Origin of the sequence: Aequitasia blattaphilus (assembly GCF_024721305.1) — a bacterium.
Classification (GTDB): Bacteria; Bacillota; Clostridia; order Lachnospirales; family Lachnospiraceae; genus Aequitasia; species Aequitasia blattaphila.
This window is the reverse complement of the sequence record NZ_JAMXOD010000002.1, coordinates 115,344-173,014: the sequence shown is the minus strand read 5'-3', so window position 1 is coordinate 173,014 and position 57,671 is coordinate 115,344. Positions and strand designations below refer to the sequence as shown.

54 protein-coding genes, 3 tRNA genes and 3 other annotated features (2 of these 60 cut by a window edge) are annotated in these 57,671 nt (G+C 39.1%); of the genes, 54 read left to right on the top strand and 3 right to left on the bottom strand.

Annotated elements, in window-relative coordinates; genetic code table 11:
- The 5 genes from NHH15_RS02270 to NHH15_RS02250 form a co-directional block, all read left to right on the top strand.
- Nucleotides 1-108 carry the final stretch of an alginate O-acetyltransferase AlgX-related protein gene (locus NHH15_RS02270; protein ID WP_262065017.1) on the top strand. 1,290 nt of this gene lie to the left of the window's left edge, so 108 of the gene's 1,398 nt are visible here — the last part of the coding sequence; its start codon lies beyond the left edge, outside the window; the stop codon is at nucleotides 106-108.
- Between the two features lie 24 nt (nucleotides 109-132).
- Complete coding sequence (locus NHH15_RS02265) at nucleotides 133-984, top strand: YheV family putative zinc ribbon protein (protein WP_262065016.1); 852 nt, start codon at nucleotides 133-135, stop codon at nucleotides 982-984.
- A gap of 138 nt (nucleotides 985-1,122) precedes the next feature.
- Nucleotides 1,123-2,658, top strand: coding sequence for a CHAP domain-containing protein (locus NHH15_RS02260; protein ID WP_262065015.1), 1,536 nt, complete (start codon nucleotides 1,123-1,125; stop codon nucleotides 2,656-2,658).
- 10 nt (nucleotides 2,659-2,668) lie between these two features.
- Entirely contained in the window at nucleotides 2,669-3,364 is a 696-nt protein-coding gene (locus NHH15_RS02255; protein ID WP_262065014.1) for a hypothetical protein, read from the top strand.
- 116 nt (nucleotides 3,365-3,480) lie between these two features.
- Nucleotides 3,481-6,147 (top strand): S8 family serine peptidase, encoded by a 2,667-nt coding sequence (locus NHH15_RS02250; protein ID WP_262065013.1) that lies wholly within the window; start codon nucleotides 3,481-3,483, stop codon nucleotides 6,145-6,147.
- 4 nt (nucleotides 6,148-6,151) lie between these two features.
- Here NHH15_RS02250 and NHH15_RS02245 read toward each other — a convergent pair whose 3' ends face one another.
- Nucleotides 6,152-7,024 carry a LysR family transcriptional regulator gene (locus NHH15_RS02245; RefSeq protein WP_262065012.1) on the bottom strand — a complete coding sequence of 291 codons (873 nt, stop codon included), beginning with the start codon at nucleotides 7,022-7,024 and terminating at the stop codon, nucleotides 6,152-6,154.
- 103 nt (nucleotides 7,025-7,127) lie between these two features.
- Between NHH15_RS02245 and NHH15_RS02240 the strand changes: the two genes are divergently transcribed.
- The 17 genes from NHH15_RS02240 (at nucleotide 7,128) to NHH15_RS02160 (ending at nucleotide 24,067) form a co-directional block, all read left to right on the top strand.
- The gene (locus NHH15_RS02240) at nucleotides 7,128-7,835 is read left to right on the top strand and encodes a TIGR01906 family membrane protein (protein ID WP_262065011.1); all 708 of its coding nucleotides are present in this window, start codon (nucleotides 7,128-7,130) and stop codon (nucleotides 7,833-7,835) included.
- Nucleotides 7,836-7,901: 66 nt separating this feature from the next.
- A complete protein-coding gene (locus NHH15_RS02235; protein WP_262065010.1) occupies nucleotides 7,902-11,651 on the top strand; it encodes a phosphoribosylformylglycinamidine synthase in 3,750 nt (1,249 codons plus the stop codon).
- 90 nt (nucleotides 11,652-11,741) lie between these two features.
- Nucleotides 11,742-11,814 (top strand) — tRNA-Val (locus tag NHH15_RS02230).
- Nucleotides 11,815-11,848: 34 nt separating this feature from the next.
- Nucleotides 11,849-11,922: transfer RNA gene (locus NHH15_RS02225), tRNA-Met, on the top strand.
- 98 nt (nucleotides 11,923-12,020) lie between these two features.
- Nucleotides 12,021-12,350, top strand: a complete 330-nt coding sequence (locus NHH15_RS02220; protein WP_262065009.1) for a hypothetical protein — start codon at nucleotides 12,021-12,023, stop codon at nucleotides 12,348-12,350.
- Nucleotide 12,351: 1 nt separating this feature from the next.
- The gene (ispF, locus tag NHH15_RS02215; RefSeq protein WP_262065008.1) at nucleotides 12,352-12,894 is read left to right on the top strand and encodes a 2-C-methyl-D-erythritol 2,4-cyclodiphosphate synthase; all 543 of its coding nucleotides are present in this window, start codon (nucleotides 12,352-12,354) and stop codon (nucleotides 12,892-12,894) included.
- Nucleotides 12,881-13,879 (top strand): GNAT family N-acetyltransferase, encoded by a 999-nt coding sequence (locus NHH15_RS02210; RefSeq protein ID WP_262065007.1) that lies wholly within the window; start codon nucleotides 12,881-12,883, stop codon nucleotides 13,877-13,879. The genes ispF and NHH15_RS02210 overlap by 14 nt, the downstream gene beginning before the upstream one ends.
- A gap of 16 nt (nucleotides 13,880-13,895) precedes the next feature.
- Complete coding sequence (aroD, locus tag NHH15_RS02205) at nucleotides 13,896-14,600, top strand: type I 3-dehydroquinate dehydratase (RefSeq protein WP_262065006.1); 705 nt, start codon at nucleotides 13,896-13,898, stop codon at nucleotides 14,598-14,600.
- 37 nt (nucleotides 14,601-14,637) lie between these two features.
- Nucleotides 14,638-14,853: a binding site (T-box leader), on the top strand.
- A 36-nt stretch (nucleotides 14,854-14,889) separates the two neighbouring features.
- Nucleotides 14,890-15,561, top strand: a complete 672-nt coding sequence (gene epsC / locus NHH15_RS02200; RefSeq protein WP_262065005.1) for a serine O-acetyltransferase EpsC — start codon at nucleotides 14,890-14,892, stop codon at nucleotides 15,559-15,561.
- On the top strand, nucleotides 15,548-16,954 hold the full coding sequence (gene cysS / locus NHH15_RS02195) for a cysteine--tRNA ligase (protein ID WP_262065004.1): 1,407 nt from the start codon (nucleotides 15,548-15,550) through the stop codon (nucleotides 16,952-16,954). The genes epsC and cysS overlap by 14 nt, the downstream gene beginning before the upstream one ends.
- Nucleotides 16,939-17,382 carry a Mini-ribonuclease 3 gene (locus tag NHH15_RS02190; protein ID WP_262065003.1) on the top strand — a complete coding sequence of 148 codons (444 nt, stop codon included), beginning with the start codon at nucleotides 16,939-16,941 and terminating at the stop codon, nucleotides 17,380-17,382. Before cysS ends, NHH15_RS02190 begins: the two co-directional genes overlap by 16 nt.
- Nucleotides 17,379-18,128, top strand: a complete 750-nt coding sequence (rlmB, locus tag NHH15_RS02185; protein WP_262065002.1) for a 23S rRNA (guanosine(2251)-2'-O)-methyltransferase RlmB — start codon at nucleotides 17,379-17,381, stop codon at nucleotides 18,126-18,128. The genes NHH15_RS02190 and rlmB overlap by 4 nt, the downstream gene beginning before the upstream one ends.
- Nucleotides 18,122-19,423, top strand: a complete 1,302-nt coding sequence (locus tag NHH15_RS02180) for a hemolysin family protein (RefSeq protein ID WP_262065001.1) — start codon at nucleotides 18,122-18,124, stop codon at nucleotides 19,421-19,423. The genes rlmB and NHH15_RS02180 overlap by 7 nt, the downstream gene beginning before the upstream one ends.
- A gap of 49 nt (nucleotides 19,424-19,472) precedes the next feature.
- Nucleotides 19,473-19,545: transfer RNA gene (locus tag NHH15_RS02175), tRNA-Thr, on the top strand.
- Between the two features lie 95 nt (nucleotides 19,546-19,640).
- Nucleotides 19,641-20,801, top strand: coding sequence for a HipA domain-containing protein (locus NHH15_RS02170; RefSeq protein ID WP_262065000.1), 1,161 nt, complete (start codon nucleotides 19,641-19,643; stop codon nucleotides 20,799-20,801).
- A 67-nt stretch (nucleotides 20,802-20,868) separates the two neighbouring features.
- A complete protein-coding gene (locus NHH15_RS02165) occupies nucleotides 20,869-22,404 on the top strand; it encodes a L,D-transpeptidase family protein (protein ID WP_262064999.1) in 1,536 nt (511 codons plus the stop codon).
- A 25-nt stretch (nucleotides 22,405-22,429) separates the two neighbouring features.
- Nucleotides 22,430-24,067, top strand: coding sequence for a glutamine--tRNA ligase/YqeY domain fusion protein (locus tag NHH15_RS02160; RefSeq protein WP_262064998.1), 1,638 nt, complete (start codon nucleotides 22,430-22,432; stop codon nucleotides 24,065-24,067).
- Between the two features lie 42 nt (nucleotides 24,068-24,109).
- Here the strand turns inward: NHH15_RS02160 and NHH15_RS02155 are convergent, their stop codons facing one another.
- On the bottom strand, nucleotides 24,110-24,337 hold the full coding sequence (locus tag NHH15_RS02155) for a hypothetical protein (protein ID WP_262064997.1): 228 nt from the start codon (nucleotides 24,335-24,337) through the stop codon (nucleotides 24,110-24,112).
- 105 nt (nucleotides 24,338-24,442) lie between these two features.
- Between NHH15_RS02155 and cls the strand changes: the two genes are divergently transcribed.
- From cls to NHH15_RS02140, 3 genes are all read left to right on the top strand, one after another.
- On the top strand, nucleotides 24,443-26,005 hold the full coding sequence (gene cls, locus NHH15_RS02150) for a cardiolipin synthase (protein ID WP_262064996.1): 1,563 nt from the start codon (nucleotides 24,443-24,445) through the stop codon (nucleotides 26,003-26,005).
- A 79-nt stretch (nucleotides 26,006-26,084) separates the two neighbouring features.
- Nucleotides 26,085-27,365 carry an adenylosuccinate synthase gene (locus NHH15_RS02145; RefSeq protein WP_262064995.1) on the top strand — a complete coding sequence of 427 codons (1,281 nt, stop codon included), beginning with the start codon at nucleotides 26,085-26,087 and terminating at the stop codon, nucleotides 27,363-27,365.
- A gap of 103 nt (nucleotides 27,366-27,468) precedes the next feature.
- Nucleotides 27,469-27,606 (top strand): hypothetical protein, encoded by a 138-nt coding sequence (locus NHH15_RS02140; RefSeq protein WP_262064994.1) that lies wholly within the window; start codon nucleotides 27,469-27,471, stop codon nucleotides 27,604-27,606.
- On the opposite strand, the gene NHH15_RS02135 is transcribed toward NHH15_RS02140, so the two are convergent.
- Nucleotides 27,599-27,805 (bottom strand): hypothetical protein, encoded by a 207-nt coding sequence (locus NHH15_RS02135; RefSeq protein WP_262064993.1) that lies wholly within the window; start codon nucleotides 27,803-27,805, stop codon nucleotides 27,599-27,601. The genes NHH15_RS02140 and NHH15_RS02135 overlap by 8 nt on opposite strands.
- 76 nt (nucleotides 27,806-27,881) lie before the next feature.
- On the opposite strand from NHH15_RS02135, the gene NHH15_RS02130 reads away from it, so the two are divergent.
- The 29 genes from NHH15_RS02130 to ilvC all read left to right on the top strand — a co-directional run.
- Complete coding sequence (locus tag NHH15_RS02130) at nucleotides 27,882-28,388, top strand: SEC-C metal-binding domain-containing protein (RefSeq protein WP_262064992.1); 507 nt, start codon at nucleotides 27,882-27,884, stop codon at nucleotides 28,386-28,388.
- A gap of 27 nt (nucleotides 28,389-28,415) precedes the next feature.
- Nucleotides 28,416-31,298 (top strand): EAL domain-containing protein, encoded by a 2,883-nt coding sequence (locus NHH15_RS02125; protein WP_262064991.1) that lies wholly within the window; start codon nucleotides 28,416-28,418, stop codon nucleotides 31,296-31,298.
- A gap of 48 nt (nucleotides 31,299-31,346) precedes the next feature.
- Nucleotides 31,347-31,557: a binding site (T-box leader), on the top strand.
- A gap of 59 nt (nucleotides 31,558-31,616) precedes the next feature.
- A complete protein-coding gene (locus tag NHH15_RS02120; RefSeq protein ID WP_262064990.1) occupies nucleotides 31,617-32,054 on the top strand; it encodes an acyl-CoA thioesterase in 438 nt (145 codons plus the stop codon).
- Nucleotides 32,051-33,472 (top strand): PspC-like choline-binding domain-containing protein, encoded by a 1,422-nt coding sequence (locus NHH15_RS02115; protein ID WP_262064989.1) that lies wholly within the window; start codon nucleotides 32,051-32,053, stop codon nucleotides 33,470-33,472. Before NHH15_RS02120 ends, NHH15_RS02115 begins: the two co-directional genes overlap by 4 nt.
- Before the next feature lie 38 nt (nucleotides 33,473-33,510).
- The gene (gene thrS / locus NHH15_RS02110; protein ID WP_262064988.1) at nucleotides 33,511-35,418 is read left to right on the top strand and encodes a threonine--tRNA ligase; all 1,908 of its coding nucleotides are present in this window, start codon (nucleotides 33,511-33,513) and stop codon (nucleotides 35,416-35,418) included.
- 18 nt (nucleotides 35,419-35,436) lie between these two features.
- The gene (gene metA / locus NHH15_RS02105) at nucleotides 35,437-36,381 is read left to right on the top strand and encodes a homoserine O-acetyltransferase MetA (protein ID WP_262064987.1); all 945 of its coding nucleotides are present in this window, start codon (nucleotides 35,437-35,439) and stop codon (nucleotides 36,379-36,381) included.
- 172 nt (nucleotides 36,382-36,553) lie between these two features.
- Nucleotides 36,554-37,384, top strand: coding sequence for a BglG family transcription antiterminator LicT (licT, locus tag NHH15_RS02100; protein WP_262064986.1), 831 nt, complete (start codon nucleotides 36,554-36,556; stop codon nucleotides 37,382-37,384).
- Nucleotides 37,381-38,199 carry an HAD family hydrolase gene (locus NHH15_RS02095; RefSeq protein WP_262064985.1) on the top strand — a complete coding sequence of 273 codons (819 nt, stop codon included), beginning with the start codon at nucleotides 37,381-37,383 and terminating at the stop codon, nucleotides 38,197-38,199. The genes licT and NHH15_RS02095 overlap by 4 nt, the downstream gene beginning before the upstream one ends.
- Nucleotides 38,200-38,227: 28 nt before the next feature.
- Nucleotides 38,228-38,485 (top strand): HPr family phosphocarrier protein, encoded by a 258-nt coding sequence (locus tag NHH15_RS02090; RefSeq protein WP_262064984.1) that lies wholly within the window; start codon nucleotides 38,228-38,230, stop codon nucleotides 38,483-38,485.
- Nucleotides 38,486-38,614: 129 nt separating this feature from the next.
- Complete coding sequence (locus NHH15_RS02085; protein ID WP_262064983.1) at nucleotides 38,615-40,501, top strand: beta-glucoside-specific PTS transporter subunit IIABC; 1,887 nt, start codon at nucleotides 38,615-38,617, stop codon at nucleotides 40,499-40,501.
- A 20-nt stretch (nucleotides 40,502-40,521) separates the two neighbouring features.
- Nucleotides 40,522-41,946 carry a 6-phospho-beta-glucosidase gene (locus NHH15_RS02080; RefSeq protein ID WP_262064982.1) on the top strand — a complete coding sequence of 475 codons (1,425 nt, stop codon included), beginning with the start codon at nucleotides 40,522-40,524 and terminating at the stop codon, nucleotides 41,944-41,946.
- Nucleotides 41,943-43,559, top strand: coding sequence for a phosphoenolpyruvate--protein phosphotransferase (ptsP, locus tag NHH15_RS02075; protein WP_262064981.1), 1,617 nt, complete (start codon nucleotides 41,943-41,945; stop codon nucleotides 43,557-43,559). The genes NHH15_RS02080 and ptsP overlap by 4 nt, the downstream gene beginning before the upstream one ends.
- Before the next feature lie 62 nt (nucleotides 43,560-43,621).
- Nucleotides 43,622-44,449, top strand: a complete 828-nt coding sequence (locus NHH15_RS02070; RefSeq protein WP_262064980.1) for an aldo/keto reductase — start codon at nucleotides 43,622-43,624, stop codon at nucleotides 44,447-44,449.
- A gap of 14 nt (nucleotides 44,450-44,463) precedes the next feature.
- The gene (locus tag NHH15_RS02065; RefSeq protein WP_262064979.1) at nucleotides 44,464-45,090 is read left to right on the top strand and encodes a cyclodeaminase/cyclohydrolase family protein; all 627 of its coding nucleotides are present in this window, start codon (nucleotides 44,464-44,466) and stop codon (nucleotides 45,088-45,090) included.
- 11 nt (nucleotides 45,091-45,101) lie between these two features.
- Nucleotides 45,102-45,944 carry a bifunctional 5,10-methylenetetrahydrofolate dehydrogenase/5,10-methenyltetrahydrofolate cyclohydrolase gene (locus NHH15_RS02060; protein WP_262064978.1) on the top strand — a complete coding sequence of 281 codons (843 nt, stop codon included), beginning with the start codon at nucleotides 45,102-45,104 and terminating at the stop codon, nucleotides 45,942-45,944.
- Between the two features lie 158 nt (nucleotides 45,945-46,102).
- The gene (locus NHH15_RS02055) at nucleotides 46,103-47,488 is read left to right on the top strand and encodes an alanine/glycine:cation symporter family protein (protein WP_262064977.1); all 1,386 of its coding nucleotides are present in this window, start codon (nucleotides 46,103-46,105) and stop codon (nucleotides 47,486-47,488) included.
- 46 nt (nucleotides 47,489-47,534) lie between these two features.
- Nucleotides 47,535-47,775: a binding site (T-box leader), on the top strand.
- 54 nt (nucleotides 47,776-47,829) lie between these two features.
- Nucleotides 47,830-48,843 carry an ABC transporter substrate-binding protein gene (locus NHH15_RS02050; protein WP_262064976.1) on the top strand — a complete coding sequence of 338 codons (1,014 nt, stop codon included), beginning with the start codon at nucleotides 47,830-47,832 and terminating at the stop codon, nucleotides 48,841-48,843.
- Nucleotides 48,844-49,725 carry an ABC transporter permease gene (locus tag NHH15_RS02045; protein ID WP_262064975.1) on the top strand — a complete coding sequence of 294 codons (882 nt, stop codon included), beginning with the start codon at nucleotides 48,844-48,846 and terminating at the stop codon, nucleotides 49,723-49,725. It abuts the gene before it with no gap.
- Entirely contained in the window at nucleotides 49,718-50,491 is a 774-nt protein-coding gene (locus tag NHH15_RS02040) for an ABC transporter ATP-binding protein (protein WP_262064974.1), read from the top strand. Before NHH15_RS02045 ends, NHH15_RS02040 begins: the two co-directional genes overlap by 8 nt.
- 114 nt (nucleotides 50,492-50,605) lie before the next feature.
- Complete coding sequence (nrdD, locus tag NHH15_RS02035) at nucleotides 50,606-52,738, top strand: anaerobic ribonucleoside-triphosphate reductase (RefSeq protein ID WP_262064973.1); 2,133 nt, start codon at nucleotides 50,606-50,608, stop codon at nucleotides 52,736-52,738.
- A 1-nt stretch (nucleotide 52,739) separates the two neighbouring features.
- Nucleotides 52,740-53,228, top strand: coding sequence for an anaerobic ribonucleoside-triphosphate reductase activating protein (gene nrdG / locus NHH15_RS02030; RefSeq protein WP_262064972.1), 489 nt, complete (start codon nucleotides 52,740-52,742; stop codon nucleotides 53,226-53,228).
- The gene (locus NHH15_RS02025; protein WP_262064971.1) at nucleotides 53,221-53,733 is read left to right on the top strand and encodes a dCTP deaminase/dUTPase family protein; all 513 of its coding nucleotides are present in this window, start codon (nucleotides 53,221-53,223) and stop codon (nucleotides 53,731-53,733) included. The genes nrdG and NHH15_RS02025 overlap by 8 nt, the downstream gene beginning before the upstream one ends.
- A 79-nt stretch (nucleotides 53,734-53,812) precedes the next feature.
- Entirely contained in the window at nucleotides 53,813-54,676 is an 864-nt protein-coding gene (locus tag NHH15_RS02020) for a DegV family protein (protein ID WP_262064970.1), read from the top strand.
- Between the two features lie 223 nt (nucleotides 54,677-54,899).
- The gene (gene infC / locus NHH15_RS02015; protein WP_262064969.1) at nucleotides 54,900-55,394 is read left to right on the top strand and encodes a translation initiation factor IF-3; all 495 of its coding nucleotides are present in this window, start codon (nucleotides 54,900-54,902) and stop codon (nucleotides 55,392-55,394) included.
- A gap of 35 nt (nucleotides 55,395-55,429) precedes the next feature.
- Entirely contained in the window at nucleotides 55,430-55,627 is a 198-nt protein-coding gene (gene rpmI, locus NHH15_RS02010) for a 50S ribosomal protein L35 (RefSeq protein ID WP_172496003.1), read from the top strand.
- Nucleotides 55,628-55,658: 31 nt separating this feature from the next.
- A complete protein-coding gene (gene rplT / locus NHH15_RS02005) occupies nucleotides 55,659-56,015 on the top strand; it encodes a 50S ribosomal protein L20 (RefSeq protein WP_262064968.1) in 357 nt (118 codons plus the stop codon).
- Nucleotides 56,016-56,108: 93 nt separating this feature from the next.
- Nucleotides 56,109-56,828 carry a DUF554 domain-containing protein gene (locus NHH15_RS02000; protein ID WP_262064967.1) on the top strand — a complete coding sequence of 240 codons (720 nt, stop codon included), beginning with the start codon at nucleotides 56,109-56,111 and terminating at the stop codon, nucleotides 56,826-56,828.
- Between the two features lie 75 nt (nucleotides 56,829-56,903).
- The gene (ilvN, locus tag NHH15_RS01995; protein ID WP_262064966.1) at nucleotides 56,904-57,401 is read left to right on the top strand and encodes an acetolactate synthase small subunit; all 498 of its coding nucleotides are present in this window, start codon (nucleotides 56,904-56,906) and stop codon (nucleotides 57,399-57,401) included.
- A gap of 50 nt (nucleotides 57,402-57,451) precedes the next feature.
- A protein-coding gene (gene ilvC, locus NHH15_RS01990; protein ID WP_262064965.1) for a ketol-acid reductoisomerase crosses the window boundary here: on the top strand, nucleotides 57,452-57,671 show its start. 800 nt of this gene lie beyond the right edge of the window; 220 of the gene's 1,020 nt are visible here — the first part of the coding sequence; its start codon is at nucleotides 57,452-57,454; its stop codon lies off the right edge, out of view.

The following is a 57,671-nucleotide window of genomic DNA, read 5'->3' as shown; positions in this document are numbered from 1 at the left end:
TATTTGCCGAAAGCAATGAAAGCTGGAAGCTATGATATGGAGATTGTGATTCATACGAAGGATGGCTATCTGATATCAGGAAGTATACAGCAAGTGAAAATGAATTAGGAAATTCGAAGGGAGATATTTAAGATGAAAAAAGTGTTTGCAATCATGGTAATGATGTTACTCTTTTCAGTAGTTGGTTGTCAGAAACAAGAAGAAACTGCAGAACCAAAAACAGAAGAAAAAGTGGTTAAGGAAGAAAAAGAAACTCCGGAGTTAGTGATTGGAGAAGAGAGTGATGATACCGTAGCATTAACGGTAACAAATAAAACAGGCAAAGATATTGCGGAATTATTTGTGAAGGCATCCAGTGAGAAAAAGTGGGGCGAAAATCTGATGGAGAAGGATGCTGTTTTTAAGAAGGACAGCGAAGCGATTATCCATGTTGCCAATGGAGACAAAGAAATAGACATCTCTCCCGTATTTGCGGATGAAAAATATGAGGTTTACCACAATGTGGCAGTAAAAGATATGGAAGACCTTGAGTTTGTAGTGGAAGGTGATTTAGCATACATCAAGTACGTAGATAAAACCACAGGAAAAACCGCAACAACGAAAGAATATGAGACAGAGCTTGTGGAGAAAAAGAAAGCAGAAAAAGCAGCGAAGGCAGAAGTTGAAAACACTGCAGAAAATACGGCGGTTCAGGCAGCATCAAAGGGTGAAGAAGAAGCTGCACAAGCAGCGGAAGCTCAAGCAGCAGCACAAGCAGCCCAGGCGGCAGAAGCAGAGGCGGCGGCTCAAGCGGCTCAAGCTGCAGCAGAGCAAGCAGCAGCTGAACAGGCGGCAGCACAGGAAGCTGCACCAGCACCAGTGGAAGAGACTCCTCAGCAAAATGCAAATGGTTGTCCCGTTTGCGGAGGTGCTTTAGCATCTGCGTGGGATTGTGAGAATAATGTAGAAGTAGTAGGATGCCCATCTTGTGGATATCAGCAGTAAATGAATGAAGACTCTATAGCGAGTACAGAGATGTATCCGTTATGGAGTCTTTACTAATTTACTACGGTAAAATTTGCAAAATTTATGCAAAAGTGATAAAATCCAATTTAAAGTTAAAAATTATAGGGGAGATAATTTATGATGAAAATGAGAATTGTGTGTATTATGCTGGCGGCAGCTCTTGTCATACAGTCAGGAATTGGAACGATTACAGTAAAAGCTGAGGAAGTGACTTCCGATACAGAAACTTCAAATGAATATACCGAACCAATCGAAGAGGAAACGCAAGAAGAGGTTGTAGAAGAAGTGCAAGAAGAAGTGCCGGAAGAAGAGACGGAAGAAGTTCCGATTGCCTCAAGAGCTTTAGAGCTTCCAATCATGAGCGTTCAGTCTGGTACCATATCAAATATGGAAGGTCTTGCCTGGGTCAAATCAAGAGTTGGTACTAAGGTAGATCCAGACGGCAGCTACGGTGCTCAGTGTGTGGATCTAATTATGGCCTACTATCAGTATCTGGGTGAAAATTGGGTTCTTGGAAACGGCTGCGACTATGCTGAGAATAGTCTGCCAAGTGGATGGGTTCGTATTAAGGATGGAAAGCCACAGCCAGGAGATATTATTATCTATGGAGCATATGCAGGAAATCAATACGGTCACGTAGCAATCTATGAGTCTGATACAATTACTTATCACCAAAATTTTACAGGGCATCAATATATTGAAAAAATCACAGGAAATTATAAAAGTATGGGAATGCCTTACTGGGGACTGATTCGTCCGAAATGGGCAAATGCCTCAACAACGCCCTCCTATCTTTCGATAGATGTAGAGATGACAGATGGATGGAATGCACAGCTTTACGGGCAAGTACACAATCCAGGTAAAGCCACAGTAAGTGAGGTTGGAGTCAAGGTATGGGATGAAAGCAATAACCTTGTAATTGATCATAGTAAGAAGCATGGCGGTTCCAGTGAGTTAGTGGATCATCGAATCAACTTAGTGGCAGAGGCAAAAGCAGATGGCTTAAGATCCAGCCATACATATACGTATCAGATGTGGGCCAATGTAGGTGGCACATCAACCAGCTCGAATATGGGACAGTTCCGTACAAATGGCTGGAGTAATAGCAATGGAAAGTGGTACTATTATGCCAACAATGCAATGGTGAAAAATAACTGGATGTGGTGTGATACCTATAAAGCATGGTTTTACTTTAAAAGTGATGGAACCATGTCTGCAAACTGCTGGGTAAAGGATGGAACAAATAAATGGTTCCATGTGAATGCCAGTGGAATAATGGAACAAAATCAGTGGCTTTTTGATAACGCATGGTATTATCTGGGATTCGGCGGTACAATGTATGAAAATCAATGGCTTCAGGACGGAAAGACATGGTACTATTTGGGAACGGGCGGAACAATGCGTGGAAATGGCTGGTCCTTTATTAATGGGGCATGGTATTACATGGACGGAAGCGGCCGGATGTATTCCAATAAATGGATTTTTGATGGCGGAGTCTGGTATTACGTTGGAAGTGCCGGAAACATGTATCAGAACACCTGGTATTTTGATGGAAAGCATTGGTATTACCTTGGTGCCGGAGGAAAAATGTATGCAAATGCTTATACACCAGACGGATGCTGGGTAAATGGATCAGGACAGTGGGTTAAGTAGGGGGAGAAAAATGAGGGATATTTCTATTTCAGAAAAGGGAGTAACATTTCTGAAAGATGTAAGAGGGATGTTTGTAAAGCTGCCATCTCTTATAAAAAGTCCAGTTAGCCAGACCGCTTCTATGAGTCAGAAGGAAGGACTTCTTTTCAGTGGATTCTTTATAGGATTGAAAGCAGTAATTGCATTGTTGGTAACACTAATAGGAATTTTTTATTTTACCGAAGAGTTTTCTTATGCTCTCTTCAAGATTGCACTATTTTCTTTGATTTTAACAGCAGGTTTGGATTTGTTAAAGGTTGTGTATAATCGGGCATGGGCAGGTGCGTTTGGTTTTAAAGTAAGCTTTGGCCAGATGCTGCCGCTTACTGGAACAAGAGTAATGCTTGGATTTGTAACGGGCTTGTTAATGGTGATAAGTTTGCTGTTATCGTGGCAGTTATCCATATTCTTTTTTATGGTTTCCCGGTTTGCGTTGCCAATCATTGAATTTGGAGCATACAAAGAGGTATTAAAAGATAAGCCAGACAGATGTACGTATGCTTATATTGTATCTTGCATATGTTTGTTTTTATCCAGTGGGATATTACTATATTTTATTGGTGGAGAGCTGATTTGGATGATTCAGGAATATATCATGGAAACGATAGTGTATTATCTGAATCATCTGGGAATTTTAGATATTTTAAATGTATTTAATGTTTTATAGAAAGTAAGTGTATAAAATACATAGTAGTAGAACAGAAACTTATAAGGCTTTATAAAACTTTATTTGGATTTTTAGCGGAATTATTGTAAACTAATAATATCTAGGAGGAATTCAACATGAAGAGAGTCTTAAAAAAGTATATCTGTTTACTACTGTGTATTTTTTTGTTTTCGTCTAATGCACTTGTAGCAATTGCCCAGGAGGAAATAAAGGAAGAGGTAGAAATATCTGAGGGAACAGAGGTAGAGGTAGAAGTAGAAGGACAAGGACAAGTAGAGTCCCAAGAAAAGTTCAAAGAAGAGCCCAAAGAAGAACCTGCTCAGGAAGAGCTGCCAGAAGAAGAGGCAGAGCTATCTCAGTTAACAGAGCCAGAGTTAGAGCCAGAGGTAGAATCACCAGAGGTTCAGGAAAAGAAAGAAGAAATCAAAGCACTTGTTGAAGAGGGAGCTGTGGCATCAGATGAGTTTATCGTTGTTACAGTAGATGAAGCAATTACAGAAGAAGCAGTGGAAGAAGTCACACAGGATGAAGTAAAAGAAGTGATTTCCAACGAGGATTCCAGTTTAGTAGTTGTGGAAACCACAGAAAATATAGAAGATAAGATGCTGGAGTATGAAGAAAGACCGGAGGTTCTCTACGTACAACCTAACTTCTTTTATACGTTGGAGGAAGAAGCCAATGATCCCAATATTGCAACCAACCAGTGGCATCTAAACAATAATGAAGTGGGAATAAAAAAAGCATGGAATAATTTAGATATGAATAGCAGCAATGTAAAGATTGCTATTTTAGATACTGGTGCTTTAACGACCCATGAAGATTTAAGCGGAAATATAGCTGGAACCTATGACGTGGTCAAGAATTCCAGTGCAGTTACAGATTTAGGAGGACATGGAACCCATGTGGCAGGAATTGCTGCGGCAACAGGAAAAAATGGAAAAGGTGGAGCCGGTGTAGCATTTCATACAAAACTCCTTATCTATAATGTTTTTGAAGAGGTAGATGGAGTACAAGGTTGTTACAGTTCAAAAGTTGCAGAAGCATACAATATGGCAGTCAATGCTGGTGCAAGTGTAGTGAACATGAGCTTTGGAGCCTACTATGAAGCGGGAGTTACAGAAGCATCCTTAAATGGTTCCGCTTATCAATATGACAAATTGGTAAAGGATGCAATAGAAGCCGGAGCTAAAAAAGGTGTGGTTACAGTGTGTGCCGGCGGAAACAGTGGGAAGATTCAAAACTTTCATTTCCCCTCGGATTTAGATGCATGTATCTCAGTTACAGCAACGAATAGTGGGGGAAGCATCGTTCCTGGATGGGGATACAATAATTATAAGGATATTGCGGCACCAGGGTATAATATCTGGAGCACAAGTGCCAGTGGAAACAGCAAATATGAAGTGAAAAGCGGTACCTCTATGGCAGCACCTGTTGTCTCAGGTATTGTTGCTTTGATGAAGTCTGTTAAGCCAAGCTTAAGCGTTGCAGAAGTAAAGAGCATACTTTATTCGACTGCCACAGATAAAGGAGCAGCAGGCTACGATCCTTATTATGGAAATGGATTGGTAAATGCAGATTTAGCAATTCAGCAATCGATTATTCCGATTACTGGACTTGCACTAGATAAAACCACCGTATCACTCAACGGTACCAACAGTGCAACCTTAAAAACAACGATTGCTCCATCAAATGCCACACAAAGCAGAGCCATTACCTGGTCTAGTAATAACAATAATATTGCGAAGGTAAGCAGCAGCGGAGTTGTAACTGGAGTGAAGCCGGGAAATGCAGTGATAACAGCAAAAACAGTGAATGGAAAGACAGCAACCTGCCAGGTTACTGTAAAAGGTGTTGGAATTACAGGAGTAAAGCTTGATAAAACAACTCTTTCCGTGTATCGAGGGGCAAGTGCCACATTAAAAGGGAGCATTTTGCCAACGAATACAACAGACAGTAAAACCTTGACCTGGTCCACCAGCAATAAGGGGGTTGCGACTATTACCAGTGGAGGTGTCGTAAAAGGAATCAAGGCAGGAAGTGCAACGATTACGGTAAAGACCAGTAATGGAAAGACTGCCACCTGTAAAGTGACCGTCTCGGAAATACCGATTACCAGCGTGAAGCTTAATCAGACTGGCAGGAGCATCAGCAAAGGTGATGCCTTTACATTAAAGGCAACGATTGGGCCAACGAACACGACCCTTAGTAAGACCATTACCTGGACAAGCAGTAACACAAAGGTTGCCAAAGTGAATGCATCAGGAAGTGTAACTGGTGTAAATGTTGGTACTGCTACGATTACAGCAAAGACCAGCAACGGAAAAACTGCTACCTGTAAGGTGACGGTAACGCCAAAAGGATGGAGTAAAGAAAAGGGAACCTGGTATTACTACCGGGATGGACAAAAAGTTAAGGGATGGATAGTAGACGGTGGGAAATGGTACTCACTGGATACCAGTACCGGAGCTATGAAAATAGGCTGGGACTGGGATAGAAGTTACCATGGATGGTTTTACTTTAACTCCAGTGGAGCAATGCTGTCCAACACATGGCTTTACCAAGGAGGTACATGGTATTACCTGAATGGCAGTGGGTTTATGTTGGAAAATAAGTGGGGCTTTATCAATGGAAGCTGGTACTTCTTTGAATGGGGCGGAAGAATGTGCCAAAACCAATGGATATACGATGGTGCATGGTATTATTTGGGCTCCAGTGGAGCAATGCTGACCAACACCCAAACCCCAGACGGATATTGGGTGGATGCAAACGGAGTATGGCGTTAATTATCTAAAAAAGAGAAATGAAATTTTCTACCAGTTCAGGAACGGGAGAATTTTCATTGATTCCAAGGACAAGCTGTCGTTTTGGCAGCTTGTCCTTTGTATGAACAACGAATAAATTTTTATCCTTTGTATTGATACAATAGTCTGGTAAGAAAGCAATCCCAAGTCCTATTTTTGCAAGGTCAATTAAAAGATCATTACTGTTTACTTCAATCTCAGGGTTTAGTTCCAATTGATTTTTGTTAAACTGACGGTGTAGAAATGCACTGGTGGTGCTGTTTTTATCCAACATCAAAATGGGATAGGACAGTAAATCCTGAAAAGAGATTACCTTATCTTTTAACTCGTCAAATACGTGACTGGACAGAAAGACATCATGAAACTCTTTGAGAATTCTTGGAGCAGGAATATTTTGCAAAGAAGGGTGGGGGGCATTTACCACGATAAAATCCACCTGATTATTTTCAAGAAGCTCCACACAGCCAAGACTGGTTGCGTTGATGACTTTAATATGAATGTCTTTGTAGGTCTTGTGAAAGCTCTTTAAAAAGGGCAGCAAAAAGTAACGGCAGATTGTGTCACTTGCACCGATGCGAAGCTCAGCTGCTTTTTCTTTAGGATTTAATAAAACATTCTCACCCCGTTGTATTAAATTAAATGCTGGCTCAATATGCCGGAGAAGAACTTCCCCTTCCTCGGATAAATATACCTTCTTGGTACTGCGTACAAAAAGGGTTACCCCTAATCGTTTTTCTAAAGTCTTAATACTCTGACTGACAGCGGACTGGGAGATATACAGCTCCCGGGCAGCTCCAGAAAAACTAAGACTTCTTGCAACGTAGTAAAACACCTTGTATAATTCGAAATTTATTTCCATTATTAGCACTCCTTATATATAGTAGGATAATTATAAGGGTTTCAGGGGTGAATTACAAGGTATTCTATGGTAGTATAAAAAGAAAACAAAAAGGATTAGACTTATGAAGAAAAAAATTGAATTTTTATTTTCCACAATTGCTATGGTTTTACTGATTTTTGTGATTTTAATTACCAGCTTTCAAATGGCAATATATGGGGACACAGAATATAACTTCTATAAAAAGCAGTATGAAAAGTATGAAGTAACAAAGGATTTGGATATGAAAATAGAAGATGTTATGACGGTAACCCGCTATATGATGGACTATTTGATTGGAAGAGAAGAGACCCTTTCTATCGAAACCACAGTAGAAGGGAAAAGTCAGGATTTCTTTAACGAACAGGACCGTTTGCATATGAAGGATGTGCAGGATCTGTTTTTAGGCGGACTTTTCCTTAGAAATATTGCCTTGATTCTTTTGATAGGAATGATTGCAGCTCTTATTCTATTCAAAGCAGATTTGAAGTATATGCTGCCAAGAGCATTCCTTTTGGCCTTTGGTGTAATTGGAGGGCTGACGGTAATAATTGGGATTTTATTTGCTACGGATTTTACAAAGTATTTTACCATATTTCATGAGATGTTCTTTACCAACGACCTTTGGGTATTTGACCCGGAAACAGACTATATGATTCGTATGTTACCAGAGGGATTTTTCTATGGAATACTGGGAAGGATTGGAAGGTTCTTCGGTTTTTCTCTGGGGCTTCCACTTATAATCTCTATAGTTATGATAAGAATGAATAATAAAACATATAAGACATATTAATTTTACTAATGTAAGCCGATATGATAATATGAAACAATCAGGTAAATATTTCATGGAGGAGAAAGCATGAGCAGTGTAAGACGTATTTTTGTAGAAAAGAAAAGAGAGTATGCAGTAGCAGCAAAAGATTTAAAGGACGAAATCAAGGATTACCTTGGCATTAAGGGCGTAAATAATGTTCGGGTTTTAATTCGCTATGATGTGGAAAATTTATCAGAAGACAGCTTTCAAAAGGCTTGTAATGGTGTATTTAGTGAGCCCCCTGTAGATAAGCTGTTTTTCGAAAATTTTGATTCTGGAAAAGAGGATTTCATTTTTTCAGTGGAATTTCTCCCGGGACAGTATGATCAAAGAGCAGACTCTGCTGAGCAATGTGTTCAGTTTATTAAGGAAGAAGAGCAGCCAGTTATTAAGACTGCAACGACTTACGTAATCGAAGGTACTTTGTCAGAAGATGAGAAAGCACGAATCAAAAATCACTGCATCAATCCAGTGGATTCCAGAGAAACAGGAATGGAAAAACCGGAAACCTTGGTGACTAAATACAATGAACCTGAAGATGTGATTGTCTTTGACGGTTTTAAAGATATGGAAGAAAGTACATTGAAAGAGTTGTATGACTCTCTTGGACTTGCAATGACATTTAAGGATTTTCAGCATATTCAGAAGTATTTCAAAAGTGAGGAAAGCCGCAATCCATCCATGACAGAAATTCGTGTATTGGATACGTATTGGTCTGATCACTGCAGACATACTACCTTTTTAACGGAGCTTACAGATGTTTCTTTTGGAGAAGGAGATTACAAGAATCCAATAGAAGACACGTATAAGCAGTACTTAAAGGATCATAGCGAAATATTTGCTGGCAGAGAGGATAAGTTCGTTTGCTTGATGGACTTAGCTCTTATGGCAATGCGTAAGCTGAAAAAGGAAGGCAAGCTGGAAGACCAGGAAGAAACAGATGAAATTAATGCTTGCTCAATTGTGGTACCAGTAAGCATTGATGGAGTAGAGGAAGAGTGGCTTGTAAACTTTAAAAATGAAACCCACAACCACCCAACAGAGATTGAGCCTTTCGGTGGAGCGGCAACTTGTCTGGGGGGAGCAATCCGTGACCCATTATCAGGACGTACCTATGTGTACCAGGCTATGCGTGTAACGGGAGCAGCAGATCCTACAGTTCCAGTAAGGGATACCTTAGAGGGAAAGCTTCCACAGAAGAAGATTGTAAGAGAAGCGGCTCATGGATACAGCTCTTATGGAAACCAAATCGGACTGGCAACAGGAAGTGTCAAAGAAATATATCACCCTAATTACGTTGCAAAGCGTATGGAAATTGGGGCTGTTCTAGGAGCTGCACCTAGAAGAGCAGTAAAAAGAGAGAATTCAGATCCAGGAGATATAATTGTATTATTAGGGGGAAGAACTGGCCGTGATGGTATCGGTGGTGCTACTGGTTCCTCAAAGGTTCATACAGAAGAATCTACCAAGGAAAGTGGAGCAGAGGTACAAAAGGGAAATCCTCCAACAGAGAGAAAAATCCAGAGACTGTTCAGAAGAGAAGAAGTCAGCATTCTTATTAAAAAGTGTAATGACTTTGGTGCAGGTGGTGTTTCTGTTGCAATTGGTGAGTTGGCAGATGGTCTGGAAGTAGAACTGGATAAGGTTCCGAAAAAATATGCCGGTCTTGATGGCACAGAAATTGCTATTTCAGAATCCCAGGAAAGAATGGCAGTTGTTTTAGATCCAAAAGACGTCGATCAGTTTTTGGCTTATTCAGCATCTGAAAATCTAGAAGCAACTGTAGTTGCAACGGTAACGAAGGAACCGAGACTTGTTCTTACATGGAGAGGAAAGAAGATTGTTGACTTATCCAGAGCTTTCTTAGATACCAACGGAGCGCATCAAGAGACGAAGGTAGAGGTAAGTATACCGAGTAAATCGGACAGTGTATTAAAAAATGTAGAAGTAGATGATGTAAAGGGGAAATGGTTAGAGACCTTAAAAGATTTGAATGTATGCTCCCAAAAGGGGTTGGTTGAGATGTTTGACGGTTCCATTGGAGCAGCATCTGTATTTATGCCTCATGGAGGACTTTACCAAAGAACAGAGACTCAGAGCATGGTAGCAAAACTTCCTGTTTTAGAAGGGGATTGTGATACCGTTACTATGATGAGTTATGGTTTTGATCCTTACTTATCTACCTGGAGTCCTTACCACGGTGCAGCTTATGCTGTTACAGAATCTGTGGCAAAGATTGTAGCTTGTGGCGGAGAGTACCAAAAGATTCGTTTTACTTTCCAGGAATACTTTAAGCGTATGAAAGATGATCCAAAGCGTTGGGGTCAGCCTTTTGTAGCTCTTTTAGGAGCTTATAATGCACAACTTGGCTTTGGTCTTCCTTCCATTGGTGGAAAAGACAGTATGTCGGGAACCTTTGAAGAGATTGATGTGCCACCAACTCTCGTATCTTTTGCAGTGGATATTGGAAAAGAAGGGGAGATGATTACGCCAGAATTAAAAGAGGCAGGTAATAAGCTGTTCTGGCTTCGGATTGCAAGGGATGAATATGATATGCCACAATATGCTAATATTATGGCCGCTTATGATGCTTTAAATAAAGATATGAAGGCAGGAAAAGTAGCATCTGCTTATGCCTTGGACCGCCATGGTTTAGTGTCTGCAATATCAAAAATGGCTTTCGGAAATGAATTAGGAGTAAAGGTGGAAGATTCCATTAGTGCTTCTGAACTTTTCAGCCCGGCCTTTGGAGATATCTTAGTCGAAGTAAAAGCGGGAGAAGAGTTGGCAGGTACTTATACGTTAGTAGGAGAAGTAACTTCTGAAAAATCTTTCTGTTACAAGGAAGACAAAATTGAGCTGGCAGCTGCATTGAAAAATTGGGAAGGTACATTGGAAAAGGTATTCCCAACGGTGTCAAAGGAGAGCCGGGAGGAAGAGGTGGCAAGTCCTCTGTATGAAGCAAAAGATATTTACGTGTGTAAAAACAAGGTGGCAAAACCAAGAGTCTTTATTCCGGTATTTCCAGGAACAAACTGTGAATATGACAGCCGAAAAGCCTTTGAACGTGCTGGAGCAGAAGTTTCAACCAGAATCTTTAAAAACTTATCTGGTGATGATATAAAGGAATCCATAGAAGGCTTTAAGGATGAAATCAAAAATGCACAGATTATTATGTTCCCAGGCGGATTTAGTGCCGGAGATGAACCAGACGGTTCTGCAAAGTTTTTTGCAACGGCATTCCAAAATGAAGTCATAAAAGAAGAGGTGGAAAAACTTCTTCAAGACCGGGACGGTCTTTGCCTGGGAATCTGTAATGGGTTCCAGGCACTGGTTAAGCTGGGACTTGTTCCAAATGGAAGTATTACGGGACAGACACAGGATGCTCCTACCTTAACATACAATACCATTGGCAGACATATTTCAAAAATGGTTTATACAAAAGTAGTATCCAATAAATCTCCATGGCTGCAAGGTGCTGAGCTGGGAAATGTGTACGTAAATCCTGCATCCCATGGAGAAGGCAGATTTGTTGCAGAGAAAGCATGGCTGGATAAGCTGTTTGAAAATGGTCAGGTTGCGACACAGTACTGTGATCCAAAGGGAAATGTATCCATGAATGAAGAGTGGAATGTAAATGGTTCCTATGGAGCAATAGAAGGTATTACAAGTCCGGATGGAAGAATCTTAGGTAAAATGGCTCATTCAGAAAGACGTGACAGAAGTGTGGCAATGAACATTGTGGGAGAGCAGGATTTGAGAATTTTCGAGTCGGGAATTAAGTACTTTAAATAATTTTAAAAAAGATGATTTTAGGTGTTGACAATCCACTTAATCCAATAGTATAATAGCAAAGCGGGTTCGAGATAAGAGCCCGCAGATAATGGGATCATAGCTCAGCTGGGAGAGCACCTGCCTTACAAGCAGGGGGTCATAGGTTCGAGCCCTATTGGTCCCATTTACAACGAAAAAAAGTTGTATAAATTTCATATGGCGGGATAGCTCAGTTGGCTAGAGCATACGGTTCATACCCGTAGGGTCGCTGGTTCAAATCCAGTTCCCGCTACTAAAAAAGGAAGCTAAGAGATTGGTTTCTTTTTTTTGTGTCCAGATTTTCAATGATATGGTATAATGAACTCACTATGCATTTAGGAGGAAACGATATTGAAGGGAAATAGTATATTAAGAATCGTTGTAGGAGTATATCTGATTTATTTAGGATATCAGTTAGTAAGAGACGTTTTGGCCGGAGAGCCCGGAGCAAAAATTGGTTTTGCCCTTGCTGGAGGTGCTTTCATATTATTAGGGCTGTTTTTAGTGGTTTTGACTCTCAAACAAGGGGCAGATCAAAGCAAGCTTGACAAAGAGGCAGAAGAGCAGGATGAGGCTACAGAGACCGAGAATCCTGTTATTGAAGAAGCTGCAACAGAAGAAGCACCTGCTGTAGAAGAAGCAGCGGATGAAACAGAAGAAGTAGAAGAAAAAGAGGAATAACATGCGTGTTGGATTAGGATACGACGTTCATAAATTAGTGGAAAACAGAGAGTTGATTCTGGGGGGAGTTCATATTCCCTTTGAGAAAGGTCTTTTAGGCCATTCGGATGCAGACGTACTCACTCATGGGATTATGGATGCATTGCTGGGAGCAGCAGCCCTTGGAGATATTGGCAAGCATTTCCCGGATACAGATGAAAAGTATAAAGGTGCAGATAGTATGAAGCTTTTAGAAGAGGTCGTAAAGCTCATTGAAGAAAAGCTGTATGTAATTGGAAATATCGATGCAACGATTATTGCCCAAAAGCCAAAGATGGCACCCTATATTGATGAGATGAGAGAGAAAATTGCAAAGGCTTGTCATATTACGCTAGACCAGATTAATATAAAAGCTACAACGGAAGAAGGTTTAGGTTTTACCGGGAGAGAAGAAGGAATTGCATCTTCGGTAATTGCAAGTCTTGAGACAATACAGAATTACAGCTACGATATTATGCCCAAGTGCGAAGGGTGTCAGGGGTGTGGAAAGCATGAAAATCTATAGATTGGAACAAGAGGATAATATAAAAACAAGAGGGTTGTATGAAGAGGTTTTTTCAGAAGACAGTTCCTCCTTTGTAGATTATTATTATCAGGAAAAAATCAAGGATAATACCATATATGTATTGGAAGAAGACGAGCAAATAGTATCCATGATTCATTTGAATCCCTATCGGATTCAAGTAGCAGGAGAAATTTTGAATCTTCATTATATTGTAGCAGTTGCAACGAAGAAAGAATATCGGAAGCGCCATTATATGAAGTTCCTTTTAGAAAGAATCCTAAAAGATTTGAGAGATGAAGGAGAGAGCTTCACCTATTTGATGCCCGTTGCAGAAGCAATTTATGCGCCCTATGATTTCAGGAGTGTAACCAAGGTGGAATGGGATTTTTACGATGAAAACGAACCTTTGGCGGTGGGAACAGAGGTATCTGTTTTGACTCCGGTGGATACAGAGATTTTAGGCCAAGAGGAAAACAGAAAGAATCAGGATAAGTATAAAGTGTTTACTTATAAGGATGCGGCTTATTTTAATCGTTTAATTCAAGAGTATGAAAGCGATGGCGGCAAATTAATGGTTTATAAAAAGGCGGATAAAATCATAGGATATAAGCCATATGTGAAGGAAAGTACAATGAGTGACCCCAAAATTATGGTACGAATTCTGGATGTCAAAAAGGTTCTTTCTCATTTGTCTTTAAAAGGCTTAACGGCTGTGGTATTCGATGTTACGGATTCCATATTAGAGGAAAACAATAAAAGTTACATTGTTTCCGGGACAGAAAACTCGAAAGCCATGATTATGGAAGGACCAGGAACGAATAGTGAGGGGAGTTTGCCAATTGCGGCATTTACTTCTTTTATCTTTGGTTCTATTAGTGTTGATGAGCTAAAAAACGAAAAAGATGTTGTAATGAGTGAAAGAATGGCAGATGAGTTCAAAAAGATAATTCCTCTTTCACCGATTCTAATTGACGAAGTTGTATAACTGACAAGGAGAAAATATGGATGTCATGATTTGTGTTCCAATTGTAGAAAGCACAAAAGCAGAAATACTGGCAAAGGCAAAAGAGATTGCAAAAAAGAAACCGGATATGGTGGAGCTGAGGATTGACCATTTTGAATATTGGATGGAGGAATGTTTTCTTTTTGAGCTTTTAGAAGAACTCAAAGAGATATTAGGAGAAATTCCAATACTGTTTACCTTCCGAACACCTTTTGAAGGCGGAAATGAGCCCATAACAAAGGAAGCTTACTTTGCACTTCTTTCATTGGTGACGAATCGAGATGAGATTTCATATATTGATATGGAAGCAAATCTTATTAAGGACCGAGTAGGTTTGATAAAGGAAGCGAAAGAAAAAAACAAAAAAGTAATTACAAGTTATCACAATTTTGCCGAAACACCGGAAAAAGAGGAGATTGCAGCGAAACTAAAAGAGATGGAAAGTCTGTCGGGAGATGTCTTAAAGGTTGCGGTAATGCCGAATTCAGAAGTCGATTTAGTAACTTTAAGAGAAGGTGTGGAGGAAGCAAACAAGGAAATACAGAATCCAAAGATTATTATTGCAATGGGAGAGTTGGGGAGTGATACCAGAATTCATCCTTTAAACTATTCTTCCATACTTACTTTTGCAATGGTGGGAAAAGAAAGTGCCCCGGGGCAAATTGAGATTGATGAATTGAGAAAGATATTAAAGCAGGATTGACAATGCAGTAAAAGTCTACTAGAATACTTTTAACAAGATAAAAACGATGAAGAAAAGAGTACCCTATGTGGAGTCTATAGAGAGGAACCGTCATTGGCTGAAAGCGGTTTTAGATGAAGGACAGGAGAAGTGCATTTTGGAGTTGATTCGGTGAAGTAAGTAGCCGGATACGTCTAGCACACGTTACGTGTATGAGTGGAGAGGACTGATTCTCTCTATTAGAGTGGAACCGCGGATAAACTTCGTCTCTTAATGAGATGAGGTTTTTTTTCGTTATGGAGGTGAACAGATGAAAATTTTATCCTATATTAAAGAAGAAATTAAGGTGATTCGGGAGCGGGATCCTGCAATTAAGTCCAATATGGAAGTGCTTCTATACCCAAGCTTTAAGGCGATTTTAAGATACCGTGTTGCTCATAAGCTGTTTTTGAAGAAACGGTATTTTTTGGCTCGCTGGATATCACAAAGAGGAGTAAGAAAAACAGGAATTGAAATTCATCCTGGAGCTACAATAGGGAAGGGATTATTTATTGACCATGGAAGTGGTGTAATCATTGGTGAAACGGCTGTTGTAGGGGATAATGTAACCTTATATCAAGGGGTGACCCTGGGTGGAACCGGAAAAGAAAAAGGAAAACGACACCCAACATTAGAAGATAACGTGATGGTCAGTGCCGGTGCTAAGATATTAGGCTCTTTTACAATAGGGGAAAATAGTAAAATCGGTGCAGGTTCTGTTGTTTTAAAAGCAGTCCCACCTAATTGTACCGTTGTTGGGGTACCAGGGCGGATTGTAAAAAGAGACAACCAGAAAATCCCAAGGTCTGACATGGATCATGTGGATTTGCCGGATCCAATCAGCAATGAAATTGCCCGCTTAGGGAAAGAAGTCCGGGAATTAAGAAAAAGAGTAAAAACAATCGAAAAAAGCGAAGGAGATAAAACCTATGAAGTTATATAATACTTTAACCAGAAAAAAAGAAGAATTCATTCCTTTAAAAGAAGGGGAAGTAAAGATGTATGTATGTGGTCCTACGGTGTACAATTACATCCATATTGGAAATGCAAGGCCAATGATTGTCTTTGATACCGTGAGGAGATATTTTGAGTACAAAGGCTATCATGTAAATTTTGTTTCCAACTTTACAGATGTGGATGACAAGATTATTAATCGGGCAAAAGAAGAGGGAGTAGAGGCTTCCGAAATTTCCACCAAGTATATTGCTGAGTGTAAGGAAGATATGGCAGGAATGAATATTATGCCGGCGACAACCCATCCTCTGGCAACTCAGGAAATTGACGGTATGGTTGATATGATTAAAACCCTTGTTTATAAGGATTATGCTTATGAAAAAAATGGTACGGTATACTATCGTGTAAGAAAGTTTAAAGACTACGGAAAGCTTTCCCATAAAAATTTAGATGATTTAGTATCTGGAAACAGAACCTTAAAGGTTTCAGGAGAAGATGAAAAGGAAGATTCTTTTGATTTTGTACTCTGGAAGCCAAAGAAGGAAGGGGAGCCTTCATGGCCATCACCCTGGAGTGATGGAAGACCAGGATGGCACATTGAATGTTCCGAGATGGCAAAGCGTTATCTGGGAGAGGAAATTGATATTCATGCTGGTGGAGAGGATCTTGTATTTCCCCATCATGAAAATGAGATTGCCCAAAGTGAAGCTGTTAACGGGAAAGAATTTGCCAAGTATTGGATGCACAATGCATTTTTAAATATTGATAACAAAAAAATGAGCAAGTCTCTTGGAAACTTCAGAACAGTACGAGAGGTCAGCAAGGAGTATGATTTACAGGTTCTTCGATTCTTTATGCTGGGAGCTCACTACAGAAGTCCATTGAATTTCTCAAAAGACCTAATGGAAGCATCTAAGAATGGCTTGGAGCGTATTTTAAATGCAGCAGCCAACCTTCGTTTTTTGATGGAGAAGGCGGGAGATGCATCCATTAAAGAGACTGAGAGACTCTATCTGGATGAAGCCCAGAAGTATCAGAGATCCTTTGAAAAAGCCATGGAAGATGATTTTAATACGGCAGATGGAATTTCTGCTATATTTGAGCTGGTGAAATTTATCAATACCAATACGGATGAAGAGAGTGGACAAGAGTATTTGAGTGAGTTGTACGCTCTTTTGAAAAAGCTGAATGATGTACTGGGAATTATCATCGAGAAAAAAGAAGAGATTTTAGATACTGAAATAGAGGCCTTAATCGAGGAGAGACAAACGGCGAGAAAAGAGAAAAATTTCCAACGTGCAGATGAAATAAGAGATATGCTTTTAGAACAGGGAATCGTTTTAGAGGATACCAGAGAAGGTGTAAAATGGAAAAAAGCATAACCCCTTCGTTGAATGAGTGTATTAAGGAAAGTTTTTCTTTGCCGGAATTAGATTTGCGGGGATATTCTCCCCTGACTCTTGCTTATATAGGAGACTGCGTATATGATATGATTATGAAAACCATCATTGTACATAAGGGTAATAAACCGGCGGGAAAGATGCATCAGGAAAATAGTAAGTATGTAAATGCAAAAGCACAGTCGGAAATCATGGGAATCATACAGGATCAGCTCACTCAGGAGGAGCATGATGTGTATAAAAGAGGCCGAAATACAAGAAGTGTATCCACTGCAAAGAACCAGAGTGTGACAGACTATAGAAGAGCCACTGGGTTTGAAGCCTTAGTAGGGTATTTGTATTTAAAAGGAGACTACAAAAGATTAATTGAATTAGTCCAAACAGGACTGGAAGGATTAAATAGTAAATGAGAGAAGAAGAATCCATTATTGAAGGACGAAATGCCGTACTAGAGGCACTTCGTGCCAAAAAGCCTATTGATAAGCTGTTTGTTTTAGACGGATGTATGGATGGGCCAATACGAAGTATTATAAGAGAAGCTAAAAAGACAGATGCAATTTTGAATTTTGTAACCAAGGAGCGCCTTACTCAGATTTCTGCTACAGGGAAGCACCAAGGTGCGATTGCTTACGTTGCAAGTTATGAATACAGCACAGTGGAAGATATGCTGGCGCTGGCAAAAGAAAAAGGAGAAGACCCCTTTTTGATTTTGCTGGATGGAATTGAAGACCCCTATAACCTGGGGGCGATTATCCGTACCGCAAATTTGGCAGGTGCCCATGGAGTGATTATACCAAAGAGAAGAGCAGCCTCTCTTACGGCAACAGTGGCCAGAACTTCCTCAGGAGCCATTAATTATACACCGGTAGCAAAGGTTACGAATTTAGTCAAAACCATGGAAGAGTTGAAAAAGGAAGGTTTGTGGTTTGCCTGTGCCGATATGGATGGGGAAGTGATGTATCGTTCCAATTTGAAAGGCCCTATTGGCTTAGTGATTGGAAATGAAGGAGAAGGCGTTTCAAGGCTGGTAAAAGAAACTTGTGATTATGTAATTTCGATCCCTATGAAGGGGGATATTGATTCTTTAAATGCATCTGTGGCTTGTGGCGTTTTTGCTTACGAGATTGTGAGACAAAGGGGTGATGCTGTGTGTTAGGACCTTTGCTGTTACAGATTGTTCTGATTGGGTTGAATGCAATTTTTGCAAGTGCGGAGCTTGCAGTCATCTCAACCAATGAAACAAAGCTTAAAAACAGAAAAGAGCAGGGGGACAAAAGGGCAGGACGACTGATTGCTTTAACCCAGCAGCCGGCAAAGTTTCTGGCTACGATTCAGGTTGCCATTACTTTGGCCGGATTATTGGGAAGTGCATTTGCGGCAGATAGTTTTGCGAAGCCTCTGGTGGAGGCTCTGATTGGTGCAGGAGTCGGTGTTCCAAGAAGCGCACTTAATACCATTGCTGTCGTAGTGATTACCTTGATATTGTCCTTTTTTACATTGGTATTTGGAGAATTGGTGCCAAAACGTATTGCAATGAAGCGTGCTGAGCCAATGGCTCTTTCTTTATCGGGACTTTTATACTGGGTTTCTAAAATATTTGCTCCTTTGGTTTTCATTTTGACGAAATCAACCAATGGTGTATTACGCCTTTTGCGAATGAATCCAGGGGAAGAGGAAGAGCCTGTGACAGAGGAAGAGATTCGTATGATGCTTCTGGCAGGAAGAGCACAGGGAAACATTCAAAAGGATGAGACGGAATTGATTGAAAATGTCTTTGAATTTAATGATATTGATGTGGCACAAATCTGTACACATCGAGTGGATATGACAATCCTGGATATGGAAGACGACATTGAAAAATGGGATGCAATCATCTATGAAAGTCATCACACCAATTATCCGGTATATGAAAGTGACAAGGAAAATATCATAGGGATTTTGGACACCAAGGAATATTTCAGACTTTCAGAGCGTACCAAAGAGAATGCTCTTAAGGAAGCGGTTCTAAAGCCATACTTCGTTCCGGAAAGCATGAAGGCCAATGTGATGTTTCGGAATATGCAGGAAAATCGAATCTACATTGCGGTAGTAGTAGATGAGTACGGTGGAGTTACAGGAATCGTTACCTTACATGATTTGATTGAAGAGCTTGTAGGAAATTTGTATGATCTGCAGGAAGAAGTACAGCCTCAGGAGATTGAGCAGCGCTCAGAGAAGGAATGGCTGATTCGAGGCGGTGCTGATCTTAATAATGTTGCGAAAACCTTGAAAGTTGATTTGCCGGTAGAAGATGAAGATTATGATACTTTTGGAGGTTTTATTCTAAAAGAAATTGATCGGATTCCAAAGGATGATGAAGAGTTTGACTTAACAGCTTATGGACTGTATATTCAGGTGAAACGAGTGGAAAACCACAGAATTTTAGAGACGGTAACAAAAATTATTGAATAGGATTGACAAGAGCCATGAAGATATTGTATTATAAATATCGTTGCAGTATGCTGCCATGGCTCAGTAGGTAGAGCGTCGCCTTGGTAAGGCGGAGGTCGGCGGTTCAAGTCCGCTTGGCAGCTCTTTAGGGATTAGACTTAGGTCTAGTCCTTTTTGCTTTAAAAGGATATTGTTCTATGTTAAAATGAAGTACCAGTAATGTAAGGGGGAAAGGGAAATGAAAAGAGAATATTTCTTAAAACATAAAAATACTATTGTTTTTCCATGTACATTTGACGACGAAACAAATAGACTTGTAAACAGTGGAAAAATAGATGCAGTAGAACTTCTCCCTATAGGTGTGGGAAGGGTTGGAAATTCTATCAACAAAAAAATGTTTGCCCGTTGGCTGGAAGAACGGCAAATTCCGAACACACGGTATGGATTTAAGGAACTGTTGGAGCGGATAGGTGTTGACAATGCCAGTGAATTAATGCTGAAAAATCTCGGATTAAATATGACGGATCATTATTGGCTTTGTCCGGCTGAAAGAAATTTGAAATGGGAAGAAATCAATTTTTTTGAAAACGATTTTTCGGTTGAAATAGACACCGTTCTATTAAAACGAGATTATGTACAGGTTGGTGATACATTGGATTTGAATCCGGCATATACTACGTCTGGAAATCTGGCAAAGGCATGGATGATTGAGGATGGCAAAGCCATGCTTTACAAGCAGGGGTCACATAACTACATGCAAGAGCCATTCAATGAAGTATTTGCAAGTGAGATGCATAAGCTAAACAATTGTTCCAATTATGTGTCCTATAGGTTGAAAAACATAGATGATATTCCCTACTCTGTATGTGAAAATTTTGTGGATGTAAAAACGGAGTTTGTATCAGCAAGAAATATTCTAGAATCTGTGAAAAAGGATAATCAAATATCTTACTTACAACATTTTAAAAACATTTGTTTGGATCATGGGATAGAGAATGTGGCAGATGAAGTGGATTACATGATTGCTACGGACTATATTATTGGTAATAGTGATCGACATACAAATAATTTTGGGATAATTCGAAATGCAGTCACATTGGAGTGGATAAAACTGGCACCAATATTTGATAGTGGGAATAGCTTGTGGTTCGATTTGTCTACACCAAGAATTGATATCAAACAAGATATAAAGTGTAATTCCTTCTATCAGACACAAGATACTATGATAAAGCATATGGAGAGTATTCCGCCTAATATACGGACAGAAGAAATTCCATTTTTGCTTTATGATATTTTCAAACAATCAGCAGATATGAGCGAGGAAAGAATTCGAAAAATAGAGTCAGGTCTGACATATCGAGGGAGAAAGTATAAGAATATTGTAAATGAAAAGGATTAGACTTAGGTCTAGTCCTTTTATTCTTTTTTTGCTATAATGAATTATCACATTAAGGGAGGAACAGTTTATGAAGAGAATGAGGGTTCTGCTTCTGGCACTTCTGCTTTCGTTTTCATTTCCATTAGTTGCAGGAGCAACGGAGGGAAACGAAGAGGTACAGCAAGAAGAGGTACAAAATGAAGAGATTCAAAAAGAAGACCTGCAAGAGACAGACGTGCAGGAAGAGGAGATAAAGCAGGAAGAAGTACCAGAAGTACCAGAGGTACAAGATGAGATTATCATGGAAACAGCAGATGATGAGGGTGTTTGGAAGGAAGGCGAAAATGGACGCTGGTACTACTACTTAGATGGAAAGATGGTGAAAGGCCAGGAAATCCAATACCAAAACAATCTGTATTTATTAGCAGCAGATGGTTCTATGAAAACCGGATGGGTTGGAAACGGTGTGGACTGGAGCTTTTATCGGTTAGGCGGCGGACAAAAGGTTCGTAATAACTGGGTGGAAGACAGGGGCATTTGGTACTATATGGATGATAATTCCAAGATGGTATACCATAAGACCTTAACGATTGGTAATTCAGTTTATACTTTCAATGGAACTGGGGCTATGGTAAAAGGATGGCTTCAAGATGGAAGCAACTGGTACTTTTATACCAATAGTGGTGCTATGGTTCGGGATAATTGGGTGTTATCAAATGGACGCTGGTATTATATGCTGGAAAACGGCCTTATGTTTAATGGGTCTAAAATGGAGATTGGCGGAACGAACTACTATTTCAATAAAGGTGGAGATGCTGTTACCGGCTGGTATATGATTGATGGGCAGTGGTACTACTTTAATTCTGACAGTCATTTAGAAGGCGGCTGGATTCAAGTTGGCTCTGGTTTCTATTATTTAGATCCCGAAACAAATGTTATGGTAACAGGATGGAAATATTTGAATAACTCCTGGTATTACTTTCATAAAACATCAGGAAGAATGGTTGATGACTGGGCATGGGATGGAAGTAACTGGTATCTCATGGGCGGTGATGGACGTATGCTGGAAGGATGGCAGTCCAAGAATGGATATTGGTATTATCTATTTGGATATAAGGATCCGCGAGGCGGCCCAAGAGGGGCAATGGCACATTCCAGAGAAATTGACGGATATCGTTTAGATGCATCCGGACGATGGGTGACTGGTCCGTCTGAAGGAATGAGACAGGTTATTGAAGGATATTCAAGTCCTACGAACTATCTTTTGGCAGTAGACTGTAATACCCATCACGTAGGGGTGTTTGAGCGCTCAGGTGGTTCATGGACGAATATTGCATACTGGCTTTGTGGAGATGGCGCTCCGGGAACACCAACAATTAAAGGGGTTTACCATGTTGGAATCAAGGGACACCATTTTGTATCCCATGGTCTGTATTGTTATTGGTACACTCAGATTTTAGGTGATTATCTATTCCATTCTGTACCTTATTATCCGGGTGGCAATGCAGTTTATGATGATCGTCTGGGAGTAGGTGTATCAGCAGGATGTGTAAGATTGCCAATTGATCAGGCTAAGTGGATTTACGACACGATACCAAGCGGTACCACAATTGTAATTTATTAATACTGAAAGGAAGTTTGAAAGTGTAATGGAAGTTGTTTCAAGAAATTTTATTGAACATGAAATAGATAAAGATTTAGAAGAAGGTGTATACAGCGAGGTATGTACCAGATTTCCACCGGAACCCAATGGCTATCTCCATATTGGACATGCAAAATCTGTGCTCTTAAATTATGGACTGTCTAAGGATTATAAAGGAACTTTTCATCTTCGGTTTGATGACACCAATCCGGTAAAAGAAGATGTGGAATATGTGGAATCAATTATGGAAGATGTGAAATGGCTGGGAGTGGATTTTAAGGATCACCTTCACTTTGCTTCTGATTATTTTGATACAATGTATGAGTGTGCAATCCGACTGATTAACAAGGGGGTTGCATACGTGGATGATCTTTCAGCAGATGAAATAAGAGACTATAGAGGCACTTTAACAGAGCCAGGAAAGAATAGTCCTTATAGAGAAAGAAGCGTGGAAGAAAATCTCAGTCTTTTCCAGGAAATGAAAGATGGACTGGTAGAAGATGGAAAGAGAGTTCTGCGGGCAAAAATTAATATGGCATCTCCAAATCTGAACATGAGAGATCCGGTGCTGTATCGAGTGGCACATATTTCTCATCACAGAACAGGAAATCAGTGGTGTATTTATCCCATGTATGATTTTGCACATCCTATTGAGGATGCAATTGAGGGAATTACCCATTCAATCTGTACGTTGGAATTTGAAGATCACAGACCTCTTTATGACTGGGTTGTAAAGGAAACGGAATTTGATCCTCGTCCAAGACAGATTGAGTTTGCAAAGCTAAATTTGTCGGATGTGGTCATGGGAAAAAGATACATCAAAAAACTAGTGGATGAAAAGACAGTAGACGGATGGGATGACCCCAGACTGGTTACGCTTTCAGCTCTGAGAAGAAGAGGATATACAAAAGAAGCCATAGAAGAGTTCGTGAAAATGGTGGGAGTCTCAAAAAGTAACGGTATTGTAGATTATGCGATGCTGGAATATTGTATAAGAGAAGATTTGAAATTAAAGCGTTCTCGTATGATGGCAATTTTAGATCCGGTTAAGCTGGTTATTGAAAATTATCCTGAGGGAAAAACAGAGAAGCTTTCCATGCCAAATAACATGGAAAATGAAGGGCTGGGACAAAGGGAGTTAACCTTTAGCCGGGAACTCTATATTGAACGTGAGGACTTTATGGTGGTTCCGCCGAAAAAGTATTTCCGTTTGTATCCAGATAATGAGGTAAGGCTTATGGGTGCTTACTTTGTGAAATGCACAGGATATGATTTGGATGATGAAGGAAATGTTACTTGTGTGTATGGAACCTATGATCCAGAGACAAAAAGCGGTTCTGGATTTACAGGGCGAAAGGTAAAAGGAACGATTCACTGGGTTAATGCACTGGACGGGAAAAAGGTAGAGGTACGCCTCTATGAGAAGCTCATTCAGGATGATCGAACCTATGCAATCAATCCGGATTCGCTTAAAATAGTTCGGAATGCTTACGTGGAAAATAATTTTCAGGATGCTAAGCCTGGAGAAAGCTTCCAATTTGTAAGAAATGGCTTCTACTGTATTGATACAAAAGATTCAACAGAAGAGAACATGGTATTTAATCGGATTGTGTCTTTAAAGAGTACATTTCGTTTGCCGAAATAAGAAGTGAAAGAGGCTGTTGCAAAAAGTGCAACAGCCTCTTAATTATAAGGATTCCGATTCGTTGGATTCGTTGTTGTTTGAAAGTGTAACGTACTCACGGTCGTTTACATCCTTTAAGTCTTCATCTAAACGAAAGTCTAAGTCCTTGTAGTCATCGACGAACTCATCCTCGTCATCAGATGAAAAATAAGTTTTGATTACATATACTACCCCAGCAATAACGGTCATAATAACCAGTAATTTGAGACAAAATGATATGAATTTCTTCATGAACTTCTCCTTTCGAAATATTATTGTTACTATTGTAATATGAATCAAAAAATTATACAATACCTTGTGAGGAAAGTTTATAAAAAAATGATGGGAGAACAGTAAATGCAGCCAAAGGAGACACAAGTTAAGGCAAAAAAAGGATTGTTTAAGATTGTATTTAGCAGAATTGGCATTATTGCCCTGGCTATCATACTACAAATTGCAATTCTTTTTATTAGTGTACAATACTTGAGAGAATATCTGCCATACATATATGGGCTTTTAATATTAGTAGAAAGTATTGTAATCATACATCTCATAAATTCAGTTGGAAATCCAGCCTTTAAGATGACATGGATTTTGCTGATACTCATGTTTCCTGGTGTGGGAATGTTGTTTTATCTTTACGTTAAAATACAGCCAGGGAGTCATATTTTAAAGGGCAAGCTTGCGGCTCAACACATAGAAACAGAGCCCTACCGTCAACAAAATCCTAGCGTGCTTGCGGCTATTAAAACAAGTAAATCGGCAAATTCATTATTGGCTCATTATCTTCATAGACAATTGGGATTTCCTACTTATCAAAATACAGACGTAAAATATTTTGCATTGGGTGAGGAAAAATTTGAGGAGATGCTCATCCAGCTTAAGCAGGCACGAAAATTTATCTTTCTCGAATATTTCATTGTAAAAGAAGGATATATGTGGAATTCTATTCTGGATATTTTGGTAGATAAGGTAAAAAAAGGAGTAGAGGTTCGTTTTATGTATGATGGACTGGGTTCTCTCACGACATTGCCTTGGGATTACCACAAACAGATGGAGCGTCTTGGAATCAAATGTAAAGTCATGGGAAGTCTAAAGCCGTTTTTGTCAACCATACAAAATAATCGAGATCACAGAAAGATATTGGTGATAGATGGCAGGGTGGCCTTTACTGGAGGAATTAATTTATCTGATGAATACATCAATCGAGTAAAGCGCTTTGGACACTGGAAAGATACGGCGATTATGTTAGAAGGTGATGGGGTTCAAAGTTTTACAATGATGTTCTTGGAAATGTGGAACGCGGAAAGTAAAGAAACAGAGAACTATCGTAAATATCTGACGCGACAAAGCAGTGGGTTCCAGAGAGGCTTAGGATACGTAATTCCTTATGCTGACAGTCCTTTTGATAATGAGAATGTAGGGGAAGAAGTTTATTTTCATATGCTGAATCATGCAAAGAAGTATGTTCACATTATGACACCTTATCTGATTTTAGATAATGAAATGATTACAACTCTTACAAGAGCAGCAAAGAGCGGTATAGAAGTCGTTATTATAATGCCCCATATACCGGATAAATGGTACGCCTATGCTGTGGCGAAAACGTATTACAAAGAGCTGATTATGGCCGGAGTACAAATTTACGAATACAATCCTGGATTTATTCATGCAAAAGTATTTGTGTCAGATGATGATACAGCAGCAGTAGGAACGATTAACTTGGATTATCGCAGCTTGTATCTCCATTTTGAGTGTGGTGCATTTATCTATAACAATATGGAAGTGCACAGAATAGAAATGGACTTTCAAAACACTCTGAAACGCTGTCATAAGGTAAGTATGATGGAAGTTGAAAAGCGCAGCTGGTACTATATTTTGATGGGAAAGGCACTTCGGCTATTTGCGCCACTTATGTAATTATCAATTTACAGAGGGAAGAAAGTGTTGTATAATGAGGCTTGCGGTTTAATGTTAGTTTACACTAGGAGGAATAAAAATGGTAAAAGCAGTAGTAGGTGCGAATTGGGGTGACGAAGGTAAGGGTAAGATCACGGACATGCTGGCACCAAAAGCGGATATAGTAGTTAGATTTCAAGGTGGTGCAAATGCAGGCCATACAATTATCAATGATCATGGACGGTTTGCTCTCCATACACTTCCCTCCGGCGTTTGCTGCGATAACGTAACCAATGTAATTGGGAACGGTGTAGCGCTTGATATACCGGAATTATTTAAGGAAGTACAGGAAATTGTTGAAAAGGGTGTGAAGATGCCGAATCTATTGGTATCGGATCGTGCGCAGATTGTAATGAGCTATCATAAGAAGTTGGATGCCTATGAAGAAGAACGATTAGGCAAGAACTCTTTTGGTTCCACGAAATCCGGTATTGCTCCTTTTTATTCCGATAAGTTTGCAAAAATAGGATTTCAGGTAAGTGAACTTTTTGACGAAGAAATCTTAAAAGATAAAGTGAAAAGGGTTGTGGAACAAAAGAATGTTTTATTTGAACATCTTTACCATAAGCCTCTTTTGACTGAGGATGAACTTATGTCAGAACTTGCCGAATATAGAAAAATGGTAGAGCCTTTTGTGTGTGATACCTCATTGTATTTAAATAATGCGATTAAAGAAAACAAAGAAATTTTACTGGAAGGTCAGTTAGGTTCCTTAAAGGATCCTGATCATGGAATTTATCCAATGGTTACCTCTTCCTCTACTTTAGCAGGATATGGAAGTATTGGCGCAGGAATTCCTCCCTATGAAATTAAAGAAATTATTACGGTTTGTAAGGCGTATTCTTCAGCTGTTGGTGCCGGCGCTTTCGTGAGTGAGATATTTGGTGAAGAGGCAGATGAACTACGTAAGCGAGGAGGAGACAAAGGGGAATTTGGAGCCACAACGGGCAGACCCAGAAGAATGGGCTGGTTTGACTGTGTTGCATCGAAGTACGGTTGCCGAATTCAGGGAACCACTTCTGTGGCTTTCACTGTTTTGGATGTATTAGGTTATTTGGATGAGTTAGAAGTTTGTGTTGGGTATGAGATTGACGGAGAAGTGACAACTGAGTTCCCAACCACTGCAAGATTGGAAAAGGCAAAACCTGTATATAAGACTTTGCCAGGCTGGAAGAGTGATATCCGAGGAATTACAGAGTATGAAAAGTTACCGGAGAACTGTAGAAAATATATTGAATTTGTAGAAGAGCAAATTGGTTATCCAATTAAAATGGTATCCAATGGACCAGGAAGAAAAGAAATAATCTTTAGAAATATTTAGAATTTCTTAATGTTTCATAATCATAACTTTAGAAAATCGCCACAATGCTGACATATTTATTTTGTATTATAAATATAGTTAATGGCATAAGGGGAGAAATGATATGAACAGACAAGAAGTTTTTAAGGGTGAATCGATATCGATTGAAGAGTATTTGGAGAAAATACAGGAGATGATTCGATATCCACGAAGAGAAAAGATAAAGGTTATACAGAACGAAGAAAAAAGACTCATCAATTAGGTGGGTCTTTTTTCACAAGTTTGTAAACCAAGGTAATGGCATACAAAAGAACAGGAAGTAGGATGGTTGTTGCTATGGAGGCTTTTAATAGCCCCTGGCTTTTGGAATGATCAATAAATGCAAACAGGAGTGTGCTTCCGTACATAAGTGCCAATGAGGCAGCTCCAACAAGTGCTAAAATGCGTTTTAATTTTTTCATAGATAATCCTTTCTTTACAGATTCTTTTGAACCATGTATAGTATCTAGTATAATACAAAAGATAGGAGTTTTACAAATGGCAAAATCATTATATGATCAATGGCAAGCAATTGCATACAACGAAGAGGAAGAAAGAGGAAAGTTAGAGAAGTTTTGGGAAAATTATTTTGAAAGTGAAACGGCAGTTTACGAAAAATTATTAAGCAACCCAAATGAAAAGCTGGAAGGAAGCTTAAAAGACATTGCGGAGAAGGTTGGCCTGGATGTTCTTACGATGGTAGGTTTCTTGGATGGAATTAACGACAGTTTGATTACACCCAATGATTTAGACACAGTAACAGAGGATACAATCGTTAACTTAATATTTGATGAAGCAACTCTTTATAAAAATATGGTGGATGCGAAGGCAGAATGGCTCTATGAGCTGCCAGAGTGGGATGATATTTTTACGGAAGAAGAGCAAAAAGCGCTTTATAAGGAACAGAAAGAATCTGGAACAATTCGCAAAGATAAAAAGATAGGCAGAAATGATCCCTGTCCTTGTGGATCTGGGAAGAAATACAAGAAATGCTGCGGTAAATAGCATTTGTTTCTTTTGGGGAGGAGATAGATGGAGAGGAGAAAAAAGAGCAGGTATTCAATCATTGGACGATTGGTAATTATAATGACAGCAATCACCTTGGTACAAGGTGTACTTTGCTGTCTTGCAATTCTATTAAATGGTGGGTTTGGCAATCTGGAAAAGAATGCCGCCAACCATTTTATTAATATGATAGATAATCGTCGGAATCAATTGGATAGTCGAAGCTTAATCATTCGAAATACGTTGGAAGAAAAGCATGTTAAAATGCAAAGTGTTTTAGAAGAATCGGCGGATGATATTTCGGCAAAAGAGTTCTTGACCCGAGTGGCTCCTGAAGTGGAGTCGCTTTTAAACACGCAAGAGTTTAATGATGCATTTATCATACTGACCCAAAAAGAAAATGAGAGTCACAAGGGGCTTTTATTTTCCAGTGACAAGATGACAACAACGCTAAGAGTAGGGGAAGCAGATATTCTAAGGAATTCAAATGCGGTGGCTCATGAAAACTGGAGTGAAGTGTTTGGCCCAGTGACAGGAGAAAACTTTTTTTCTTCCATTGAGAAATTGGTGGAAGAAAGTGAAAAATATTTGTATTTAAAAGAATCCGCATTGGGAAGCTGGTTGGGCAGCTTTGCATGGGATGAAGGAGAAAAAGAGCGTATGGCATACGTGATTCCATTGCGAAAGGATGGGGTTACGTATGGATGTGTGGGTGTCGGAATCAGCAAAGAGCAAATCGCCAGTTATATGCCGGCTAAAGAATTGGATTCGGCTATGACGGGTTCCTATATTTTGGCAAGGAGAGTGGATGAGAATACATACACGCCTCTTGTTGTAACAGGGCTTCTCAGCGATCAAAATCTGGAAGAGCATTTAGTTGTATCGGATGAAAAGAGCTCTTTTGGATTAAACAAAGTGGAAGGGCTGGGCAATACCTACGGAGACGTAAAGGTGCTGGGCTCTGCTTATGGCAGTGAATTTCATCAAGAAAAAGCTGAGTTTGTTTTAATGGGTACCGATAATAGTGAAGCGCTTTTAAAGGGACCGGATCAGTTAAAGGCAAATGTTGGTATGGCCTTTTTTGCATCCATTCTAATTGCAATCGTTAGTTCGGTGCTGGCCAGTATCCAGTTTGCAAAGCCGATTGTTAAGATGTCGAATGTAATCAGCAAACAAAATGTAGATGATCATTTTGAAATAGAAGATTCCAATATGATGGAAATCGATGATTTGGGTCATGCGATTAGTCGGCTGAATAAAAAGGTAAAGGAAAATGGGGAGAAAGTTTCACAAATTATTGAGCTTGTAGATTTGCCCTTTGGTGTTGTTGAATTTGATAAGGAGCAAGATATTGTTTTTAGTACGAGACAAGTAGTTGACTTACTGGAAATGGACAAAAGAAAGCTTTTAAAAGGGAAGCTTTCAAGAGAGTACTTCGAAGAGTATATTCATGATACTGGTTTAGAAAAATATCTTTTAACCGAGGATGAGTTTGACTTCGAGATAAACAGAGAAAAAGAAAAATGGCTGCATTTTAACTTAAAACGAGATGAACAGAAAACTCTGATTGCTTTAATGGATGTAACGAAGGAGAGACGAGAAAGAAATTACGATCCTTTGACTCATTTGCTAAATCGAGGGGTATTTAGTAAAAAGGCAAAGCAGCTTTTACAAGAACCGAATAGGTCGTTGTCCGCAGTAGTAATATGGGATATGGATAACTTGAAGTATGTGAATGATACCTATGGCCATGATTGTGGAGATCAATATATAAAGAGAGCGTCAGAGGTTTTAAGACGTTTTGTAGAAGCGAATAGTGATGATGGAATCCTGGGGCGAATATCAGGAGATGAGTTTATTGCGATTATTCCTTATTGCAATTCGAAAAATGAAACTCTGGATGAATTATGGGAGCTGCAAAATGAATTTGCTCATACAAAAATGGTGATGCCCGATGGTGAGGAGGTCTCGGTACGAGCAACAGGAGGTGTCTCCTGGTATCCAGAGGATAGCTTGGACTATGACGAATTGATTCGATTCTCTGATTTTGCAATGTATGAAGCGAAGAAAAGCTACAAAGGAGTCCTGAAGGAATTTAATATGGAATCCTACCAGAAGAATGGACTTCTGCTTCAGGGAAAAGAAAAGCTTAACAAATTGATTGAGGGTAGAAAAATACGTTATGCCTTTCAGCCGATTGTGGATATTAAAGTGGGTGAAATATTTGCCTATGAAGCGTTGATGCGTCCTCAGATTGATGGATTAAGCTCACCAGATGATGTTATGCGCTTGGCGACGGATCAATTTCGTCTACCAGACATTGAAAAGCTTACCTTTTTATGCAGCATTGAGAGTTATGATAAAAATAGAGAGGCTTTCAAGAATAAGAAGTTATTTTTGAATTCAATACCGAATCAATTATTAGATATCAATTGGCTGCAGGAGCTTTTTGATACACACAGTATCCACTCAGAGGATGTGGTAGTTGAAATAATTGAGAGCGAACAAGCCGACAAAAATACACTGAAGACGAAGATTGATTATTTCAAAAGCATCCATTCCCATATTGCCATTGATGATTTTGGCTCGGGTTATAATTCGGAATCAGCATTACTCAGTATACAGCCAGACTACGTTAAGATTGATATGGCAATTGTGCAGGGAATACACAATGATTATAATCGCCAAAGCTTGATTCGAAATATGGTGGAATATGCGAAAGGACGAAATATTAAGATTATTGCAGAAGGGGTAGAAGAAAAGGAAGAGCTGGAAGTTTTAATCGAAATGGGAATTGATTATGTGCAAGGCTATTTCTTAGGGAAACCATCTTTTGAAATTTGTGATATACCTTTCGAGAAAAAGGAAATCATCCATCAAATGAATCAAAATAAGGGTAAGAAGATTTGAGAAAAGAGCTCTTGCCTGAACAAAATAAGCGTGCTATAATACCCTAGATGGAAAGCGTTGAAGAGAAGAGTAGATTAAGGAAAAGATGCAGAGAGAGAAGCCATGGCTGGAAGCTTCTTCGTTTAGACTTAATTGAAAACCACCTCTGAGCGGCCTTAATAGGGTTCGGTGACACCGTTATCGTCAAAATGAAGTGGTTCCGGATAAGTCCGGTACAACGAGGGTGGAACCGCGAGTCAATTATGAACTCGTCCCTTGCAGTATTTTTTATATTGCAAGGGTTTTTTTATATCTATATTTAAAATGGAGGAAATAGCAGTGGATAATCATATTTACGAGCATAAGGTACAATACTATGAAACGGATCAAATGGGTGTGGTACATCACTCCAACTACATTCGATGGTTTGAAGAAGCAAGAACAGACTATATGGAGAAGCTTGGTCTTGGATATGAGACAATGGAAGACGAAGGGATTATGAGCCCGGTTTTAAGCGTAGATGCAAAGTATTTAAGAATGGTTGGATTTGGAGATACCGTCTATGTGAAGGCGAGAATTAAGGAGTATAATGGCATTAAATTGACGGTCTCATATGAGATTATCAGTGATCGAACAAACCAGGTTCATTGTAAAGGAGAGACAAAGCACTGTTTTATCACAACGAAGGGGAAACCTTTGTCTTTAAAAACTGCAAGCTCACAATTTCATGAAATGTTTTTAAAAGGACTGCAAAAGGATAAGGAGGAAAACGAATGAATACAGTAAAAAAATGTTTTTTGTTTTTTGTAGGAATGGTCACAGCTCTTTTACTGACTATTTTTATATCCACGTTTGTTCCAACAGGTAATGCTTATGCCTTTGAGCAGAAGCTGGATGTTTATCTGGGTGCACAGCCAGGAAGCCTATATCGATTCTTAAGCGCTCATGAGAACGACGGTTACTTACTGGGTACGCCTTATCGAAGCATTTTTGCGGCAGGAAGTAATCAATATAATGTAATGTCACCGAACGGCGATCCTTACAATGGTTCACCGAGCTTAAGCTGTACTGGATTAGTTGCTTACTCAATGAGAGCAGCAGGTGCAGATATCGAACCAATCGGTCAAGTGGCAAACCGCCATGGTGGTATAGCAAATGGATTTAACTGGGAGGATTTTTGTCTTGCTGCTCCTATTGAAAAATATAGTTTTGCAACGAAAAATGAGATGATGTCTTCTGGAGTCCTTGAAAAGGGTGACATCATATATATGAAAAGCAAGACTGCCGGTGCAGATATGCACACAGGTTTTTTCTGGGGGGAGAATCCCTATGATGAGAAATTTTTCCATAGTCATCCTACCTTCGGCGGCGTAGCAATTACTCATATCAATGATGCATGGGCATATACCTACTATGTATTTAAGAATTCTTATATCGGTGATCAGTCTCGTTGGGAAAAATGGGGAGATTCATGGGTTTATTTTAAATCTGATGGACAAATGAAAATATCTGGTTGGGAATTTATAAATGGTAAGTGGTACTATTTCGACGCTGCAGAAAGTAATGGACAGACAATTGGCGTTATGTACAATGGATCTAAACGTACGATAGATGGCGTTCCCTACCGTTTTCGTTCTGGTGGAGACATGCTCGTAGGCTGGGTCAAAGAGAATAACAAATGGATTTATTTTGGCCAAAATGGTAAGCAATGTAAGAACCAGTGGGTATTTTATAATAGTGAGTGGTATTATTTGAAAGCCGATGGTTCGATGGCCGATAACGAATGGATTAGTGACGATACCGGCACGTATCTTCTGTTAAACGGTGGACGTATGGCCAGAGGCTGGGTGGAAATTGAGACAAATACATGGGTTTATTTTGGAGGCTCGGGATGCCAACTGGGGAGCCAGTGGATATTCTATCAGAACCAATGGTATTATCTGAAATCAGACGGTATTATGGCGTCGGATGAGTTTCTGCAATTAGACACAGAATATTACATAACCAAATCGGGCGCTATGCACACGGGATGGCTGAACATAGGAAAAGGGAACTGGAAGCACTATCGTGGTGATGGCAGACTCTCAAAAAAATGTTGGGTTGGTAATTATTACTTAAAGAAAGATGGCACAATGGCTCGTGACGAATGGATAGGGCAATGGTATGTAGATGATACCGGTGAGTGGATTGAATAGCTTTTTACATGACTCAAACGAACAAGGAGGAAGAATAGATGAAAATTAAATTAAAAGATGGTTCTGTAAAAGAATATAGTGAAGCGATGTCTGTATTTGAAATCGCGAAGGATATTAGTGAGGGATTAGCAAGAATGGCAACCTCTGCAAAGGTAGATGGAGAACTTGTTGATTTACGTATGGTAATCCATCAGGATGTGGAGCTTGAAATATTAACCTTTGATTCAAAGGATGGAGCCCATGCCTTTCACCATACCTCAGCCCATATAATGGCTCAGGCAGTTAAGCGCTTGTTTCCAGAGACAAAGCTTGCAATTGGACCTGCTATAGAAAATGGATTTTATTACGATTTTGACAGAGAAATTCCATTCGTGGAAGAAGATTTAGAAAAAATCGAAAAAGAAATGAAAAAGATTGTAAAAGAAAATCTGGCCATCGAAAGATTTACAAAACCAAGAGAAGAGGCTATTGCTCTGCTTCGTGAAATGGACGAACCTTATAAGGTGGAATTAGTGGAAGATTTGCCAGAGGGAGAAGAAATCAGCTTCTACCAGCAAGGAGATTTTACAGACCTTTGTGCCGGACCGCATCTAATGTCTACGAAGGCAGTGAAAGCATTTAAACTCACATCTCTTGCAGGTGCTTACTGGAGAGGAAATGAGAAAAACAAGATGCTGACAAGAATCTACGGAACATCATTTCCAAAGAAGGCAGATTTAGAAGCCTATCTTGAGAGATTAGAAGAAGCAAAAAAGAGAGACCATAGAAAGCTTGGGAAAGAATTGGATTTATTTATGATGACGGATGAAGGTCCGGGATTCCCGTTTTTCTTGCCGAATGGAATGGTTTTGAAAAATACGTTGATTGATTACTGGAGAGAATTGCACAGAGAAAATGGTTATGTTGAAATCAGCACACCAATCATCTTAAACAAAGAACTATGGTTGACTTCAGGACACTGGGATCATTATAAAGATAATATGTACACAACAGTGATTGATGAGGAAGATTACGCAGTGAAGCCAATGAATTGCCCAGGTGCAATGTTGGTTTACAAGCATGAACCACATTCCTACAGAGATTTGCCACTTCGTGCAGGTGAGTTGGGATTGGTGCATAGACATGAGAAATCAGGAGCACTCCATGGTCTGTTTAGAGTTCGCTGCTTTACTCAGGATGATGCTCATATCTATATGACGAAAGAGCAGATAAAAGATGAGATAAAAGGAGTCACCAGACTGATTGATGAGGTCTATAGCCTCTTCGGATTCAAATATCATGTAGAGCTTTCGACAAGACCGGAAGACAGCATGGGAAGTGATGAAGACTGGGCAATTGCAACCAATGGGCTTCAGGGTGCATTGGACGAAATGGAAATGGATTATGTCATTAACGAAGGAGATGGAGCCTTCTACGGACCGAAAATTGATTTCCATCTTGAAGACTCATTAGGAAGAACGTGGCAGTGTGGTACGATTCAATTAGATATGCAAATGCCTCAAAGATTTGATTTGGAGTATACAGGAGCAGATGGCGAGAAACATAGACCGATTATGATTCATCGCGTTGCTTTTGGTTCGATTGAGAGATTTATTGGAATTTTAATAGAGCATTTTGCAGGAGCATTCCCAACTTGGCTTGCGCCAGTTCAGGTGAAGGTTCTTCCAATTTCCGATAAACATATGGAATATGGAAACAAGGTTCTGGAGGCTTTAAGAAAAGCAGGAATTCGTGGTGAAATTGACGTGAGAGCAGAGAAAATCGGTTACAAGATTCGGGAAGCTCAGATGAAAAAAGTTCCTTATATGTTAGTGGTAGGTGCAAAAGAAGAGGAAGAAGAGCTGGTAGCTGTCAGAAGCCGATTTGGTGGAGATTTAGGACAGAAGAAGCTGGATGAATTTATAAAAGAAGTGAAAGACGAGATTGACTCAAAAGAAATAAAGTAAGAGGAGATAAAAGATACTATGCCGATTCGAGTACAAAATGAACTGCCAGTGAAAGAAATACTGGAACACGAAAATATATTTGTAATGGATGAACACAGGGCGACCCATCAGGACATTCGACCCATTAAGATTGGTGTATTAAATTTGATGCCTTTAAAAGAAGATACGGAGTTACAGCTTCTTCGCTGTTTGTCCAATACACCACTGCAAGTCGATGTGCATTTTTTGGCAGTATCTTCTCATGAATCAAAAAATACACCGACCAGCCATCTGAATAAATTTTATCAGACCTTTGATGAGTTAAAGGATGATAAGCTGGATGGATTAATTATTACCGGCGCACCAGTGGAGACACTTCCCTTTGAAGAGGTGGATTATTGGGAAGAATTAAAGAAGATTATGGAGTGGACGAAGACGAATGTTACTTCAACTCTGCATATTTGCTGGGGAGCTCAGGCCGCACTTTATTACCACTATGGCATTGACAAAGAGCCTTTAGAGGAAAAAATGTTTGGGGTTTTTGAGCATAAGGTAATGAATCGGAAAGTGCCTTTGGTACGTGGTTTTGATGATATTTTTTATGCTCCCCATTCCAGACATACTACAGTGAGCCGGGACAAAATAGAGGCTTGTGAGGATCTGACAATTCTGGCAGACTCACCTCAGGCAGGAGTATATCTTTTGATGGCGAAGGAAGGGAAGCAGATCTTTGTAATGGGTCACTCTGAATATGACCGTATTACTCTTGACCGAGAGTACAGAAGAGATAAAGAAAAAGGAATGGAAATAAAGATACCTTTTAACTATTATCCGGATGATAATGATGAAAATCGTCCGAATTTAAGCTGGAGAAGCCACTCCAATGCATTGTTTAGTAATTACTTGAATTATTACGTATATCAGGTGACGCCGTATGATTTGATGGGAGCACCGGATTTTAAATTTGCACAAATCAAAGAGTGATATTTTGTAGAAAAGACACAAAATGAACATTTCAAATTGACAAACGAAAGCATGTTTGATAAGGTTGTCCTAACAGAAGATTTATGGATTGTTACGGAAACGGCAAAACCATCTAGAGCATTAATCTCATTAATGTTTTTAGGTGGTTTTTTTCGATAAGGAGGAGAGGAAGATGGAAATATTAAAAATAATTAATAATAACATTATCAGCTCCTTAGACCATAAAAACAGAGAAATTATCGTAATGGGACGAGGCATTGGATTCGGGAAAAAAGTTGGAATGAGGATAGAAGAGGATAAGATTGAAAAGATCTTCCGTATGGAGGGAAAAGGAGAAGCGCAACGGTTCGAGGATTTATTAAGTGAAATTCCATTGGAGATTTTTGAGCTGGTTACAGAGATTGTTAAAAATGCAAAGACTTATATCAAAGATAAAATCCAGGAGAGTATTTACCTTACCCTAACCGATCATATCAATTTTGCCAGAGAGAGACAAAGGGAGAATATTCAATTCCATAACCCGTTGCTTTACGATATTAAGAGACTTTACAAAAAGGAGTATCGTGTCGGGGAGGAGGCGGTTCTCTTGATTAATGAAAGACTAGGGACAGATATGCCCAAGGATGAAGCGGCGTCCATTGCATTGCATTTCATCAATGCAAGACTGGGGAATGATTTACCAGAAACAATCAATATTGCAAAGCTGATTCAAAGCACATTAAAAATCATTCAGTATTTCTTTGGAATTGAATTAGAAGAGGATTCTCCAGAGGCAGAGCATTTCCTGACATACATAAAATATTTTGCGCAAAGAGTTATTGGCGGCGAGATGACACAGGCACAGGACGAAGTAATCGAGCAAGTGGTTACAGAAAGGTATCATAAATCTTATCTATGTGTAAAACGAATTGCTGATTTTATAAAAAAAGAATATGAAATAGAGGTCAGCTCCAGTGAAATCCTGGATTTGACAATACAAATTGAAAGGATAACAAAAGGATGATATTGTTTTTCGATATAGATGGGACATTACTGGGAGGTGATGGGAAATTGTCACCTAAAACCATAGAAGCGTTGAATAAGGCCAAAGGAAAGGGTCATGAACTAATCATTGCTTCTGGGCGTTCGAAAGGAAGCCTGCCAAAAGAGCTGAGTAAAATAGCATGGGATGGATTTGTTTTAGGCAGCGGAATCTATGGAGAGTATAGAAACAAAGTGATTTTAAAAGAAGAAATGGATAGAGATGTGGTACACAGACTTCTTGATTTCATATCCATGAATAATGAAATAGCAGCGGTACTGGAAAACAACGAAGGCTCTTATTTGACGGCGAGTGGTCATGAAAAAGTAAGAAATAAGATTTTGAGAGATGGGTATTTTCCTGCGGAGCAAGTCGCTGAAATTATGGAAGAATTTATCCAAGTTAAAGATTTGAAGGAGATTGATACAATCAACAAAATTATGTATTTTAGTCAAGGAGACTATCACAAAGAAATGATTGAGAATTTCCAGACGGAATTTGACTTTCTTCCAAATAGTGTTGTACAAGGAAGAGATTATGAAGATGGAGAAATACAAAAAAAGGGTGTTACAAAAGCGAAAGCCATGGAGAGAATTATAAAACATTGTAGATATGAAAAAAAGAACGTAGTTGCCTTTGGTGATGGATACAATGATATGGAAATGATTCAAAGTGCAGGCATTGGAGTGGCTATGGGCAATGGAATAGATGCACTAAAAAAAGTGGCAGATTATGTGACAGATACACAGGAAGCAGATGGGGTGTATAAAGCAATGAATCTATTAAAATTAATATAGAGAAAAAAGAGAAGGGAGAAACAGAATTATGAAGAGTTTTGAGTATGTGATTACGGACGAGATTGGAATGCATGCAAGACCAGCCGGATTACTTGTAAAGGAGGCCGGTAAGTATACTTCAAAGATTGTGGTTAAGAAAGGAGAACGAGAGGCAGCTGGGACAAAGTTATTAGCCCTAATGAGCCTCGGTATTAAACAAAATGACTCTATCACCGTTGAAGTGGAGGGAGAAGACGAGGAAGCTGCAGTACAAGGAATGAAAGATTTTTTTGAAGGAAATTTGTAAAAAGAAAGATCATAATAGTGAAGGATTGTTACTTCGAAAGAAGGCAAAACCCGATTAAAGCAAAGCAGAAATATGCTTTGGATTTAATGTGGGTTTATTTTTTTTAAAAAGAAAAGGAGAGGCAGAGAAATGAACAAGTATGATGATTTGGCAAAAACAATCATAGAAAATGTTGGTGGGGAAGAAAACGTTAATAGCTTAACCCATTGTATAACCAGACTGCGATTTAAATTGAAAGATGAAAGCAAAGCAAATGATGAAGTATTAAAGTCAACAGAAGGTGTTGTTACTGTTATGAAAAGCGCAGGTCAATATCAGGTTGTAATAGGAAACAAGGTTCCCGAGGTATATGAGGCAGTTGCGGCTATAGGTGGTTTTAAGACGGCAAGTAATGAAACGACTCAAAAAATGGGGATAGGAGCAACGATTATTGATGCTATTTCAGGGATTTTCCAACCTATATTAGGGGTATTTTCAGCGGTTGGTATATTAAAAGGAATCTTAGCATTGCTGGTTTTTGTTGGAGTGTTAACAAATGAAAGTCCGACTTATCAGCTTCTTTATGCAATTGCAGATGGTTTCTTCTATTTTCTGCCAATTGTGTTAGGCTATACGGCATCAGAAAAGTTTAAGGGCAATAAATTTATTGGAATGGCAATAGCAGCAGCACTCTGCTATCCTGCAATGACTGCTTTGGCAACGGCAGAGCCCATAGGAGTACTGTTTGGAGGAACGATTTTTGAAACGGCTTATCAAAGCACATTTTTAGGAATCCCTCTTATCATACCGATGAGCGGATATCCATCAAGTGTAATTCCAATTATTGGAGCAGTTTTAGTTTCCGTTCAAATTGAGAAGTTTTGGAAGAAGGTTCTTCCAGAAGTTATAAAGACATTTTTTGTTCCATTACTGACCTTATTAATTATTGTACCTTTGACATACTTAGTAATTGGACCTATTATGAGTATCCTTTCTTCATTGATTTCAGCTTTGTTTGGTGTACTCTTTGACTTCAGCGGGATTTTGGCCGGAGTATTCTTAGGTGCGCTATGGCAAATTTTAGTAATCTTTGGACTTCATTGGGCGATTATCCCAATTGCAATTATGGAATTAGGAATGAATGGCTCCACAATGATTCTTAGTCCTATTTTTGCAGCATCCTTTGCACAATCAGCAGTAGTTCTTGGGATTATCATTAAAACAAAGGATAAAAAACTCAAAGATATTGCATTACCAGCATTTATATCCGGTATTTTCGGTGTAACAGAAGCCGCAATTTATGGAGTGACACTTCCAAAGAAAAAACCATTTGTTGTTTCTTGTATTGGAGCTGCAATTGGAGGGGGAATTATTGGATTTTCAGGAGCAGAACAAAATAATATTGGTGGTTTAGGAGTTTTTGGTTTACCTAGTTTTATCGAAGGAAACACAAAGAGTATTTCAGGTCTTTTGTGGGTAGTAGCAGCAACTGTGATTGCATCCGTAATCTCTTTTGTAATCACCATGGCAACTTATAAAGATGAGAATGAAGATAAAATAGTAGAAGCTGTTAAAGAAGACGGGAAAGAAGAAGTGTTTGTAAGCCCGATAAAGGGTAAAGTTTTAGACATTCGTGAGATTCCGGATGACGCCTTTGCAAGTGGAGCGTTAGGGCAAGGAGTTGGAATTAACCCTTCCGAGGGAAAAGTATATGCCCCTTGTGATGGGAAGGTTAGTATGGTGTTTAACACAAAACATGCCATTGGGCTAGAAAGCAATAAAGGTGCAGAAGTATTGATACATGTGGGAATTAATACCGTAAATCTGGATGGACTATACTTTGATGTAAAGGTAAAAGAAGGTGCCATTATTCGAAAAGGAGATTTGTTAATGGAGTTTGACTTAGAGGCTATAAAAAATGCAGGATATTCTGTTGTAACGCCTGTACTAATTACAAATACAGATGACTATCAGAATATAGAGTCAAATACCGGAACAAAGGTTGTTATGGGTGAAACAATTATTGCGATTGCTTAAAATGCTGAAAGGAGCTAAAAATGGGATTTAGAAAAGATTTTTTATGGGGTGGCGCAACAGCTGCCAATCAGTGTGAAGGTGGATACCAGGAGGGAGGACGTGGTCTTGCCAATGTGGATTTGATGCCAACGGGGGAAGACCGTTGGAAGATTGCAACTGGAGATATGAAACATGTTAAGCCAGATGAAAAATACTTTTATCCGGGGCATGAAGCAATTGACATGTACCATCATTATAAGGAAGATATTGCATTATTTGCAGAAATGGGATTTAAATGCTATCGCTTTTCTATTGCCTGGAGCAGAGTCTTTCCTCTTGGAACAGAGGAGAAAGCAAATGAAGAAGGACTAAAATTTTATGACGGGCTTATTGATGAATGTCTGAAATACAATATCAAACCCTTGGTTACCATTTGTCATTTTGATGTGCCAATGGGGCTTGTAGAAGCGTTTGGAGGCTGGAAAAGCCGAAAGATGATTGATGCTTTTGTAAAGTTTTCAAAGGTATTATTTGAAAGATATAAGGATAAAGTGGAATACTGGCTTACCTTTAACGAAATCAATATGATTTTACATGCACCTTTTATGGGAGCAGGTTTGGTTTTTAATGAAGAGGATAATCGGGAAGAAATGAAATATCAAGCTGCTCATTATGAGCTTGTAGCAAGTGCCAGGGTAACAAAGCTGGCGAAGGAAATTAATCCAAACTTCAAAATCGGATGCATGCTGGCTGCTGGAAACACTTATGCAAACACTTCGAATCCACAAGATGTATTTCAGTCTCTGGAAAAAGACCGGGAGAATTTCTTCTTTATCGATGTGCAGTCAAGAGGAGAGTACCCTGCCTATGCTCTTAAATTTTTTGAGAGAGAAAAAATTCATTTGGATTTTTTAATGGAAGACAAGAAGGTATTAAGAGAAAATACAGTTGATTTTATATCTTTTTCCTATTATTCTTCAAGACTTACCAGTGCAGATCCAGAGGTATCAAAATCAACAGAAGGAAATGTTTTTGCAACTTTGCGAAATCCTTATTTAAAAGCAAGTGAGTGGGGATGGCAAATAGACCCCTTAGGACTTCGTATCACGATGAATACTCTTTATGACCGTTACCAAAAACCACTTTTTATTGTAGAGAACGGATTAGGAGCAGTTGACATTCCGGATCAAAATGGAGAAATATGTGATGATTACCGCATAGAGTATCTGAAAGAACATATGAAAGCAATGAGAGATGCAGTTGATATTGATGGAGTAGAGTTGTGGGGGTATACTTCCTGGGGATGTATCGACTTGGTAAGTGCATCAACGGGGGAAATGAAGAAGCGTTATGGATTTATTTACGTGGACAGAGATAACGAAGGAAACGGAACTTTAAAGAGACAAAAGAAAAAATCTTTCCACTGGTATAAAGAAGTGATTCATTCAAATGGAGAAAACTTATGATTCGTATAGAAGGAAAAAGTATATGTAAAAAGGTGACAATGGGAAAGATATTTTTTTTGAAAAAGGAAGAGTCTATTGTACGCCGGGAAAAAGTTGAAAACATTGAAAAGGAAAAGAAACAATTCGATGCAAGTGTAGAAGAAGCCAGAGAACAACTGCTTTCTCTTTATGAAAAGGCGAAACGAGAGGTGGGGGAAGCAGAGGCGGCAATATTTGAAGTCCATACAATGATGCTGGAAGACCAGGATTATAAGGAGTCTATTTACAGCATCATTGAAAACCAACAGGTGTGTGCGGAATTTGCAGTAGCGGAAACAAGCAAGAACTTTTCCAGAATGTTTCGGGATATGAATGATGATTATATGAAAGAGAGAGGGTCAGATATTGAAGATATTTCCAACCGTATCATTCGTATTTTAGGAGGGGAAAAAGGAGATGAGGAGCAAATTACAGAGCCTGTTATCATAATGGCAAAAGATCTTGCGCCCAGTGAAACTGTTCAACTAAATAAAGAGATGCTTTTGGGATTTGTAACGGAAAAAGGGTCGGTAAATTCCCATACAGCAATATTGGCTAGAACAATGAATATACCAGCGCTCATTAATACAGAAATTCGGGAAGAATGGCATGGAGAAGTAGCCATCATCGATGGATATAAAGGAGAACTCATCATCAACCCTGATTCGGAGCGGATAAAAAAGGCTTATGAACAAATCGAAGAAGATCAGAATAAAGAGAGACGCTTAAAGGAGCTAAAGGGCAAGGAGAGTATCACCAAAAGTGGAAGAAAAGTTAATTTATATGCCAATATAGGAAATGTTGCAGACACTGGAAAGGTGCTTCAAAATGATGGGGAAGGAATTGGACTGTTTCGAAGTGAGTTTCTCTATTTAGAAGCCAAAGATTTTCCCACAGAGGAGGAGCAATTTACGGCCTATAAAGCTGTGGCGGAAAATATGGCTGGGAAGAAAGTGATTATCAGAACCCTTGATATTGGTGCAGATAAACAAGTGGATTACTTTCATTTGGAGAAGGAAGAAAATCCTGCTCTGGGATATCGGGCAATTCGGATTTGTTTGAAGGAACAGGAAATGTTTAAAACCCAGCTTCGTGCAATTTTAAGAGCCAGTGCATTTGGTAACATTTCCATTATGTTCCCAATGATTGTCTCCGTTGAGGAGCTCAGGCAGGCAAAAGAATTACTAGAGGAAGCAAAGCGTGAATTAGAAGAGGGAGGGATTCCCTTTAAAGAGATTGAAACAGGTGTAATGATTGAGACGCCTGCGGCAGTTATTATCAGTGATGAATTAGGAAAGGAAGCTGACTTTTTTAGTATTGGAACGAATGACTTAACCCAGTATACGTTAGCCGCTGACCGGCAAAATCCTATGTTGGATGAGAGTATGAATCCACGACATCCAGCAGTTCTAAAAATGATTGAAATGACAGCAGAAAGCGCTCATAGGAATCATATCTGGGTAGGGATTTGTGGAGAATTAGGTGCAGATATTGAGTTGACAGAGACATTTCTCAAATATGGTATAGATGAACTTTCAGTATCTCCAAGCCGGATTTTAGAAGTGAGAGAAAAAATACGCTCTCTAGAGTATTAGAGTATTGAAATTTTTCTACTTTTAAGATACACTACCAAAATAGTAGGAAAGGTGGAAAATGAATGGATACTCAAAAAAAGTATGTGCTTAACAATGGAGTTGAGATGCCAGTCTTGGGACTGGGCGTTTACAAAACAGAAGATGGCGAAGAAACAATACAATCAGTTCAATATGCTGTAGAAGCTGGGTACCGATTGATTGATACTGCTATGTTTTATGGAAATGAAAAAAGCGTAGGCAAAGGAATCAAACAATGCGGCGTGGCAAGAGAAGAAATTTTTGTTACCACAAAAGTTTGGAATGATGATGTTCGAGGCGGGAAGGTAAAAGAAGCTTTCGAAAGAAGCTTGGAGAACCTGGGTCTGGACTATCTGGATATGTACTTGATTCACTGGCCGGCAGAAGGATATCAGGAAGCTTGGAGGGTCTTGGAAGAATTATATGAAGAGAAGAGAATCCGAACCATTGGAGTAAGTAATTTTCAGGATTACCATATAGAGGAATTACTGAAATGTGCAAAAGTGGTTCCGGCAGTCAATCAAATAGAATGCCATCCAAGGCTGACTCAGGAGCCTCTCAGGAAGTATTTGAAATCAAAGAACATTTTGCCACAGGCATGGAGTCCTTTGGGAAGAAACAAAGATAATTTATTTGGAGAGGACATTTTAGTGGCTCTTTCTGAAAAATATGAAAAGACTCCGGCACAGATTATTCTTCGGTATGAAATTCAAAACGGAATCGCTGTGATTCCAAAGTCTGCGAAAAAGGAACGTATTATTTCTAATATTCAGGTGTTTGACTTTGAACTTAGTAAAGAGGATATGGAGAAAATTAGTAGCTTAAATCAGAATTTAAGAACGGGTCCAGACCCGGATTCTTTTGATTTTTAGTGGAGGATAACGGGATGATGTTAGAAAAGAAAGCAACGGAATTTATCGAGGAGTTATCTTCAAAAAATCCGGTTCCCGGAGGCGGAGGAGCATCGGCAGCAGTCGGTGCTTTAGGAGCGGCTCTTGGACTTATGGTAGGGAATTTGACAGTTGGAAAGAAGAAATATGCAGCAGTCGAAGAAGATGTTAAAAGTGCAATGGATCAGCTTCAGATTTTAAAGAAAAAAATGATCCATTTAACAGATGAAGATGCAAAGGTGTTTGAACCATTATCAAGAGCCTATGGTCTTCCGGCAAATACGGAAGAGGAAAAGGAAGAAAAGGCTAGAATTATGGAAGAAGCCCTATTGAATGCCACAACAGCACCATTGGCTATCATGGAAACAGCTCTTGAGATTGAAGAGTTGTTAGATGAACTAGGTGAAAAAGGAAGCGTTATGGCAATCAGTGATGTAGGCGTAGGAATTCTTTTTGCCCACAGTGCAGTGGAAGGCGCCTCCTTAAATGTCTTTATCAATACGAAGAGTATGAAAGATAAAGAAAAGGCCAGGGAACTTAATCTTTATGCGGAGAAAATCATACTAAAATCTGAAGAATTGAAAAAACAAATCTATCAGAAGGTATTAGGACAATTAAAATAGGAGGAATGAGAATGGCTGTAGTAATGAAGGGCATGGAAGTGGCAAAGTCCATGAAAAACGAATTAATCTTTCGTGTGGAAAAATTAAAGGAATCTGGAATTATTCCAAGTCTGGCAATTCTTAGAGTAGGAGAAAAAGAAGAAGACTTATCCTATGAAAGAGGTGCCAAAAAGAGACTGGAGGGTCTTGGAGTTGTGTGTGAAACAGCGGTTCTCCCCGAAGATGTAACACAGGAAGACTTTGAAAAAAAGTTTGATGAATTGAATGTATCCAATAAGGTTCATGGAATTCTGGTGTTTCAGCCATTGCCAAAGCATTTAAATATTGAGCCCGTTAAAGAGAGGATTCATCCACGAAAAGATGTAGATGGTATGAGTCCAGTTAACATGGGAAGAGTGTTTGCGAATGACAAGAAGGGAGTGGCTCCATGCACGCCTGCAGGAGTGATTGAGATGCTGAAGCATTTTGAAATTCCAATTGAAGGAAAAGAGGTTGTCATTGTAGGACGAAGCAGTGTGGTTGGGAAACCCCTTTCTATACTGTTTCTGCAGGAAAATGCCACGGTGACGATTTGCCATACCAGAACGAAGAATTTAGAAGACACATGTAAAGGAGCTGAAATATTGGTGGCTGCAGCAGGAGTGCCCAAAATGATAAAAGCTTCTATGGTGTCAGAAGGCTGTGTGGTTGTAGATGTGGGAATCAATGTAGACGAAGAAGGAAAGCTTTGTGGCGACGTAGACTACGAACAGGTAGAGCCATTGGCTTCATATATTAGTCCGACTCCAGGAGGAACCGGAAGTGTTACATCCTCTGTTTTAGCAAAACACGTAATAGAATCAGCAGAATCTTAAGAGAATCTTAAGATTCTTTTTCTTTGTGAAATGACTGTCAACTATGCAAATTGCTCAAAAGTATTGCCTTATTTTTCCAATCATTGTAGAATGTGCTTAGACAAAGAACTACTATGAACACAATACTATAATAGGTGTGGGAGAGAAGGAGGGTTTTTATGTTAGAGACATTAAATGAAGTGATTGGTAAAATTAATTCGGTCGTATGGGGATGGCCCATGATTATCTTATTACTGGGAACTCATGTGTTTATGACATTTCGATTGGGGTTCATTCAAATCAAATCTGTTACAAAGGGTATTAAGCTTTCTGTCACAAAAGATCCTGATGCAGAGGGAGAAGTTTCACAGTTCGGAGCGCTTACAACAGCTCTTGCCGCTACGATTGGGACGGGTAATATTATAGGAGTCGGTACGGCAATTGCTCTTGGTGGACCGGGAGCGGTACTGTGGTGTTGGTTAAGTGGTGTTTTCGGCATGGCAACGAAATATGCAGAATCACTAATTGCAGTTAAGTACAGAGTAAAAACGAAAGACGGACGTATGCAAGGTGGAGCAATGTATGCTCTTGAGCGTGGTCTTAATATGAAGTGGCTGGGTATGCTTTTTGCAATATTTGGTGGAATTGCATCCTTCGGTATTGGATGTGCGACTCAGGTAAATGCAATTGCAACAGTTGCAAAAGAAAACTTTAACGTTCCTCCGTTGGTGGTAGGACTTGTTGTTGCTTTTCTAACGGCAATCGTAATCTTTGGCGGAATCAAATCCATTGCAAAAGTTACAGAAAAGCTGGTTCCATTTATGGCAATTTTTTATGTGTTAGGCTGTTTGATTATTTTAATTATCAACTATGATTTCATTATCCCGGCAATTGGTGCTATTTGCACAGCAGCGTTTAAACCTTCTGCTTTTGCAGGTGGATTAGTGGGATCTGGTATTTTGATGGCAATGCGCTTTGGTGTTGCCCGTGGACTTTTCTCCAATGAATCTGGTATGGGTTCTGCTCCTATTGCAGCAGCAGCAGCTCAGACAAGGAATCCAGTCCGTCAGGCTCTTGTTTCTTCAACAGGTACGTTCTGGGATACGGTTATTGTTTGCTTGATGACAGGTCTTGTACTTGTTTCAACCATTATGAAAAATCCAACGATTAATGCAGATGAAATTCCAAATGGTGGTGTTTTAACATCCATGGCATTTAGTCAGATTCCTTATCTTGGACCAATCATCTTAACGCTTGGAATTATTTCCTTTGCTTATTCTACTGTACTTGGATGGGCATATTATGGAGAACGTTGTGTTGAGTATTTCGCAGGAAGCAAAGTATTAGTAGGATATAAGATTCTCTACATTGCTGTTGCAGCAATTGCGCCTATTGTAGCACTTGATATTGTATGGTTGATTGCAGATACATTGAACGCTTTAATGGCGATACCGAACCTGGTAGCAATCCTGCTCTTGTCCAATGTTATTGTGGCAGAAACGAAAAAATACATCAACAATTTGGACGAGAAAGATGATACACCTGTTCCAATCATTGAGGATTAAAGGTGTTGACAAATCTTTGGATTTGGAGTATCTTATGTATTAATAAAAGAAACCGATGAGAAAGAGTAGTAGATTTTCAGAAAATCATTTAAGAGAGCAGCAGGTGGTGGGATTGCTGTATGAGAAGAAGATTGAATGGACTTTTGAGGACCGCCTGAAATGGAAAGTATGGTGTGTCGGGAACCAAACCCGTTATCAATTTGGTATGTATGATTGTACATAAGCGAGTGGACATTTTGTCAATTTGAGTGGTACCGCGATAATAGTTAATTATTACCGCCTCAAACCTTTGGTTTGGGGCGGTTTTTTAGTATGAAAAAGAAAAGGAAGGTAAATGAAATATGAAAAAGAGATTCGTAGCAGGATTATTAGGAGTTGCATTAGTAGCAGGATTAGCAGTAGGTTGTCAGAAGCAAGAAACAAAAGAAGAGGGAAAGGAAAGCTATGAAATCGGTATTTCTCAGTTTGCAGAGCATGGTTCTTTGGATAACTGTAGAGAGGGTTTTTTAGCGGGCTTAAAAAAAGAAGGAATTGTTGAAGGAGAAAACTTAACAGTTCAATATAAAAACGGACAAGCAGATATGGGTGTTGTATCCCAAATTTCAGACGGATTTGTGTCGGGTAAAGTGGATATGGTTTGTGCCATTGCAACACCTAGTGCACAAAGTGCTTATAATGCGGCAATGGATACAGATATTCCGGTGGTTTACACAGCAGTAACGGATCCTGTAGCGGCAGAACTGTCAGATGCAGATGGCAATGGAGTGGGAGAAGTAACTGGAACCTCAGATCAGCTTCCGGTAAAAGAGCAGTTGGAGATGATTCGTGAGATTTTACCAAAAGCAAAGACGATTGGAATTATGTATACAACAAGTGAGGCGAATTCTGTGGCAGCAATTGAAGAATATAAAGAGCTGGCACCAGAGTTTGATTTTGAAATAAAAGAGGTGGGAGTGAATAATACTTCGGAGGTTGCTCTTGCGACAGAAACTTTACTTACAGGGATAGACTGTGTGTCGAATCTAACAGATAATACAGTAGTTGCATCCCTTCCAGGGATATTGGATAAGGCAAATGCGAAAAACATTCCGGTGTTTGGAAGTGAAATTGAACAAGTTAAGATTGGCTGCCTTGCAGCACAGGGGATTGACTATATAGCTCTTGGAGAACAAACAGGGGTAATGGCGGCAAAGATACTAAAGGGAGAGGAAAAAGCCTCTGGAATACCATTCGAGACAATTTCAGAACCAGGGTTTTATGTAAATTTGGAGGTTTCCAAAAATCTTGATATTAAAATCAGTAATGAATTGATGGATACAGCAGTAGAAAGCTTTGAAAGTATTGAGGTGAAGTAAATGAGTTTTTTGATATCCATATTAGAGCAAGGACTAATTTATGGGATTTTAGGGTTGGGGGTTTATATCACCTATAAGATATTGGATTTTCCTGATTTGACAGTGGATGGAAGTTTTCCGTTGGGAGCAGCTGTAACGGCACTTTTGATTACGAAGGGAGTAAATCCTTTTGTAACACTGCCGATAGCATTTTTAGTTGGAATGTGCGCCGGGGCGGTTACTGGACTGATTCATGTGAAAGCCAAAGTAAGAGACTTGTTATCGGGAATTATTATGATGACAGCGCTTTGGTCTGTAAACTTGTATATTGCTGGAACATCAAATGTTCCTTTGTTTTCTCAAAACAGTATTTTCAAAGGAAATGCTTTAGTGGAAGCGTTGCCAAAAGGAATCAAACCGTATGCAACACTTTTGATTATTTTTGTGATTGCAGCGGTTAGTAAGGTTTTGCTGGATCTGTATCTCAAAACAAAATCAGGACTTTTACTGCGGGGAGTGGGGGATAATGATGTTTTAGTTACATCTCTTGCAAAGGATCAAGGAAATGTGAAAATCTTAGGACTTGCTATTTCAAATGGATTGGTTGCTTTGGCGGGATGCATTTTCGCACAGGAAGAACGCCTTTTTGAGATTTCTATGGGAACGGGAAGTATGGTAATTGGCTTAGCGAGTGTTATTATAGGGACAAGTCTGTTAAAGAAATTGACCTTTATAAAAGCGACTTTAGCTGTATTTGCAGGCTCCATTATTTATAAAGCATGTGTGGCAGTAGCCCTTGCGAAATTTGATCCAAAGGCAAAGAATTTTATTACAGCGATTTTGTTCCTTGTGGTATTGGTTTTATCCATGGATCGAAAGGCAAAGGTGAAAAAGAATGCTTGAAATGAAAAATATATCAAAATACTATAATCCGGGCACAGTAAATGAAATGTGTCTTTTTGAGGATTTTAATCTTAAAATTGAAGAGGGAGAATTTTTATCCATTGTTGGAAGTAATGGTTCGGGAAAAACCTCTCTGTTAAACATTATTTGTGGAAGTATTCCCTTAGAAGACGGGCAGATTTATGTGAATGGAAAGAATATATCGAAAGAAAAGGAATACAAAAGAAATCAAATGATAGGAAGGGTATATCAAAACCCATCCTTAGGAACCTGCCCTAATATGACTATTTTAGAGAATATGTCTTTGGCAGATAATAAAGGAAAAATATATGGCTTATCAAGAGGAACAAATAAAGCCAGAACCCCCTATTATCAAGAACTTCTTCAACAGTTAAGTCTTGGGCTGGAAGATAAGTTGAATACAAAGGTAGGGGCTTTGTCTGGAGGGCAAAGACAGGCTATGGCTCTTTTAATGGCGACTATGTCACCCATTGAATTTTTGATTTTGGATGAGCATACTGCGGCTCTGGATCCAAAGACAGCAGAATTAATTATGGAGCTTACGGATAAAATTGTTAGAGAAAAAAAGTTAACGACAATCATGGTCACTCATAATTTACGTTATGCAATTGAATATGGAAATCGCTTGATTATGATGCACCAGGGAGAGGTGGTTTTGGATAAAAAAGGCAAGGAAAAAGAGGAAGAATCCATTGAAAATCTCCTGGATAAATTTAATGCAATAAGCATTGAGTGTGGAAATTAAAATATAGATTGACGTTGCTCCTGGTCAGTGGTAATATAATTTTATTAGGCACACGATATAGTGATTTGGGGAGTGTCTTATAACTAAATATTGTTGTTGAAGGAGCATATAGAAATGTTGGAAAAAGAAGTTAAAGTCGTAAAAAAAGACGGAACAAAAGAAGATTTTAATGTCCAAAAGGTAGTGGTTGCTGTTAATAAGAGTGCATATAGGGCATTAATCAGATTTACTGATGAAGAAATAGGATTTATCTGTAAATTTGTTGAAGAAAAAATTGATAGCATGAACGAAGAAAATATTCCCATCGCAGAGATGCATAATGTGGTTGAAGGAGCTTTGGAAAGAGTAAATTCTGTTGTGGCAAAAAGCTATCGTGATTATCGAAATTACAAACAAGACTTTGTTCAAATGTTAGATGGTGTATATAAAAAGAGTCAATCGATTATGTACATTGGTGACAAAGAAAACAGTAATACAGACAGTGCTTTAGTCTCCACAAAAAGGAGTCTTATTTTTAATGAGCTTAATAAGGAGCTCTATAAGAAATTTTTCCTGACAGTCGAGGAAATTCAGGCCATACGTGAAGGATATATTTACATTCATGATATGTCAGCAAGAAGAGACACCATGAATTGCTGCCTTTTTGATGTAAAGAGTGTCTTAAGTGGTGGGTTTGAAATGGGAAATCTCTGGTATAATGAACCGAAAACATTGGATACGGCCTTTGATGTTATTGGAGATATTGTGTTAAGTGCTGCCAGTCAACAGTATGGCGGATTTACGGTACCGAGTGTGGATGAAATTTTGGAGCCATATGCTAAGAAATCTCATAAGAGACTTCTTGAGAAATATTACGGATTAGGAATTGACAAAGATAAAGCAGAAGAAATTGCATGGTCTGATTTGGAAAAAGAAATGGAACAAGGATTCCAGGGCTGGGAATACAAATTTAACTCCGTATCCTCCAGTAGAGGGGATTACCCCTTTATAACGGTAACGGCAGGTACCGTAACCAGTAAATATGGAAAGCTTGCTACAATAAAAATGTTGGAAGTAAGAAAAGAAGGCCAAGGAAAGAAAGGGCATAAAAAGCCGGTATTATTCCCTAAAATCGTATTCTTATATGATGAGAATCTTCATGGCCCGGGAAAAGAACTGGAAGATGTTTTTCAGGCAGGAATTGAGTGTTCTGCAAAAACAATGTATCCGGACTGGTTGAGTTTAACTGGAGATGGATACGTTGCAAGTATGTATAAAAAGTATAAGAAAATTATCAGTCCTATGGGATGTCGTGCATTTTTATCACCATGGTATGAAAAGGGTGGTATGGAGCCGGCAGATTCAGAGGATGTACCGGTATTTGTGGGTCGTTTTAACATTGGAGCAATCAGTCTGCATCTTCCTATGATTTATGCGAAAGCAAAGCAAGAAGGTAAAGATTTCTACGAAGTGTTGGATTATTATCTGGAGCTTATCCGCCAACTACACATCCGGACCTATGATTATTTGGGAGAAATGCGGGCTTCCACAAATCCATTGGCTTACTGTGAAGGTGGATTCTACGGTGGCAATCTGGGATTGTACGATAAAATCAAGCCTCTTCTTAAAACGGCGACAGCCTCTTTTGGGATTACAGCATTAAATGAGCTGCAGCAGCTTCATAATAAGAAATCTTTAGTGGAAGATGGAGCTTTTGCAGTAGAGACAATGAACCATATTAATGAAAAGGTTCAAGAATTTAAAGAGGCGGATCAGAGGCTGTATGCAATTTACGGAACACCGGCAGAAAACCTCTGTGGTGTACAGGTAAAACAATTCCGTAATAAATATGGAATCATTGAAAATGTTTCGGATAAAGAATATATTAGCAATAGCTTTCACTGCCATGTATCAGAGGATATTACACCGATACAAAAGCAGGATTTGGAAGGGCGGTTCTGGGAGCTTTGCAATGGTGGGAAAATTCAGTATGTAAAGTATCCAATCAGCTATAACCAAAAAGCAATTGAGACATTGATACGACGAGCAATGAAGAAAGGATATTACGAAGGGGTGAATCTTTCGTTGTCCTACTGTGATGATTGTGGCCATGAGGAGCTTTCAATGGATGTTTGCCCAAGTTGTGGCAGTAAAAATCTGACCAAAATTGATCGTATGAACGGTTATTTATCCTATTCCCGTGTAAAAGGGGATACCCGTCTCAACGATGCGAAAATGGCAGAAATAGCGGAAAGGGTTAGTATGTAACATGCGTTATCATAATATTACAAAAGACGATATGCTAAACGGAGAGGGCCTGCGAGTGGTGTTGTGGGTGGCGGGATGCGCACATGCATGTTATGGATGCCACAATCCTGTAACCTGGGATCCAAATGGAGGTTTGGCATTTGATACAATTGCGAAAGAAGAAGTGTTTGATGAATTAGACAAGGATTATGTGGCAGGAATCACATTTTCTGGTGGTGATCCTCTTCATAAAGCAAATGTGGAAGGGGTTACGAACCTGGCAAGAGAAATTAAAAGACGTTATCCTAAAAAGACCATATGGCTCTATACAGGAAGTACGTGGGCTGAAGTTTCAGATTTGGAAGTTATGCAGTACGTTGATGTACTGGTGGATGGTAAATTTGAACTGGAGAAAAAAGATGCTTCTCTTCACTGGAAGGGAAGCAGTAATCAAATGATTATTGACGTACAACAAACGTTAGAATTAGGAATGGTGGTATTATATGACTAAAAGAATTGCGCAATTTCATAAAGTAAGCCTTGAACAATTTAAAGAAGGAATGCGAGATGTATTCGGTCCGCTTGAAGAAAAAGAAATTGAAGACATATATCAAAAGATTCAACTGCCTAAAAGAGCGACGGCGGGATCAGCAGGTTATGATTTTTTTACTCCGGTTCCAATTGTTTTACACCCTGGAAAAACGGTGAAAATACCAACTGGAATTCGTGTGGAAATGCAAGAAAACTGGGTGCTTAAATGTTATCCCAGAAGCGGTCTTGGATTTAAATACAGGCTTCAGCTTAATAATACAGTAGGAATCATTGACAGTGATTATTTCTATTCCGATAATGAGGGACATATTTTTGCGAAAATAACCAATGACAGCAATGAAGGCAAGATACTGGAAATCGAAACCGGTTCCGGTTTTATGCAAGGAATATTTGTAGAATATGGGATTACTTTAGATGATGATGTCGTAACAAAAAGAAATGGTGGATTTGGAAGTACCTCATAGGTTGTTTTGTCTAATACTATTCTTGTAATCTAAAATGGAAAGTGATATGATATTTCAGATGGAATAGGAGGATAATGAAATGAGCAATTATACAATTACAGCAAACAGTACAGTTGACTTGCCAAAGGAGTGGTTAGAAGAACGAAATATTGTAACCATTCCCTTGCATTACGAACTGGATGGAAAAATATATAAAGACAAAGAAGGGCTGTCTCCGGCAGAATTTTTTGAAAAGCTAAGAGATGGAAAGCAGGCAAAGACATCCCAGGTAAACCCGGATGAAGCAAAAGCTTATTTTGAACCGATTTTAAAAGAAGGAACTGATATTTTGCACCTTGGATTTTCTTCTGGCTTAAGTGGAACTTATAACAGTATGCGAATCGCAGGGGAAGAGCTGCAGGAAAAATATCCTGAAAGAAAGATTATTGTGATTGATTCTTTGTGTGCGTGCTTAGGTGAAGGACTATTGCTCTATAAAGCCTTACAAAAACAAAAAGAAGGCTTGAGTATAGAAGAGCTTGCCCAATGGGTAGAAGAGAATAAGCTGCACATTTGCCACAATGTAACAGTAGATGATTTGCATCATCTGCACAGAGGTGGAAGGGTGTCAAAAGCGACTGCTGTAATCGGAAGTGCAATTCAGATTAAACCAATGATTACTGTAGATAATGAAGGAAAATTGGTTGTATGCGGAAAAAAACGAGGCAGAAAAAATGCCTTGCATCATTTAGTTGATATGTCTGTTGAAAAAGCAGGAAACTGGGAAAATGATATGATTATGGTTACTCATGGAGACTGTATAGATGATGCAAAGTATGTTGCAGAAATTGCAAAAGAAAAACTCGGCGCAAAAGAAGTGCTGATTAACGATATTGGATCGGTAATTGGTGGTCATACAGGGCCGGGAGTAGTTGCAATCTTCCATATGGGAGAAAAACGGTAATAAAGTGATTGACAAAGCAAGTGGGTATGTGATATATTAACACTTGCGTAATGCAAAAACAAAGCAGAGTATCCGCTCTCACCATAGCACAATTGAGTGACTATGCGTATCATAACAACGATGAAGACCATTTGGTCTCCTTGTGATATTTATGTGGATAGCTCATGCTGTCCACTTTTTTATATTGAATAATAAACGGAGGTATACGACAATTAGCGATTTAATGATTAACGGTCAGATTAGGGACAAAGAAGTACGATTGATTGGAGAAAGCGGAGAGCAACTTGGTATTATGTCATCAAAAGATGCATATAAGCTTGCTCAGGATGCAGAATTGGATTTAGTGAAGATTTCACCAAAAGCGCAGCCACCTGTGTGTAAGATCATTGATTATGGAAAATATAAGTATGAGCTTGCCCGCAAGGAAAAAGAAGCAAAGAAGAAACAAAAAACAGTTGAACTTAAGGAAGTACGTCTTTCACCCAATATTGAAACGAACGACTTAAACACAAAAATCAATAATGCCAAGAAGTTTATTAGCAAAGGGAATAAGGTGAAGGTTACTCTTCGTTTCAGAGGTCGGGAGATGGCTCATGCAATGCAAAGTAAACGTGTATTGGATGATTTTGCGAAGCAGCTGGAAGACATAGCTGTCATCGAAAAGCCTGCTAAAATGGAAGGAAGAAGTATGAGCATGGTTTTAACTGAAAAACGTTAAAATATATTTGGAGAAACATTAAGGAGGAGTTAACAATGCCAAAGATTAAGACAAATAGAGCCGCTGCAAAGCGTTTCAAAAAGACAGGTACAGGAAAATTAAAGAGAAATAAAGCTTATAAAAGCCATATCTTAACTAAGAAATCTACAAAGAGAAAAAGAAATCTTAGAAAGTCTATCATTACAGACGAATCCAATGTAAAGAACATGAAGAAAGTATTACCATACCTGTAAATCAGGTTCGTGATGAAGGAGGAAATAAGACATGGCAAGAATTAAAGGCGGTATGAACGCTAAGAAAAAACACAATAGAGTATTAAAATTAGCAAAAGGTTATAGAGGAGCACGTTCAAAGCAATACAGAGTTGCAAAACAATCTGTAATGAGAGCGTTAACATCTTCATATGCTGGTAGAAAGCAAAGAAAACGTCAGATGCGTACACTTTGGATTGCACGTATCAACGCAGCAGCAAGAATGAATGGATTATCTTACAGCAAATTTATGCATGGACTGAAGTTGGCTGAAATCGATATGAACAGAAAGATGTTAGCAGAACTTGCAGTAAATGATAAAGAAGGATTCAAGTCTTTAGCAGAACTTGCAAAAGCAAAAGTAGCATAGTGTTTGACAAAAGATGGTCGTTATTCTAAAATTTAGAATAACGACTTTTTATAATGAAAGAAAAGAGAAAATGAAGGGCAGACGAGAAGAGATATGACAGGAATTGGAACGTTGGTAAATGCAGGGGCAGTTGTAGCTGGTGGTATAGTGGGTTTGTTACTTAGAAAAGGACTGACAAAGAGGTTTCAGCAGATTATTTTACAAGGAATTGGATTATCTGTAATTTTTATTGGTATTTCTGGAGCTATGGAGTTTATGGTAGGGGGAAGCGGTTCCTTTGCGAAAGGTCTGCCTATGTTGGTAGTTGTTTCGATGGTACTGGGGGGCTGGATTGGAGAGGCGTTGCAGATCGAAGGACGATTTGAACAGATGGGTGATTTTCTGAGACGTAAGATGGGAGATGAAAGAGACTCACTCTTTGTAGAAGGATTTTTAATTGCAACAATGACAATCTGTGTGGGGGCGATGGCTATAGTAGGAGCTTTACAAGATGGACTGCAAGGAGATCCTACCATGCTTTATACGAAAGCAATTTTAGATGGAGTTATCTTAATTATTTTGACTTCTTCTTACGGAAAAGGAGCAATTTTCTCCGTGATACCACTTGTGGTTTTACAGGGAAGTATCACATTTTTTGCGAAAATAATACAAAAAGTTTTGACTCAGCCGATGATAGACAGCATATCGGTAACGGGCTCTATGATGATTTTTTGTATTGGAGTGAATTTGATGTTTGATAAGAAAATAAAGGTGGCAAACTTACTGCCTGGACTGCTGGTGGCAATCCTTTACACAGCCATTTTTTTATCTTGACAAGGTGGATAATAATTGATATGATTAAAAAACAGAACGCACTCTGTTTTTAAAAGAAAAGGTATGAGGTGTTTTATGCAAAGAGTATATTCGTTATTAGTAGACAATACCCCCGGTGTTCTCAGTCGAATTGCCGGATTGTTCAGCAGAAGAGGCTATAGTATTGATAGTATTACAGCTGGAGTTACTGCGGATCCCAGATATACAAGAATTACAATTGTAGCAAGTGGGGATGAACAGATTTTAGAGCAAATTGAGAAGCAGGTAAGAAAGCTTGAGGATGTAATAGACATTAAGGTTTTGGAAGAAAACAGGAGTGTTTATCGAGAGCTGATCATGGTTAAGATACGTGCAAATGCATCTCAAAGAAGTGAAATCATCTCGATAACAGAGATTTTTAGAGCTAAAATCGTAGATGTAGAGGATGAATCTGTGATGGTTGAGCTTACAGGAGCCCAGTCAAAATTGGATGCATTTTTAAAACTGGTGAATGGCTATGAAATTTTGGAATTAGCTCGTACCGGCATCACTGGCTTGTCAAGAGGAAGCGAGGGTGTAGCATTTATTGATTAAATGTGAATCCTTAATTATATTATTTTAAGTTACGAATTCAGGAGGAAAAAATGGAAGCAAAAATCTATTATCAAGAAGACTGTGATTTATCACTATTGGATGGGAAAACCGTTGCAATTATCGGTTATGGAAGCCAAGGACATGCACATGCATTGAACCTAAAAGAGTCTGGCGTAAAAGCAATTATTGGACTTTACGAAGGCAGTAAATCATGGAAGAGAGCAGAAGAACAAGGATTGGAAGTGTATACAGCAGCTGAGGCAGCAAAAA

What these genes read in the sequence shown, in the direction of transcription:
- cysS (WP_262065004.1), top strand. Translation starts at nt 15,548, where the DNA reads ATGAAGTTATATAATACTTTAACCAGAAAAAAAGAAGAATTCATTCCT.
- NHH15_RS02070 (WP_262064980.1), top strand. Translation starts at nt 43,622, where the DNA reads ATGGATACTCAAAAAAAGTATGTGCTTAACAATGGAGTTGAGATGCCA.
- NHH15_RS02130 (WP_262064992.1), top strand. Translation starts at nt 27,882, where the DNA reads ATGGCAAAATCATTATATGATCAATGGCAAGCAATTGCATACAACGAA.
- ispF (WP_262065008.1), top strand. Translation starts at nt 12,352, where the DNA reads ATGCGTGTTGGATTAGGATACGACGTTCATAAATTAGTGGAAAACAGA.
- NHH15_RS02050 (WP_262064976.1), top strand. Translation starts at nt 47,830, where the DNA reads ATGAAAAAGAGATTCGTAGCAGGATTATTAGGAGTTGCATTAGTAGCA.
- rpmI (WP_172496003.1), top strand. Translation starts at nt 55,430, where the DNA reads ATGCCAAAGATTAAGACAAATAGAGCCGCTGCAAAGCGTTTCAAAAAG.
- ilvN (WP_262064966.1), top strand. Translation starts at nt 56,904, where the DNA reads ATGCAAAGAGTATATTCGTTATTAGTAGACAATACCCCCGGTGTTCTC.
- NHH15_RS02045 (WP_262064975.1), top strand. Translation starts at nt 48,844, where the DNA reads ATGAGTTTTTTGATATCCATATTAGAGCAAGGACTAATTTATGGGATT.
- NHH15_RS02115 (WP_262064989.1), top strand. Translation starts at nt 32,051, where the DNA reads ATGAATACAGTAAAAAAATGTTTTTTGTTTTTTGTAGGAATGGTCACA.
- NHH15_RS02265 (WP_262065016.1), top strand. Translation starts at nt 133, where the DNA reads ATGAAAAAAGTGTTTGCAATCATGGTAATGATGTTACTCTTTTCAGTA.
- epsC (WP_262065005.1), top strand. Translation starts at nt 14,890, where the DNA reads ATGAAAATTTTATCCTATATTAAAGAAGAAATTAAGGTGATTCGGGAG.
- NHH15_RS02235 (WP_262065010.1), top strand. Translation starts at nt 7,902, where the DNA reads ATGAGCAGTGTAAGACGTATTTTTGTAGAAAAGAAAAGAGAGTATGCA.
- NHH15_RS02240 (WP_262065011.1), top strand. Translation starts at nt 7,128, where the DNA reads ATGAAGAAAAAAATTGAATTTTTATTTTCCACAATTGCTATGGTTTTA.
- NHH15_RS02245 (WP_262065012.1), bottom strand. Translation starts at nt 7,024, where the DNA reads ATGGAAATAAATTTCGAATTATACAAGGTGTTTTACTACGTTGCAAGA.
- NHH15_RS02095 (WP_262064985.1), top strand. Translation starts at nt 37,381, where the DNA reads ATGATATTGTTTTTCGATATAGATGGGACATTACTGGGAGGTGATGGG.
- rlmB (WP_262065002.1), top strand. Translation starts at nt 17,379, where the DNA reads ATGAGAGAAGAAGAATCCATTATTGAAGGACGAAATGCCGTACTAGAG.
- NHH15_RS02260 (WP_262065015.1), top strand. Translation starts at nt 1,123, where the DNA reads ATGATGAAAATGAGAATTGTGTGTATTATGCTGGCGGCAGCTCTTGTC.
- NHH15_RS02155 (WP_262064997.1), bottom strand. Translation starts at nt 24,337, where the DNA reads ATGAAGAAATTCATATCATTTTGTCTCAAATTACTGGTTATTATGACC.
- NHH15_RS02065 (WP_262064979.1), top strand. Translation starts at nt 44,464, where the DNA reads ATGATGTTAGAAAAGAAAGCAACGGAATTTATCGAGGAGTTATCTTCA.
- nrdG (WP_262064972.1), top strand. Translation starts at nt 52,740, where the DNA reads ATGCGTTATCATAATATTACAAAAGACGATATGCTAAACGGAGAGGGC.
- NHH15_RS02055 (WP_262064977.1), top strand. Translation starts at nt 46,103, where the DNA reads ATGTTAGAGACATTAAATGAAGTGATTGGTAAAATTAATTCGGTCGTA.
- NHH15_RS02165 (WP_262064999.1), top strand. Translation starts at nt 20,869, where the DNA reads ATGAAGAGAATGAGGGTTCTGCTTCTGGCACTTCTGCTTTCGTTTTCA.
- NHH15_RS02000 (WP_262064967.1), top strand. Translation starts at nt 56,109, where the DNA reads ATGACAGGAATTGGAACGTTGGTAAATGCAGGGGCAGTTGTAGCTGGT.
- NHH15_RS02020 (WP_262064970.1), top strand. Translation starts at nt 53,813, where the DNA reads ATGAGCAATTATACAATTACAGCAAACAGTACAGTTGACTTGCCAAAG.
- rplT (WP_262064968.1), top strand. Translation starts at nt 55,659, where the DNA reads ATGGCAAGAATTAAAGGCGGTATGAACGCTAAGAAAAAACACAATAGA.
- licT (WP_262064986.1), top strand. Translation starts at nt 36,554, where the DNA reads ATGGAAATATTAAAAATAATTAATAATAACATTATCAGCTCCTTAGAC.
- NHH15_RS02060 (WP_262064978.1), top strand. Translation starts at nt 45,102, where the DNA reads ATGGCTGTAGTAATGAAGGGCATGGAAGTGGCAAAGTCCATGAAAAAC.
- thrS (WP_262064988.1), top strand. Translation starts at nt 33,511, where the DNA reads ATGAAAATTAAATTAAAAGATGGTTCTGTAAAAGAATATAGTGAAGCG.
- NHH15_RS02085 (WP_262064983.1), top strand. Translation starts at nt 38,615, where the DNA reads ATGAACAAGTATGATGATTTGGCAAAAACAATCATAGAAAATGTTGGT.
- NHH15_RS02160 (WP_262064998.1), top strand. Translation starts at nt 22,430, where the DNA reads ATGGAAGTTGTTTCAAGAAATTTTATTGAACATGAAATAGATAAAGAT.
- NHH15_RS02190 (WP_262065003.1), top strand. Translation starts at nt 16,939, where the DNA reads ATGGAAAAAAGCATAACCCCTTCGTTGAATGAGTGTATTAAGGAAAGT.
- metA (WP_262064987.1), top strand. Translation starts at nt 35,437, where the DNA reads ATGCCGATTCGAGTACAAAATGAACTGCCAGTGAAAGAAATACTGGAA.
- NHH15_RS02125 (WP_262064991.1), top strand. Translation starts at nt 28,416, where the DNA reads ATGGAGAGGAGAAAAAAGAGCAGGTATTCAATCATTGGACGATTGGTA.
- NHH15_RS02040 (WP_262064974.1), top strand. Translation starts at nt 49,718, where the DNA reads ATGCTTGAAATGAAAAATATATCAAAATACTATAATCCGGGCACAGTA.
- NHH15_RS02210 (WP_262065007.1), top strand. Translation starts at nt 12,881, where the DNA reads ATGAAAATCTATAGATTGGAACAAGAGGATAATATAAAAACAAGAGGG.
- NHH15_RS02025 (WP_262064971.1), top strand. Translation starts at nt 53,221, where the DNA reads ATGACTAAAAGAATTGCGCAATTTCATAAAGTAAGCCTTGAACAATTT.
- ptsP (WP_262064981.1), top strand. Translation starts at nt 41,943, where the DNA reads ATGATTCGTATAGAAGGAAAAAGTATATGTAAAAAGGTGACAATGGGA.
- NHH15_RS02135 (WP_262064993.1), bottom strand. Translation starts at nt 27,805, where the DNA reads ATGAAAAAATTAAAACGCATTTTAGCACTTGTTGGAGCTGCCTCATTG.
- NHH15_RS02145 (WP_262064995.1), top strand. Translation starts at nt 26,085, where the DNA reads ATGGTAAAAGCAGTAGTAGGTGCGAATTGGGGTGACGAAGGTAAGGGT.
- infC (WP_262064969.1), top strand. Translation starts at nt 54,900, where the DNA reads ATGATTAACGGTCAGATTAGGGACAAAGAAGTACGATTGATTGGAGAA.
- NHH15_RS02080 (WP_262064982.1), top strand. Translation starts at nt 40,522, where the DNA reads ATGGGATTTAGAAAAGATTTTTTATGGGGTGGCGCAACAGCTGCCAAT.
- NHH15_RS02140 (WP_262064994.1), top strand. Translation starts at nt 27,469, where the DNA reads ATGAACAGACAAGAAGTTTTTAAGGGTGAATCGATATCGATTGAAGAG.
- nrdD (WP_262064973.1), top strand. Translation starts at nt 50,606, where the DNA reads ATGTTGGAAAAAGAAGTTAAAGTCGTAAAAAAAGACGGAACAAAAGAA.
- cls (WP_262064996.1), top strand. Translation starts at nt 24,443, where the DNA reads ATGCAGCCAAAGGAGACACAAGTTAAGGCAAAAAAAGGATTGTTTAAG.
- NHH15_RS02170 (WP_262065000.1), top strand. Translation starts at nt 19,641, where the DNA reads ATGAAAAGAGAATATTTCTTAAAACATAAAAATACTATTGTTTTTCCA.
- NHH15_RS02250 (WP_262065013.1), top strand. Translation starts at nt 3,481, where the DNA reads ATGAAGAGAGTCTTAAAAAAGTATATCTGTTTACTACTGTGTATTTTT.
- NHH15_RS02255 (WP_262065014.1), top strand. Translation starts at nt 2,669, where the DNA reads ATGAGGGATATTTCTATTTCAGAAAAGGGAGTAACATTTCTGAAAGAT.
- aroD (WP_262065006.1), top strand. Translation starts at nt 13,896, where the DNA reads ATGGATGTCATGATTTGTGTTCCAATTGTAGAAAGCACAAAAGCAGAA.
- NHH15_RS02090 (WP_262064984.1), top strand. Translation starts at nt 38,228, where the DNA reads ATGAAGAGTTTTGAGTATGTGATTACGGACGAGATTGGAATGCATGCA.